The sequence below is a fragment of the Acetobacter sp. P5B1 genome (genome assembly GCF_018811985.1).
GTDB lineage: Bacteria > Pseudomonadota > Alphaproteobacteria > Acetobacterales > Acetobacteraceae > Acetobacter > Acetobacter cerevisiae.
In genome coordinates, this window is the sequence record NZ_JACRVS010000004.1 from 115,344 (window position 1) to 173,014 (window position 57,671).

At 60.1% G+C, this 57,671-nt stretch carries 51 protein-coding genes (2 of these 51 cut by a window edge); 14 read left to right on the plus strand and 37 right to left on the minus strand.

The window, feature by feature from the left end:
* The 18 genes from KP703_RS04160 to ubiA all read right to left on the minus strand — a co-directional run.
* Window positions 1-1,414, minus strand: partial view of a prolyl oligopeptidase family protein gene (locus KP703_RS04160; RefSeq protein ID WP_252353823.1) — the 5' portion only. The gene continues 731 nt to the left of window position 1, outside the view; 1,414 of the gene's 2,145 nt are visible here — the first part of the coding sequence; the start codon lies at window positions 1,412-1,414; the stop codon falls past the left edge of the window.
* Window positions 1,415-1,562: 148 nt separating this feature from the next.
* Entirely contained in the window at window positions 1,563-2,678 is a 1,116-nt protein-coding gene (leuB, locus tag KP703_RS04165) for a 3-isopropylmalate dehydrogenase (RefSeq protein WP_215753885.1), read from the minus strand.
* Between the two features lie 15 nt (window positions 2,679-2,693).
* A complete protein-coding gene (leuD, locus tag KP703_RS04170; protein ID WP_062141930.1) occupies window positions 2,694-3,317 on the minus strand; it encodes a 3-isopropylmalate dehydratase small subunit in 624 nt (207 codons plus the stop codon).
* Window positions 3,317-4,720, minus strand: a complete 1,404-nt coding sequence (leuC, locus tag KP703_RS04175) for a 3-isopropylmalate dehydratase large subunit (protein ID WP_215753886.1) — start codon at window positions 4,718-4,720, stop codon at window positions 3,317-3,319. The genes leuD and leuC overlap by 1 nt, the downstream gene beginning before the upstream one ends.
* Window positions 4,721-4,901: 181 nt before the next feature.
* A complete protein-coding gene (gene rplS, locus KP703_RS04180) occupies window positions 4,902-5,288 on the minus strand; it encodes a 50S ribosomal protein L19 (protein WP_043550578.1) in 387 nt (128 codons plus the stop codon).
* Window positions 5,289-5,302: 14 nt separating this feature from the next.
* The gene (trmD, locus tag KP703_RS04185) at window positions 5,303-6,055 is read right to left on the minus strand and encodes a tRNA (guanosine(37)-N1)-methyltransferase TrmD (RefSeq protein WP_062141928.1); all 753 of its coding nucleotides are present in this window, start codon (window positions 6,053-6,055) and stop codon (window positions 5,303-5,305) included.
* A complete protein-coding gene (rimM, locus tag KP703_RS04190) occupies window positions 6,052-6,594 on the minus strand; it encodes a ribosome maturation factor RimM (RefSeq protein WP_215753887.1) in 543 nt (180 codons plus the stop codon). Before rimM ends, trmD begins: the two co-directional genes overlap by 4 nt.
* 28 nt (window positions 6,595-6,622) lie before the next feature.
* Entirely contained in the window at window positions 6,623-6,973 is a 351-nt protein-coding gene (rpsP, locus tag KP703_RS04195; protein ID WP_061491761.1) for a 30S ribosomal protein S16, read from the minus strand.
* A gap of 48 nt (window positions 6,974-7,021) precedes the next feature.
* Entirely contained in the window at window positions 7,022-8,416 is a 1,395-nt protein-coding gene (ffh, locus tag KP703_RS04200) for a signal recognition particle protein (RefSeq protein WP_215753935.1), read from the minus strand.
* Between the two features lie 116 nt (window positions 8,417-8,532).
* Window positions 8,533-9,063, minus strand: a complete 531-nt coding sequence (locus KP703_RS04205) for a Spy/CpxP family protein refolding chaperone (protein WP_062272903.1) — start codon at window positions 9,061-9,063, stop codon at window positions 8,533-8,535.
* A gap of 104 nt (window positions 9,064-9,167) precedes the next feature.
* Window positions 9,168-9,338, minus strand: coding sequence for a hypothetical protein (locus tag KP703_RS04210; protein ID WP_156102490.1), 171 nt, complete (start codon window positions 9,336-9,338; stop codon window positions 9,168-9,170).
* 159 nt (window positions 9,339-9,497) lie between these two features.
* Window positions 9,498-10,250: an ATP12 family chaperone protein gene (locus KP703_RS04215; RefSeq protein WP_215753888.1), complete on the minus strand. Its 753-nt coding sequence runs from the start codon at window positions 10,248-10,250 to the stop codon at window positions 9,498-9,500.
* Window positions 10,247-12,427 (minus strand): AsmA family protein, encoded by a 2,181-nt coding sequence (locus tag KP703_RS04220; protein WP_215753889.1) that lies wholly within the window; start codon window positions 12,425-12,427, stop codon window positions 10,247-10,249. The genes KP703_RS04215 and KP703_RS04220 overlap by 4 nt, the downstream gene beginning before the upstream one ends.
* Window positions 12,428-12,458: 31 nt before the next feature.
* Window positions 12,459-13,442, minus strand: a complete 984-nt coding sequence (locus KP703_RS04225) for an RluA family pseudouridine synthase (RefSeq protein WP_062272907.1) — start codon at window positions 13,440-13,442, stop codon at window positions 12,459-12,461.
* Window positions 13,443-13,452: 10 nt separating this feature from the next.
* Entirely contained in the window at window positions 13,453-14,832 is a 1,380-nt protein-coding gene (locus KP703_RS04230; RefSeq protein WP_062141922.1) for a replication-associated recombination protein A, read from the minus strand.
* A gap of 103 nt (window positions 14,833-14,935) precedes the next feature.
* Window positions 14,936-15,616 (minus strand): outer membrane lipoprotein carrier protein LolA, encoded by a 681-nt coding sequence (locus tag KP703_RS04235; protein ID WP_215753890.1) that lies wholly within the window; start codon window positions 15,614-15,616, stop codon window positions 14,936-14,938.
* 114 nt (window positions 15,617-15,730) lie between these two features.
* Window positions 15,731-16,687 carry an iron exporter MbfA gene (gene mbfA, locus KP703_RS04240; protein ID WP_215753891.1) on the minus strand — a complete coding sequence of 319 codons (957 nt, stop codon included), beginning with the start codon at window positions 16,685-16,687 and terminating at the stop codon, window positions 15,731-15,733.
* Between the two features lie 175 nt (window positions 16,688-16,862).
* Window positions 16,863-17,780, minus strand: coding sequence for a 4-hydroxybenzoate octaprenyltransferase (gene ubiA / locus KP703_RS04245; RefSeq protein WP_215753892.1), 918 nt, complete (start codon window positions 17,778-17,780; stop codon window positions 16,863-16,865).
* A gap of 177 nt (window positions 17,781-17,957) precedes the next feature.
* On the opposite strand from ubiA, the gene KP703_RS04250 reads away from it, so the two are divergent.
* The gene (locus KP703_RS04250) at window positions 17,958-18,716 is read left to right on the plus strand and encodes a 16S rRNA (uracil(1498)-N(3))-methyltransferase (RefSeq protein WP_215753893.1); all 759 of its coding nucleotides are present in this window, start codon (window positions 17,958-17,960) and stop codon (window positions 18,714-18,716) included.
* Between the two features lie 72 nt (window positions 18,717-18,788).
* The gene (locus KP703_RS04255; protein WP_215753894.1) at window positions 18,789-20,216 is read left to right on the plus strand and encodes a glutamate--cysteine ligase; all 1,428 of its coding nucleotides are present in this window, start codon (window positions 18,789-18,791) and stop codon (window positions 20,214-20,216) included.
* A 64-nt stretch (window positions 20,217-20,280) separates the two neighbouring features.
* Here the strand turns inward: KP703_RS04255 and KP703_RS04260 are convergent, their stop codons facing one another.
* Complete coding sequence (locus KP703_RS04260) at window positions 20,281-21,678, minus strand: MFS transporter (protein WP_215753895.1); 1,398 nt, start codon at window positions 21,676-21,678, stop codon at window positions 20,281-20,283.
* Window positions 21,679-21,991: 313 nt separating this feature from the next.
* Between KP703_RS04260 and KP703_RS04265 the strand changes: the two genes are divergently transcribed.
* Complete coding sequence (locus tag KP703_RS04265) at window positions 21,992-23,335, plus strand: gluconate:H+ symporter (protein ID WP_215753896.1); 1,344 nt, start codon at window positions 21,992-21,994, stop codon at window positions 23,333-23,335.
* Window positions 23,336-23,388: 53 nt separating this feature from the next.
* On the opposite strand, the gene der is transcribed toward KP703_RS04265, so the two are convergent.
* The 4 genes from der to KP703_RS04285 all read right to left on the minus strand — a co-directional run bounded on the left by der (window position 23,389) and on the right by KP703_RS04285 (window position 27,457).
* Window positions 23,389-24,852 (minus strand): ribosome biogenesis GTPase Der, encoded by a 1,464-nt coding sequence (gene der / locus KP703_RS04270; protein WP_156474651.1) that lies wholly within the window; start codon window positions 24,850-24,852, stop codon window positions 23,389-23,391.
* The gene (locus KP703_RS04275; RefSeq protein WP_252353824.1) at window positions 24,845-26,242 is read right to left on the minus strand and encodes a PQQ-binding-like beta-propeller repeat protein; all 1,398 of its coding nucleotides are present in this window, start codon (window positions 26,240-26,242) and stop codon (window positions 24,845-24,847) included. The genes der and KP703_RS04275 overlap by 8 nt, the downstream gene beginning before the upstream one ends.
* Window positions 26,243-26,248: 6 nt before the next feature.
* Window positions 26,249-26,941, minus strand: a complete 693-nt coding sequence (locus tag KP703_RS04280; protein WP_215753897.1) for a hypothetical protein — start codon at window positions 26,939-26,941, stop codon at window positions 26,249-26,251.
* A gap of 123 nt (window positions 26,942-27,064) precedes the next feature.
* Window positions 27,065-27,457, minus strand: coding sequence for a hypothetical protein (locus KP703_RS04285; RefSeq protein WP_062141913.1), 393 nt, complete (start codon window positions 27,455-27,457; stop codon window positions 27,065-27,067).
* Between the two features lie 201 nt (window positions 27,458-27,658).
* Here KP703_RS04285 and KP703_RS04290 point away from each other — a divergent pair, with 201 nt between their 5' ends.
* Genes KP703_RS04290 through hisI form a run of 5 tightly spaced genes read left to right on the plus strand, consistent with a single transcriptional unit; the run spans window position 27,659 to window position 32,724 of the window.
* Window positions 27,659-28,567 (plus strand): glycosyltransferase family 9 protein, encoded by a 909-nt coding sequence (locus tag KP703_RS04290; RefSeq protein ID WP_215753898.1) that lies wholly within the window; start codon window positions 27,659-27,661, stop codon window positions 28,565-28,567.
* The gene (locus KP703_RS04295) at window positions 28,564-29,616 is read left to right on the plus strand and encodes a glycosyltransferase (RefSeq protein ID WP_215753899.1); all 1,053 of its coding nucleotides are present in this window, start codon (window positions 28,564-28,566) and stop codon (window positions 29,614-29,616) included. Before KP703_RS04290 ends, KP703_RS04295 begins: the two co-directional genes overlap by 4 nt.
* Window positions 29,616-31,388: an asparagine synthase (glutamine-hydrolyzing) gene (asnB, locus tag KP703_RS04300; protein ID WP_215753937.1), complete on the plus strand. Its 1,773-nt coding sequence runs from the start codon at window positions 29,616-29,618 to the stop codon at window positions 31,386-31,388. Before KP703_RS04295 ends, asnB begins: the two co-directional genes overlap by 1 nt.
* 29 nt (window positions 31,389-31,417) lie before the next feature.
* A complete protein-coding gene (locus KP703_RS04305) occupies window positions 31,418-32,308 on the plus strand; it encodes a folate-binding protein YgfZ (protein ID WP_215753900.1) in 891 nt (296 codons plus the stop codon).
* Window positions 32,305-32,724 carry a phosphoribosyl-AMP cyclohydrolase gene (hisI, locus tag KP703_RS04310; protein ID WP_215753901.1) on the plus strand — a complete coding sequence of 140 codons (420 nt, stop codon included), beginning with the start codon at window positions 32,305-32,307 and terminating at the stop codon, window positions 32,722-32,724. The genes KP703_RS04305 and hisI overlap by 4 nt, the downstream gene beginning before the upstream one ends.
* Window positions 32,725-32,848: 124 nt before the next feature.
* Here the strand turns inward: hisI and lpxB are convergent, their stop codons facing one another.
* Window positions 32,849-34,048, minus strand: a complete 1,200-nt coding sequence (lpxB, locus tag KP703_RS04315) for a lipid-A-disaccharide synthase (protein WP_215753902.1) — start codon at window positions 34,046-34,048, stop codon at window positions 32,849-32,851.
* Window positions 34,049-34,281: 233 nt separating this feature from the next.
* Between lpxB and KP703_RS04320 the strand changes: the two genes are divergently transcribed.
* Window positions 34,282-35,763 carry a SulP family inorganic anion transporter gene (locus tag KP703_RS04320; RefSeq protein WP_215753903.1) on the plus strand — a complete coding sequence of 494 codons (1,482 nt, stop codon included), beginning with the start codon at window positions 34,282-34,284 and terminating at the stop codon, window positions 35,761-35,763.
* A gap of 97 nt (window positions 35,764-35,860) precedes the next feature.
* On the opposite strand, the gene KP703_RS04325 is transcribed toward KP703_RS04320, so the two are convergent.
* Both KP703_RS04325 and msrP read right to left on the minus strand, forming a co-directional pair.
* Window positions 35,861-36,481: a sulfite oxidase heme-binding subunit YedZ gene (locus KP703_RS04325; RefSeq protein ID WP_215753904.1), complete on the minus strand. Its 621-nt coding sequence runs from the start codon at window positions 36,479-36,481 to the stop codon at window positions 35,861-35,863.
* A gap of 4 nt (window positions 36,482-36,485) precedes the next feature.
* Window positions 36,486-37,439: a protein-methionine-sulfoxide reductase catalytic subunit MsrP gene (msrP, locus tag KP703_RS04330; RefSeq protein ID WP_215753905.1), complete on the minus strand. Its 954-nt coding sequence runs from the start codon at window positions 37,437-37,439 to the stop codon at window positions 36,486-36,488.
* A gap of 102 nt (window positions 37,440-37,541) precedes the next feature.
* On the opposite strand from msrP, the gene KP703_RS04335 reads away from it, so the two are divergent.
* Complete coding sequence (locus KP703_RS04335) at window positions 37,542-38,516, plus strand: NAD(P)-dependent oxidoreductase (RefSeq protein WP_215753906.1); 975 nt, start codon at window positions 37,542-37,544, stop codon at window positions 38,514-38,516.
* 229 nt (window positions 38,517-38,745) lie between these two features.
* Here the strand turns inward: KP703_RS04335 and KP703_RS04345 are convergent, their stop codons facing one another.
* The gene (locus KP703_RS04345; protein ID WP_252353827.1) at window positions 38,746-39,750 is read right to left on the minus strand and encodes a squalene/phytoene synthase family protein; all 1,005 of its coding nucleotides are present in this window, start codon (window positions 39,748-39,750) and stop codon (window positions 38,746-38,748) included.
* A gap of 39 nt (window positions 39,751-39,789) precedes the next feature.
* Here KP703_RS04345 and KP703_RS04350 point away from each other — a divergent pair, with 39 nt between their 5' ends.
* The 4 genes from KP703_RS04350 to KP703_RS04365 all read left to right on the plus strand — a co-directional run bounded on the left by KP703_RS04350 (window position 39,790) and on the right by KP703_RS04365 (window position 44,988).
* On the plus strand, window positions 39,790-40,398 hold the full coding sequence (locus KP703_RS04350) for a superoxide dismutase (protein ID WP_215753907.1): 609 nt from the start codon (window positions 39,790-39,792) through the stop codon (window positions 40,396-40,398).
* A 217-nt stretch (window positions 40,399-40,615) separates the two neighbouring features.
* A complete protein-coding gene (clpB, locus tag KP703_RS04355) occupies window positions 40,616-43,222 on the plus strand; it encodes an ATP-dependent chaperone ClpB (RefSeq protein ID WP_215753908.1) in 2,607 nt (868 codons plus the stop codon).
* 84 nt (window positions 43,223-43,306) lie between these two features.
* A complete protein-coding gene (locus KP703_RS04360; protein ID WP_215753909.1) occupies window positions 43,307-43,939 on the plus strand; it encodes an NUDIX hydrolase N-terminal domain-containing protein in 633 nt (210 codons plus the stop codon).
* 92 nt (window positions 43,940-44,031) lie between these two features.
* Entirely contained in the window at window positions 44,032-44,988 is a 957-nt protein-coding gene (locus KP703_RS04365) for a ribokinase (protein ID WP_215753910.1), read from the plus strand.
* 18 nt (window positions 44,989-45,006) lie between these two features.
* Here KP703_RS04365 and KP703_RS04370 read toward each other — a convergent pair whose 3' ends face one another.
* From KP703_RS04370 to ispF, 10 genes are all read right to left on the minus strand, one after another.
* On the minus strand, window positions 45,007-45,945 hold the full coding sequence (locus tag KP703_RS04370; RefSeq protein WP_215753911.1) for an arginase family protein: 939 nt from the start codon (window positions 45,943-45,945) through the stop codon (window positions 45,007-45,009).
* Between the two features lie 125 nt (window positions 45,946-46,070).
* Window positions 46,071-47,414 (minus strand): GTPase HflX, encoded by a 1,344-nt coding sequence (gene hflX / locus KP703_RS04375; RefSeq protein WP_197464494.1) that lies wholly within the window; start codon window positions 47,412-47,414, stop codon window positions 46,071-46,073.
* Window positions 47,368-47,652: an RNA chaperone Hfq gene (gene hfq / locus KP703_RS04380; protein WP_043550541.1), complete on the minus strand. Its 285-nt coding sequence runs from the start codon at window positions 47,650-47,652 to the stop codon at window positions 47,368-47,370. Before hfq ends, hflX begins: the two co-directional genes overlap by 47 nt.
* Before the next feature lie 67 nt (window positions 47,653-47,719).
* A complete protein-coding gene (locus KP703_RS04385) occupies window positions 47,720-49,111 on the minus strand; it encodes a sigma-54 dependent transcriptional regulator (protein ID WP_062143904.1) in 1,392 nt (463 codons plus the stop codon).
* A complete protein-coding gene (locus KP703_RS04390; RefSeq protein WP_215753912.1) occupies window positions 49,101-51,362 on the minus strand; it encodes a PAS domain-containing sensor histidine kinase in 2,262 nt (753 codons plus the stop codon). Before KP703_RS04390 ends, KP703_RS04385 begins: the two co-directional genes overlap by 11 nt.
* 9 nt (window positions 51,363-51,371) lie before the next feature.
* The gene (gene ntrC, locus KP703_RS04395) at window positions 51,372-52,820 is read right to left on the minus strand and encodes a nitrogen regulation protein NR(I) (RefSeq protein ID WP_062143911.1); all 1,449 of its coding nucleotides are present in this window, start codon (window positions 52,818-52,820) and stop codon (window positions 51,372-51,374) included.
* A gap of 56 nt (window positions 52,821-52,876) precedes the next feature.
* Entirely contained in the window at window positions 52,877-53,986 is a 1,110-nt protein-coding gene (locus tag KP703_RS04400; protein WP_215753913.1) for a nitrogen regulation protein NR(II), read from the minus strand.
* Window positions 53,987-53,996: 10 nt separating this feature from the next.
* Window positions 53,997-55,055, minus strand: coding sequence for a tRNA dihydrouridine synthase DusB (gene dusB, locus KP703_RS04405; RefSeq protein ID WP_215753914.1), 1,059 nt, complete (start codon window positions 55,053-55,055; stop codon window positions 53,997-53,999).
* Between the two features lie 113 nt (window positions 55,056-55,168).
* Entirely contained in the window at window positions 55,169-56,533 is a 1,365-nt protein-coding gene (locus KP703_RS04410; RefSeq protein WP_215753915.1) for an 8-oxoguanine deaminase, read from the minus strand.
* 110 nt (window positions 56,534-56,643) lie between these two features.
* Window positions 56,644-57,671, minus strand: the 3' portion of a protein-coding gene (ispF, locus tag KP703_RS04415) for a 2-C-methyl-D-erythritol 2,4-cyclodiphosphate synthase (protein ID WP_215753939.1). Its footprint extends 127 nt past the window's final position; only the last 1,028 of its 1,155 coding nucleotides appear in the window; its start codon lies beyond the right edge, outside the window — the gene reads right to left on this strand; the stop codon is at window positions 56,644-56,646.

The following is a 57,671-nucleotide window of genomic DNA, read 5'->3' on the forward strand; positions in this document are numbered from 1 at the left end:
CGATGAAATACGGAACCCGCGTGCCATCCGTGGAGGTCGCCCAGAACTGCTCTGTCACCAGCTTGTCAGTTTTGAACCGGGCCGGAGCAGATTTGACCTTGTGCGGCTGCCCCTTGCCCTCCAGCAACCAGAGTTGAGACGGCTCCAGATAGCCTTCTACGCTGAGAAACGCCGTATCCGACGCATGATCGGTATCCACAATATGAACCGACGTCATGTCCGGCAGAGCAAGAGCCGTAGCCTGCCAGGACTTGCCTGCCTGTGTGGGCGTAAAGCGCATGGCGCGGCCACGCACGTTATCAAACAGACTGACCAGAACGGTATTTTTAGTCACACCAACCTGATCAATCGACTGAGACGGGCCGGGCGTGAAAATCACCTGCACACCCTGCTCCACCGCAGCCGGATCAACAGAAAGCAGGCTGCCTGCGGGAATGATCGTCTGGCCGGCCGGGTGCCAGTCTTCCTCAATAGAGACAATCAGACGGCCTTTAAGCATCCCCTGAATTTCGCTTTTGGCCGGCAGCGCCAGCCAGCGCAGGGTTTTGCCTCCGTCCACCACGGCATAACGCGTTTCAAAGAAGTTCACGCTCCGCTGGATCATCGCCAACTGATGCCCATCCCCATCTGTCAGCACCATAGGCATGACGGCCATATCGGACGCCTCACCCCGGAAGAGTTCCTTTTCCGCTCCCGCAGCCGCCCCACGCACCATGGTTTTAACCACAAACGGATACCCGGATGGTGTCAGCGTGGTGCCTTTTCCATCCCAGTCACGAGCCAGCAGAATCGTGTTTGCATCCACCCAGGCTGCTGTCTGCTTGGAGCGTGAGAACACAAAGCCACCGGGCACAAACTGGCCGGTTTTTGTGTTGAATTCCCGCAGCGTCTCGGCATCTTCCCCACCATCGGACAGCGCCACAAGACAATGCTCATCCGCCGGGGCAAGGCAGTTTGCACCTTTAAAGACCCAGTTCACGCCGTCCTGTTTCGCCAGCGCGTCCACGTCCAGCCGCACAGCCCAATCGGGTGTTTTTTTCAGGTAAGAGGCCTGTGTAGCTTCCCGCCAGATCCCATGCGGATGGGCGGCATCCTGCCAGAAATTCCAGATTGCCCCGCCCATAAGCGACGGCATGGCCAGACGATCCGGAGCCTGAAGGCCAGTCAGCACATCCTTATAAAACCCGGCATAGCGTGGGTCTTTTTCCAGTGTGCTGGTGGTGTGCAGGTTCTGGGCGCGCACCCACGCCATCGCCTGCTGCCCGTGGATGTCATCCAGAAACGTGGTGTTTGTGGTCGCCGTGATAACCGGTACAGCGCCTGCAGGCGCATCGGCTGCCTGCGCATCCGGGGCCGCAGCTGCCATGACAAGCGCAGAGGCCGCCCCTGCCAGAATCCAATGTTTCAAACGCATTCTCACCGTTCCCGGAATTCTCTGATGTGTCATGCAGACTGTTTTTTCACCGTATTGAAAAACAGTCCACCAAAAGAAAAACCCCCGATGCAAGGCACCGGGGGTTTAATCTGGCCAGGCGACAAAACAGCCGCCAGGCAAGACACTCTTATTTCTGAAGCTTGTCCAGTTCACGGACAATGGCTTCACCCATGACGGACGTGCCGACACGGGCCATGCCTTCGCTCATGATATCCGCCGTGCGCAGGCCGCTTTCCAGCACGCGGGAGACGGCTTCTTCCACCATCTTCGCTTCGTCCTGCAGGTTCAGCGAGTAACGCAGCAGCATGGCGAAGGAGAGGATCTGCGCAATCGGGTTGGCAATGCCCTGCCCGGCAATATCCGGTGCGCTCCCGTGGATCGGTTCATACAGCGCCGCACATTTCCCATCAGCCCGCACTGCACCCAGCGTGGCGGACGGCAGCATACCAAGGCTGCCCGTCAGCATGGAAGCCAGATCGGACAGGATGTCACCAAACAGGTTGCCGGTCACAATCACATCAAACTGGCGCGGGTTACGGACCAGCTGCATGGCGCAGTTATCGGCCAGCATATGCGTGAGTTTCACATCAGAAAATTCACGCGCATGGAGGTCGGTCACAACCTCTTTCCACAGCAGGCCGCTTTCCATCACGTTGCATTTTTCAACGGAACAGACATGGCCAGACCGCTTACGGGCCATTTCAAACGCCACACGGGCCACGCGCTCGATTTCCAGCGTCGTATAGACTTCGGTGTTAATACCACGACGGGTACCATCCGGCAGGGTTTCAATCCCGCGCGGGTCGCCAAAGTAAATGCCGCCCACTGTCTCGCGGACAATCATGATATCCAGACCGCGTACCACGTCGGGCTTCAGCGTGCTGGCATCCACCAGCGCATCAAACACCTTGGCGGGGCGCAGGTTGGCAAACAACTCGAGTTCCTGACGGAGCTTGAGAATGGCCACTTCCGGACGCTTATCAAAACCGACATGGCCCCAGCGCGGGTCCCCCACGGAGCCAAAGAGAACTGCATCCGCAGCACGGGCTTTTTCAATCACCTCATTGCGGATCGGCTCACCATATTCAGCCAGAGACGCACCGCCGACCAGATCTTCCGTGATTTCAAACGCAATGCCACGGTTCTTTTCCAGCCAGCTGATAACGCGGCCGACTTCCCGCATCACTTCCGGACCGATACCATCCCCCGGCAGAACAAGCAGTTTTGCAGGCTGAGCACTCATGACTTTTCCAATTCTTCAATCAAGGGTGATTGTCGGCATCCAGGGGCGTTCCCCGGCAACCTTGTGTTCAAAGGACTTAATTTCAGTCTCGTGCTGAAGCGTCTGGCCAATATCATCCAGCCCTTCAAGCAGCATGTGCTTGCGGAACGGATCAATCTCAAACGGCACTTCCTCACCATCCGGGCGGATCACCACCTGCCGGGGCAGATCGATCGTCAGCCGGGCATTGCTGCCCATGGTGGAGTCAGACATCAGCTGATCACACACTTCACGCGGCAGCTTGATGGGCAGGATGCCGTTCTTGAAGCAGTTATTGAAAAAGATATCTGCAAAAGACGGAGCAATCACACAACGAATGCCAAAATCCAGCAGTGCCCAGGGGGCATGTTCACGAGAAGAGCCGCAGCCGAGATTGTCATAGGTGACCAGAATCTCGGCTTTCCGCCAGGGCTCCTTGTTCAGGATGAAATCCGGGTTTTCAGAGCCGTCCGGGCGATAGCGCATGCTGTCAAACGCATATTTTCCCAGACCCGTCCGCTGCGTGGTTTTCAGGAAGCGGGCCGGAATGATCTTATCCGTATCAATGTTGTCTTCCGGCAGAGCCGCAGCAACAGCGGACAGCGTGGTAAATTTTTCCATCAGACCAGCTCCCTCGAATCTGTCAGACACCCCGTAACAGCCGCCGCAGCCGCCATGGCGGGAGAGAGCAGATGCGTCCGCCCACCGGGGCCCTGACGCCCTTCAAAATTACGGTTGGAGGTTGAGGCGCAACGCTGGCCCGGCGTCAGCTTGTCCGGGTTCATGCCCAGACACATGGAGCACCCGGCCTCACGCCATTCAAACCCGGCATCCAGAAAAATCTGGTCCAGACCTTCTTCTTCCGCCTGCATTTTCACCAGACCAGAGCCCGGCACGATCATGGCGCGCACACCGTCCGCAACCTTGCGCCCTGCGGCCACCTGAGCGGCGGCGCGGAGATCTTCAATCCGGCTATTGGTGCAGGACCCAATGAACACGACATCCACCGGCGTTCCGGCAATTTTCTGCCCGGCTTCCAGCCCCATATAATCCAGCATGCGCTGCATCTGGGCCCGTTTGGATTCTTCAGGCTCCTGCGCCGGGTCAGGCACTGTGCCCGTAATCGGCAGAACCGTTTCCGGGCTGGTGCCCCATGTCAGGCTCGGGGCAATATCTTCGGCCCGCAGAGAGACTTCTTTGTCAAAATGTGCGCCGTCATCCGTCGCCAGCGTGCGCCAGAACGCAACAGCTTTTTCGAAATCTTCCCCTTTGGGGGCAAACGGACGATTGCGCACATAGTCAAACGTCGTGTCATCCGGAGCCACAAGCCCGGCACGTGCGCCAGCCTCGATGGACATGTTGCAGATGGTCATACGACCAGCCATGTCCAGCCCGCGAATGGCGGAGCCTGCGAATTCAATCACATGCCCGGTGCCGCCAGCCGTGCCGATATGCCCGATAATAGCCAGCATGACGTCCTTGGCGGACACGCCCGGTGCAAGCTGGCCTTCGACCGTCACGCGCATATTTTTGGCGGGACGCTGCAGGATGGTCTGGGTCGCCATCACATGCTCGACTTCAGACGTGCCAATGCCGAACGCCAGAGAACCCATCGCGCCATGTGTGGATGTATGGGAGTCACCACACACAATGGTCATGCCCGGCAGAGAAATGCCCTGCTCCGGCCCGACCACATGCACAATGCCCTGCGAGGCGGAAAGCAGCGGGAAATACGGAACCCCGAATTCCTTCACATTCCGTTCCAGCGTTTCAATCTGGTTCCGGCTTTCCGGTTCTTCGATGGGTTTGGTACGGTCAGACGTGGGAACGTTATGGTCCACCACAGCCATGGTCATTTCAGGATGCCGCAGCTTACGCCCGGCCAGACGCAGGCCTTCAAACGCCTGCGGGCTAGTCACTTCATGCAGAAGGTGACGGTCGATATAAAGGATAGAGGTGCCATCCGGCAAAGTTTCGACAACATGGTGGTCCCAGATCTTGTCGAATAACGTACGCGGCGCCATGGCCCTCCCCTTTCATGGAACGGCACGGACTCGCGCAGATCAGCCTGAACTCAGCCCTGGTCTGACAGACGAAAAACCCGCGCCTTCATCTTCTCAGCACCCGAAAACCCGGCGAGCCGAAGCCCCACCGGGTTTTTGAGGTCAGGCAGGCCACCCGAAGGCAGCCTGCTTTAACGCGATATTAGCTGGCAGCTGCCGGAGCAACAACGTCACGCGGACGCTCAGCGATACGAGCGGACTTACCGCTACGGCCACGCAGATAGTACAGCTTTGCACGACGCACTTTACCGCGACGCACAACCTTGATTTCAGCAATGGTCGGAGCGTACAGCGGGAACACACGCTCCACACCTTCACCATTGGAAATTTTGCGCACGGTGAAGTTGCTGTTCAGGCCCTTGTTGGAACGGGCAATCACAACACCTTCAAATGCCTGAAGACGCTTACGCTCACCTTCAACAACCTGCACGGACACGCGCACCGTATCACCGGCTGCGAATTCCGGCACGGCGCGTGCGGCGGTCAGACGTTCGATTTCTGCAGCTTCATACTGCTGAATAATGTTCATTTCGGTATCCTTCCTCAAACCCCTGTTGGGTCTGTCTGCCCGTTTTTTCCGGTAGCAGCAGTCCCGTTTCTCTCCCTGCGAGCCAGCCAGGCAGACCACAGGTCCGGCCGTCTTTCCCGCGTGATTTCTTCCGCCTGCTTCTGGCGCCACGCTGCAATAGCCGCGTGGTTTCCTGACAGCAGGACTTCAGGCACGTTTTGACCTTCCCATACAGCAGGACGGGTATAGTGAGGATATTCCAGCAGGCCTTCGGAAAAACTTTCCTCAACCCCGCTTTCCTCACTCCCCATCACGCCGGGCAGCAGTCGGACGCAGGCATCCAGCAGCACAAGGGCAGCAGTCTCTCCGCCGGACAGAACATAATCCCCTATGGAGATCTGTTCGATTTTCCGGCTTTCAAGAACCCGCTCATCCACCCCTTCAAACCGGCCACACAGCAGCACGAGGCCCGGCCCCTGTGCGTAACGCTGCACGTCCTGCTGGCGCAGTGGCCGGCCACGCGGTGTCAAAAACACCCGCGGCACATCCACCGGAGCCTGTGTGGCAGCCAGAGCGGCATCCACCACATCGGGGCGGATCACCATGCCTGCGCCACCACCAAACGGGGAATCATCCACCGCCCGATGCCGGCCCAGACCCTGCTCACGCAGGTCCTCCGCAGCACAGGACCACACACCGTTTTCCAGCGCACGTCCTGCCAGAGACAATCCCAGCGGACCGGGGAACATCTCCGGAAACAACGTCAGCACCGTTGCCTGCCAGCTCATGCCGCAGGCCCCGCTGCTTTAGCCGTTCCTACTCCACGCCCTTCCTCACCAGAGACCTCCACAGGGCGCACGATGGTGACCACCCGCCCCTTCAGATCAATCTCCGGCACGCAGGCGCGTGTGAACGGAACAAGCACGCCGCCGGTCAGCTCCAGACTGGCGCCAGCCCCGTAATCATGCACCATGACAACCTGCCCCAAAGAGCAGTCGCCTTCCCGCGCCTCCATGCCAATCAGATCAGCATGGTAGAATTCTTCTTCCTCAGGCTCGGGCAGCACATCACGCGGCACAAAAAGACGGGTATTAACCAGCGCCTGCGCTGCGGTCCGGTCGGCCAGCGGCTTACCCTGCGCATCGCGCAGTTCCGCCACACCGTCCGCTCCGCGCCAGCGCAGAGACCATTCCCGCCCCTTTTCATCCACGAGAACCTTATAGGCTTCCAGCGCGGCCGCTTCGGCAGCGTAGCTGTGCACATGCACAAGCCCACGCACACCATGCGGTCTACCAACAACGCCTATCTGGATAAGGTCTGCGCGCATGATCGGGTCAGCTTAGCTCGCTCTGGCCTCAGGCTGCGGCTTCAGCAGCTGCAGCAGCGGCTTTTGCACGTTCCTGGGCTTTCTTCTTCGGAGCAGATTTCTTGGGCTGCTCGTTGTAAGCGGGCTTGGGAGCCAGACCGGCGTTCCCCAGGAAGCGAGCAACACGGTCGGTTGCCTGCGCACCCTGAGACAGCCAGTGCGTGATGCGCTCATCAACCAGACGCACGCGTTCTGCATGATCGGACGGCAGCATTGGGTTGTAAGACCCTACTTTTTCAATAAAGCGGCCATCACGCGGGGAACGGCTATCAGCCACCACGATGTGGTAGTAAGGACGCTTCTTGGCCCCTGCGCGGGCAAGACGAATTTTAAGACTCATTCAGACTTCTCCAAAACCCTGAAAAACTTCGGATAGAAACAGGCCGCTTTAGCGGAAGGGAGAACCGCCACCCGGCGGCCCTCCACCCATTCCTTTAGGCATGAGCGCGGACATTCCCTGGCGCATGAGACCTTTCACGCCCAGCTTGTTAAAGCGCTTCATCATCGAGGACATCATATCAAACTGCTTGAGCAGCTTGTTGACCTCCTGAACACTCGTCCCTGACCCGGCTGCGATCCGCTTTTTGCGGGAAGCCTTGATAATGGCCGGCGCTTTGCGCTCGCCTTTGGTCATGGAAGAAATAATGGCCAGATGCGTCTTCAGGATGGAGGTATCAAGGTCCTTGTCACCAATGGCTTCCTTGATTTTTCCCATACCCGGCAGCATGCCGACAATTCCGGAAATAGACCCCAGCTTGCTGATCTGCTTGATCTGCGATGCGTAATCATCAAGATCGAACTTGCCGGCCATCATCTTCTTGGCCAGCCGTTCCCCTTCTTCATGATCAAGGGTATCAGCCGCTTTTTCCACCAGCCCGGCAATATCGCCCAGACCGAGAATACGGCCGGCAACACGCTCGGGGTGGAATTCTTCCAGCGCATCCAGCTTTTCACCGGAACCGGTCAGCTTGATGGGTGCGCCGGTAATGGCCTTCATGGACAGGGCCGCGCCACCGCGGGCATCACCGTCCATACGGGTCATCACCACGCCGGTCACGCCCACGGCGTCATTAAACGCCTTGGCCGTATTCACGGCGTCCTGCCCGGTCATGGCATCCACAACCAGCAGGGTTTCAGCAGGCTGGGTCACGGCACGAACCTGCCGGACCTCTTCCATCAGCGCTTCGTCAATGGACAGACGACCTGCTGTATCGAGAATAACAACGTCGTAGCCTTCGCGCCGCCCCACATCCATCGCACGCTGTGCGATTTCAACCGGGGTCTGGCCCGCTACGATCGGCAGGGAGGCGACATGCGCCTGCTCGGCCAACTGTGCCAACTGCAACTGAGCAGCCGGACGCTGGGTATCCAGAGACGCCAGCAGCACCTTCTTCCGCTCGCGCGTGGAGAGACGCAGGGCGATCTTGCCGGAGGTCGTGGTTTTACCAGACCCCTGCAAACCCACCATCAGCACGGGCACAGGCGGCGTGGCGTTCAGGTTGAGCGGAACAGCGCCCGCCCCGCCAAGGGCATCAATCAGCGCATCGTTAACAATCTTCGCAACGGCCTGACCGGGGGAAATGCTTTCCAGCACCTCCGCACCCACGGCGCGTTCCTTAACCTTGTTAACGAAGTCCTTGACCACAGGCAGCGCGACGTCTGCATCCAGCATAGCCAGACGAACTTCGCGCATTGCCTCCATAACGTCGGCTTCTGACAGCGCGCCACGTTTGGCGAGTCCATCAAAAACCCCGGAAAGCCTGCCTGAAAGAGCCTCGAACAAAAGCGTAATACCCCAAAAGGAGACGCGCCACTGCGCGAACACTCGCGGAGTGGCGGTCCTGATTTGTGAGAGGGAGTTACAACCCCACTCTCACCGAGTCAAGAAACGTCTGTTTTTTACTTGTCAGACGCCGGCGGGGCCGGGTGTTCAACTTCGCGCAGCTGTTCCATCAGATCATGGATTTTAGCCTGACGGGCCTTGACCTGAGCCAGCTGGTCCGCCGTCAGCACATCATGGATGCGAGACGCAACTTCCAGATGACGTGCCTCAGCCTGCGCACGCAGGGTTGCCTGCTGCTGCTGCAGAGTCGCGACCTTGTCTTTATCGACCGGACCCGGCGTCGTCAGGATGTCCTGAATCTGCTGATGAATTTTGGAGGATTCATCACGCATATCATCTGCATGATCCTGATCGTGCGCTTCACGCAGGATGGTGTCGATCTTCTTGCGCTGCTGCTTCGTCAGGTCCAGCCCTTCCAGCATGCTCATGCCGCCACCATGGCCACCCGGCATGCACGCACCCGGACCACCAGGACCGCCCGGAGGCGGGAAACCACCACCCTTACCGGGGTGAGCGTGGGCAGGCAGAGCAGCAACAGACAGGCCAATAACCGCTGCGGCGGCAAGGAAACCGTTTCTGTAATTCATGGGCTCTTACAACTCCTGAAAAATTCTATGTCCTGATAGATACTTGGCGATCATTTCTGCAGACGCAAGGTGTGTCACCACAGTGTCATCAGGGAGCTTTTGTCTCAGCTCATGGAATAGATGATGACCAGAACCGGAATCAGTCCCAGCAAAAACCATGATCCCATGGCACAGGTCGCAACAGCATGGGCGACACGCCCCTGCAACCGTGCCCGTGAACCGGGACCAGACAGAACCTGACGCCGAGGTTCTCCACCTTTGGATTCATATCGCATCTGAATGCTCCTCATCCGGTGACATGACCTTCTTTTCAGGCTGAGAGAACGCGCTCGTTCATCAGTCTGTGAGGTCATATCTGGAAGGAGACCGGGGCAAATTCATGGCATGTCAGTGTCGATCAACACACAAAACACGGCCCCGTGTGGCAGGCAGACTCAGCCCGCGCGCAAAAGCTCTAAAAAATGAGCCGCATCCGTCACATCGCGCAGCCGCATGGCAATGCGGTCCGTCACGTCCGTATCCTCACCCCAGATCGCCATCTGTTCGCGCTCATCCAGTGTGGCACAGGCCACCAGTTCTTCCGGCGTGCCCTGCCCTTTTACCAGAACCAGCCCCAGATACAGGCTTCCCAGCGCAGGCACAGCCACACCCAGCACCGCCAGCTCCGCGTCGGAAAGAGACTCGAGCAGAGCCCGCAGCGTCTTCATGGTGGCGTCCGGCTGGGTGATCGGCATCACCCCCTCCGTCGTGCGTAACTCCATACCGAAGGTATCCTGACACCAGTCCAGCCAGGGGCCCCATAGTTCACGCTGCCGACGCGCCAGTCTGGAATTTCCGGCCTCGCGGTAGCACAGCAGGTCACTACCCGCATACGCCAGCAGGCTATCAGTCACACCGGCCCGTGCACCAGGAATACGTTCCAGCATGGAGCCCGCGATTCGCGTCAGCGGCAGATCTTCCGGGCGGAAATGGCCGCCAACAGTCAGGCCAGCCGCCTGCCATTCCGCCGCCAGCGCATCAGCCAGAGCGCGGGAAGACACAGAGAGCATGGTCTTTTCCGGCAGCCGAACCGGCCTGCCGTCCAGCTGCACGGCAAAGCCCTCGTCCTGCACCGGCACAACCGTCGCCTGTTTCCAGAACCGTTTACGCGCGCCGGCAGGGGCTGGTTTTTTCTCCAGATCGCTCATTTAAACAGCCCCAGTCCGCGCAACATGTTCATCACCTTTCCATCTTTTCCGGCTTTGGGGGCAGACGGCGCGGGACCAGAGCCCCCTTCCCGCGCAGCAGAGAGCAGCGTGGGGCAATTATCATTCCCGCCATCATCCCCGCCAATATTCAGGCCATAGCGCCCGCCATAAGAGGGCTCCATTTTTGGCACGGGAGCCGCAAAGGTGCCCGTTACCCGCAGGTCAGACGCAGCAGACGCACCGCCCAAAAGCACGCGCGGCGAGAGATGCAGATCCAGCGCATGCGTCCCCAACCCAACCGTGCCGTGACCATGCAGGGAGAGGAACGGCGTTTCCATGGCTAGCAGATCAACCTGCGCAGCCCCGTCAGCAATCTGCATGTGAGTCCCAAAACACCGCACGGGCATTTTGCCTTTCAGCGGAATATCCGGCCCGAGCAGATTACGGAGCGCCGCGCCCCCAATGGAGCCATCCACGACGGACGCGCCGATATGCCCTGCCAGCGTACGCCGACGGGTTTCATCATCATCGCCCTGCATGCTGACGGTGCCGACAAGCATCAGCGGCCCCTGCATCAGAGACGGCGCCCCCATCCAGCCCTGCACGGCAGCCACCGGCAGCACAACCGGATGCATCGCGACCTCGTAGGCCGGGACATTACCGGATGCATCATAAACAAACCGGGCGGACTGCGTGGTGCCGGAACCTTCGGCTTGCACCGGGTCCGCCACCAGTCGCCCACCCTGCACCACAACGTGGCTGGTCAGCTGAGTCCATGTGAGGTCACGCCAGGCAACGTGCGGTGTTTCCACATTGGCGTTCAGCGTCAGGCCACGCACCACGTCCTGCGGCGTATGCTCTTTCACCAAGGCCAGCGTGGAGGCTGTTTCCACATGGCCGTCCACCTTGACGTTTTCAGCCGTTGGGAACGTACCACCGGGCGCGAGCTGATCCAGCACACCATGCACCTCCACTGAGGAATGCCCCCCGCCCAGCGTTCCCGCCAGTTTCAGATTGGACGCCCCATCGACAAGGGTCAGATCCACAGGCGTTTCCGTTTTTTCCGGAGCCAGTGCGAAGGCCGTCATCTGCGCCAGTGTGCCGAGCGTGCCGCGCAGCCCCAGAGCCTGCACCCCAAGCTGACCATCAATCTGCACAGCCAGAGGGTCATCAGGCTTCGTAGCATCCAGCATGGCGCGGCTCAGCTTGCTACCGGGCACAAAGCGCCCAAGCTCAACCTGTCCTGTATGCACATGCAGCCCCTGGGCCACCGGCTGCTGACCTGCACCGGCAATCTGCGCATCAACGGAAATATTCTGTCCGTCCGGCAGATCAGCCCGTGGGAAGAACTGCTCCAGATCCCGCAACTGCCCCAACGAACCACCGACCTGCAACGCATAAGCGCGTGCGCCATCCGGGTCCGTGACCGTGCCATCCAGATGCGCCAGTCCGGCGGGGTGACCTTCAATCGTCAGAGCGAGTTTGAACTGCACAGGGAAGTTTTTGTCCCGCACCGGCAACAGGCGACCTGTCTGGCCTGTCAGGACAAACTGGCCTTTGCCTTTCTCACCCTGCACGTCAAAGCTGGGTGTCGCGCCGTCCAGATCTTTTGCCTGAATATGCCCAAAGCTGATCTGGCCAGTTTTGTGCCGAATCTGATCATCCCACCGCACATCCGCCTTGGAAATGCGCACAGTAGAGACACTGACATCCCAGTGCATTTTGCCGGAAGACGGGCTGCCCCCTCCGGTATCCGGTCGCACAGGCGGCGTAAAGCCCCAGTCCGCCCGACCATCTGCCAGACGTCGTAGAGACACGCGGGGCTGAATGATGCTGACATCATTAAACACAATGCGATGCTGGAACAGCGGCAGCAGCCCGAGGCGGGCACGGACTTCCCCCGCGTCCACCATGTTCGGCGCGGGCTGCCCGCTTCCTGCTGCGTCTGCCTCTTCCACGCCGGAAAGATGCACGCCACGGGCTTCCACCCACGGGAACGGCAGAAGCCACACATGCAGCTGATCAACCGTCAGATGGCGGCCTGTCTGTTCTTCCACAGCTGCCACCAGCCGCACCCGCAGCCAGTTTGCATCCTGCATGGCGGAGACAACGCTGCCCCCGCCGACCAGCAGCACAGCAGCCCCGGCTACCAGACCGATCTTCCATTTCAGCCGCATTGGCTTTCCTCCTGTGTTCCGGAAGTCGCTGTTATCCGCCGCGACGAGACGGTTTGGGCGTAGCCCCCGGCGCAAACCCCAGAGCACGGAAGGTCTCACGCATATGCGGCGGGAGTTCGGCAGTCACAGTCAGCCGCCCCCCTGCCGGATGCGGCATATCCAGTTGCCGGGCATGCAGATGTAGCTGGTCCGTAAAGCCATCCACATGCGCGGTGGCGCCACCATATTTCGGGTCACCCAGAATGGGCGTGCCGAGCGATTCACAATGCACGCGCAGCTGATGCGTCCGCCCCGTAAGCGGAGAGAGCGCCAGCCATGAGAATTTGCGGGCTGCCGAATCCACCACCTCATAGGTCGTGCGGGCATACTGACCGTCCGGGTCCTTACGGTCCGCTGCCACCATAATGGCATTGGCACCCACACCAAGGCGCGCCAGAGGCTGGTCAATCTCGCCCGCCATCGGGTCAGGACGGCCCACCACAACGGCCCAGTAGGTCTTTTTTACATCCCGCCCACGGAAGGCTTCCGCCAGCTTGGCCGCCACACCGGGCGTGCGCGCCAGCAGCAGCAGGCCGGACGTATCCCGGTCAATCCGATGCACCAGACGCGGGCGCGGATCATCCGGCTCAGCCCGCAGGCCATCCAGCATCATATCCACATGTTTGGTAATGCCGGGGCCACCCTGCACTGGCAGACCTGCCGGTTTGTTCAGAACAATCACCTGTTTGTCCTGATACAGCACCATGCCCTTGATCTCGCGCACCAGCCGCTCATCCAGCGGACGCGGAGCATCCTTTGCCGGTCGGGCTGCCATGGGGATGGGCGGCACGCGCACGGACTGGCCCGGCTGCAGGCGGGTAGAGGCCTCAACGCGTTTACCATCCACCCGAATCTGGCCGGTACGGCACAGCTTTTGCAGCGCCCCTTGCGTCAGATGCGGGTAATGGCGACGAAAATAGCGATCAAGGCGAATATCCGCCTCGTCCTCGCTGACAGTCAGAATCACAACACTCATGCGACGATATTCACGACTGACGCCGATCCCGCAAGCGGGCCCATGTTTCCAGACGGTGGCGGATCTCCCGCTCAAAGCCTTTTCCGGTGGGATTATAGAAGGTCTGACGCTTCATCTCATCGGGAAAATAATTCTGCCCGGAGAAGCCTTCTTCCGTATCGTGATCATACTGATAGCCCTTTCCGTAGCCAATTTCCTGCATCAGCTTGGTAGGCGCATTCAGAATATGCGCGGGCGGCATCAGGCTGCCAGTAGCCTTTGCGGCACGGCGCGCTGCCCCATAGGCTTTATAAACACCGTTCGATTTGGGTGCCGTGGCCAGATGCACCACCAGCTGCGCCAGAGCCAGTTCCCCCTCCGGTGAGCCAAGGCGTTCGTACGTCTCCCACGCCGCAATGGCCAGCGGGAGCGCATGCGGGTCAGCCATCCCAACATCCTCCGCGGCAAAGCGCGTCATGCGGCGTGCGAGGTAACGCGGGTCTTCCCCGCCCTCCAGCATGCGCGCAAACCAGTAGAGGGCGGCATCCGGGTCAGACCCGCGCATGGATTTATGCAGGGCGGAAATCAGATTGTAATGCTCTTCCCGGTCCCGGTCATACAGCACAGCGCGTTTGGCCAGCAGACGGGCCAGAGCCTGAGCATCCAGCGGTGCCTCCGTTTTCAGGCTGAGAAGCTGCTCCACCATGTTCAGCAGATAGCGGCCATCGCCGTCCGCCATGGCGCGGAGGGTGGCGCGCCCTTCTTCCGTCAGCGGCAGAGGTCGCCCGGTTTCTTCCTCTGCCCGCGCCAGCAAGGCTTCTTCCGCCGGGTCATCCAGACGGTTCAGCACCATCACCTGACAGCGGGACAGCAAAGCGGAATTGAGCGCAAAGGACGGATTTTCCGTGGTCGCCCCAACCAGCACAATAGTGCCGTCTTCCACCACAGGCAGGAAACCATCCTGCTGGGCACGGTTAAAGCGATGAATTTCATCCACAAACAGCAGCGTACCACCACCGGCTTCTGCCTGCCGCCGGGCGTTTTCAAAGGCTTTCTTCAGGTCTGCAACACCGGAAAACACAGCGGAAAGCTGCACGAACCGCAGTCCTGCCGCCTGCGCCAGCAGGCGGGCAATGGTTGTTTTTCCCACACCTGGGCCGCCCCAGAGAATCAGGCTCGCGAGAGAGCCCCGCTCCAACATGCGCGTCAGCGTGCCGTCCGGCCCCAGCAGATGCCCCTGCCCGACTACATCTTCCAGCCGGTTTGGTCGCAACCGGTCCGCCAGAGGCTGATTAGGCGCAGGCCGCCCCGGATGCGCAGAGGATGGCTCACGGTCCAGTGGCGGAGCCTGATTGCCAAAAAGATCCCCACCCGGAGCCATGTCCGAAGGTGTTGTGCGCCGTGCCGCCATACCTGCCTGTCCTGAAGAAATGCTCGTCCCTGATATCGGGCTGCCGTGCCTGTTTTGCCACCTCTGCGCTCAGAAGAAAGTCCGGCAGCCCGCCTGCGCTGGTTTATTCCGGCTGCGCAGGCAGCGTGAAAGTGCCAGCAGGAATATTAATCCCGCTCTTCACATCAAACAGGGTCACGCGCGTTTCGCGCCCCTGTGCATCCACCACGCTCCATGAGCGCAACGCCACCGGGTTATCATAAAACACCAGCGTCAGACTGCCATCTCCGGGGGAAGACGTGCGCACGACCGTAACCTGCACCAGCCCGCCCTCATGCTGGAAGCCGGTAATGGTGACATCATTTTCCAGACTGACATGCTGCCGGAGCAACAGGCCGAGCGGTGTGCGCTCCATGGGGATAACGGTTGTCTGATCAAGCTGGTTATCGCGGAACACCACCTTGCCCTGATTAGCCACCAGCAGGAGCGGCGTTGGCGGATCATACGCCAGCCGCATCTGACCGGGGCGCTGCATCAGCACAACGCCGGTCGTGCGTTTTCCGTCCGCATCCAGCTGCTGCATATGCGCCTGAAAGGTGGTGACGCTGTTGAGAGCTTTTTCAACCTTCCCCAGCCAGACCTTATCGGACGCGGAAAGGGTGATGCCCTGCGGTGCGTCGGCCTGCGGAACTGCCTGAGCCGCCCCCTGCGCCATGGCAGGCGCGACAGGAGCCAGAGCGCTCACACCGCCCCCCACGGAAAGTGCCAGACAGAGGGCTGAAAATTTGCCGGAACGTGATGTCATACGCGCTGTCATTCCCATTGGTGACCACAAGCCGCCAGCAAACACCTTGCCCGGGCCTTTATTATGGCAGGCGCAGTATGCCACCTGCCGCAGCGGGATAACAGAGGTGCGTGTTCAGGAACTGCCGATCAGCACCCCGGCCAGAAAAACCAGCGCCCCGCCAAACACAATCTGCACAATAGCCGAGCCAAAAGGCGTGTCCTGATAGCGCCAGCGGATCCACGAGATCAGGAACAGTTCAATCACCACCACGGCAATGGCCACTGTCATGGCCGCACTGAAGGACTCAATCAGGAACGGCAGGGTGTGACCAATACCACCAGCCATGGTCATGGCCCCGCACACCAGCCCGCGGATGAGCGGCTTGCCGCGACCGGACAACGCCCCATCATCAGAAAGCGCTTCTGCAAACCCCATGGAAATCCCCGCCCCCAGCGAGGCCGCCAGCCCGACCAGAAACGCGCTGTGCGGGTCATGCGTGGCAAACGCTGCGGCAAACACCGGAGCGAGCGTGGAGACGGAGCCATCCATCAACCCCACCAGACCGGGCTGGACAATCTGGAGCACAAAACGCCGCCGGGCATTTTCGTCTTCATCGTCCCGCTTGTCATCTGTCAGATGGCGGGAGGCCATATCGCTGGCGGCCCGGCCATGCTGGTCTTCCGCTGTTGCGAGGTCCCCCAGCAATTTCCGGGTTTCAGCATCATTAGTGCGCAGGGCGGCCTGACGGTAAAAGCGGGCCGCATCCCGCTCCATGTCTTCCGCATAACGCCGCACAACCTCAATGCCCTGCCCCTGAATTTGCCAGGCAGGCTTACGCGGCATGAACCCGGCAATGTCCTGACGGCGGATAAGGGGAATATGATCCCCAAAACGCCGGACATAGACATCAATCAAATGCCGCCTGTGGTCATCTTCCTCATGCACCATGTCTGCAAAGATTTTGGCAGTGTCGGGATAGTTTTCCTGCAAGGCATAGGAAAAATCCGCATAGATGCGACCGTCCTCTTCCTCATTGGAAATGGCCAGAGCAAGAATTTCCTGTTCAGTCAGGGCAGTAAATTTACGCATCTGCCCTGCATATACATTTTCAGGATAAGTCTCAATTTATTCTTACATAATGAGAATATTTCGCATTTTCAGAGCAACTCTGTCGTCGATTTTTCTACAAAAACAGATAAGGGCACGATCATAACCTGACCCTGCCCTTATCATTACTGTCCCAACAGAAAGAGAATGGCTGCTTTTAAAAGGCGACCAGACCCGCCAGCAGCGCCAGTGCTACTGCAAAACCGATTTCCCGGTTGGCGCGGAACTGGGCCAGACACAAGGCCGGGTCCGACGGGTTCACGCCCACAACCTGCCGCCACAGCAGGAACACCGGAAGCAACAGGACCGGCCAGAACAGAAACCCCACACCAGCAAGCAAGGCCGCCACCGCCAGCAACACCACCATCAGCGCGTAACAGGTGCCAATAAAGGTCTTTGCCCGCCCCGCCATGAGGCGTGATGTGGATTTCACACCAATGCGGGCGTCATCTTCCATGTCCTGAAAGCCATAGATGGTATCAAACCCCAGCTGCCAGACGATGGTTGCGGCATAAAGCGCCAGCTGTGCGAGAGAGAGATGGCCCGCCGCAGCCGCATAACCCAGCGGCGCGCCAAACCCGAAGGTAAAGCCCATGACCAGCTGCGGCCACCATGTAAACCGCTTGGCCAGCGGATACAGCGCCACCAGCACCAGCGAGGACGCCCCCAGAATCTGAGAAAGACCGTTCAGTTGCAGCAGGATGGACAGACCAATCGCCAGCAGAATGGCCAGAAACAGTACCGCGTGCCGCATCCGCAGAGCACCGGACGCCAGCGGACGGCCAGCCGTGCGGGCCACCTGCCGGTCAATATCGCGGTCCCACATGTCATTCACCACGCAGCCCGCAGCCCGCATGACAAGACTGCCAATGCCAAACAGCAAAATCAGCCGCACCCGCTCCACAGCAGGCACGCCCTGCGGCAGCAGAATCCCCCATATGCCCGGTAAAAACAGCAGCCACGTGCCAATAGGCCGGTCCAGCCGCGCCAGCAGGGCATAAGGGCGCAGGGCCGGAGGCAGGCGGGCAATCCAGCCCGTCACCCGGATGTCGGTATGACCGGAAGAAGCTGACACGATACGGGCGGTCCTTTAACCAAACACAGCAGTGCCGGGGGTATGCCATAAATTCCCCTCTGGCATGAACCTCTTTGCGCAGAACGGCATTACCGCCTAAACAACCAACTCATTGCGAGAACGATCCACCGGACCGCGCTCCCCTTCCCGTTTCAACCTGCCTGATCGCTGAATGCCATGAGTTCGCCCGAGCATCTTCCCCGTCTTTTTGTGCCGCAGGACGCCGCAGGTGGTCCGGCGGAAGCTGGCACGTCCTGCCTGCTCAGCCCGGCACAGGCACGTTATCTGGGCACGGTCATGCGCAAAAAGGCCGGGGATTCTGTCCGAGTCTTCAATGCAGAAATGGGGGAATGGCTGGCCAGTCTGGGCGAGATTCGCAAGGATCGCGGCAGCCTGACGCTCACGGAGCGCCTGCGGCCGCCCTGCCCGCAACCTGACCTTGTTCTGGCTTTCGCCCTGCTCAAGCGCGATGCGACCGATATGGTCCTGCGCATGGGCACAGAACTTGGGGTCACGCGCTTCCTGCCCATCATAACCGAACGCACCAATACCCACCGCACCAACCCGGAACGGCTGGCGACCATCGCCGCCGAAGCCTCCGAACAGTGTGAGCGGCTGGATATCCCGACCATTGCCGAACCCTGCCCGCTCGCCAGCCTTCTGGGCGCATGGCCTGAGGATGCGTGCCTGTTTACGGCCATGGAACGCGCTAAGGACCGTGGCGTTTCCCTCCACAGCTCCTTGCGGCATGCCCGTGCGGGAGATGGCCTGCTCATTGGCCCGGAAGGCGGCTTTTCCGATACGGAATGCCGCGCCCTGCTCGCACGCCCTGCGATTACCCCTGTTTCTCTGGGGCCGCTGGTTTTGCGGGCTGATACCGCAGTTGCCGCAGGACTGGCGCTTATGGGCGACGGCTTGCGCTCTGCTCAGGATTAGTCAGAATACCTTTACCTTCGTTCTGGCCCGTGTCCTGCTGCCGGGCTGTTTTTCAAGGAACAGTGATTTCTAATGTCTCACGCCGATGCCCACGACGACACACCCGTTCGCTCAGTTTCTCAGCTGGCTGAGGTTTTTGCCAAAGGGTGCAAGCCCCGCGACTCATGGCGCATTGGCACAGAGCACGAAAAATTTGGCTGGGTACGGCCGGAAGCTGCCGCCAACGGTTCCAGCCCGCAGGCTGGCCGGCCGGCTTACGCAACCCCACCTTACAGCCCGGCCGGGATTGAAGACCTGCTGAATGGCTTTCAGGAAGTAGAGCCGGACGACTGGGAGCCCATTCTGGATGAAGGCAAGATTATCGGCCTGAAGGGCATTGAAGAAGCCAAAGGCGCAGGCATTTCTCTGGAGCCCGCCGGGCAGTTCGAGCTTTCCGGCGCCCCCCTGCAAACGCTGCATGAAACAGCGGAAGAGCTGGACAGACATTATGAGTCCGTGCGCCCGCTGGCCCGCAAGCTGGGCTTAGGGTTCAGCCCGCTTGGTTTCCACCCGACCGCCACGCGGGAAGACCTGCCGTGGATGCCCAAATCCCGCTACGCCATCATGCGCAACTATATGCCCAAGGTCGGCAAACTGGGTCTGGACATGATGCAGCGCACCTGCACCGTGCAGGTCAATCTGGATTTCGGGTCCGAGCAGGACATGGTCCGCAAGATGCAGGTCGCCCTCGCCCTGCAGCCGGTGGCCACCGCCCTGTTCGCCAACTCTCCGTTCTTTGAGGGCAAGCCGAACAACTATCTTTCCAACCGCGCCCGCATCTGGACGGATACGGACAACGCCCGCGCCGGCATGCCGGCCTGCGTGTTTGAAAAAGACTTCGGCTTTGAGCGCTATGCGGAATGGGTGCTGGATGTGCCCATGTATTTCATCATGCGTGACGGCAAGATGCGCGATGTCTCTGGCCGTTCCTTCCGCGCGTGGATGAACGGTGAGCGTCAGGACGGTCTGGAAGACGTTACCCCCACGCTGGCCGATTTTGAAAACCACATGTCCACCGCCTTCCCGGATGTGCGCCTCAAGCAGTTTCTGGAAATGCGCGGCGCCGATGCAGGCTCAGCAGAAATGATGCTGGCCCAGTCCGCCCTGTGGGTTGGCCTGCTGTATGACGATGCGGCTCTTGAATCCGCCTATGAGCTGGTGTGTGACCGCCCGTGGGAAGATTACGTCAAGCTGCGCTCGCTGGTACCGTCTCAGGCGCTGAACACGCCGTGGGGCCAGGGCACTGTGCGGGATCTGGCGGCACAGGTTATCGGCATTGCCATGGATGGCCTGCAGGCCCGTGGCTTTGTGGATGAGAACGAGCGGGAAGAATGGGCTTACCTCGCCCCGCTGACCGCCATGGCCGCAGGCGGCCCCACGCAGGCCGAACGCTGGCTGGAGCGCTATTACGGCGCATGGAGCGGCGATGTGACCCGCATTTTTGGTGAAAGCGAGATCTGATCCCGCTTCCATTTTTTCGGGCTGGCCGCTCCCTGCGTGCCAGCCCTTTTTTAACCGTTTTCTCTCAGGCCTTTTTGCCAGCCAGCAACCGGCTGGAACTCAGCAGTGCTGCAAAGGTCGCCACACAGGCAGCCATAAACAGGCATTTGAGCGCCGCTCCCTGCGCAAACAGGGAGAAAAAGGCCGCAACCCCCATTGCCCCGCAGGTCTGCCCGGCCTGACGCGCGACCTGCACCATTCCGCTCGCGCCGCCGGCCCGCGCATGGGACGCCGAGACCATCATGGCGCGGTTATTGGGCGGCTGAAACAATCCGAACCCGCATCCAGCAAGCCATGCCCGCCAGACGATATCAAAGGCAGTGGGGTGCGCTGGCATCATCCACAGCAGGAAAAACCCTGTCGCCGTCATCAGCAGACCGATGGATGAGAGCACCCCGGCAGATACCGTATCGGCCAGCCGCCGCACCAATGGCGCCGCGGACATGATGCCGATTGGCCATGGCGTAATGAGCAGGCCCGTCGCAGCGGGGCTCATCCCCAGCACATCATGCAGCGTAAACGGCATGGAAATGATGTAGAAATTGGAGGCCACAAAACCGCAAAAGCCCGTCATGAACGCAATGGCAAAATCCGGTTTCGCCAGCATATCAACCGGCAGAATAGGCTGCGGCAACCCGCTTTCCCGGTGAATAAGCAACAGGCCGGAGAGCAACCCGACGGCAATCAGAACACAGGACAGCAATGTGCCGGACTGATGCGCCAGCCCGTCCCCGCCCATCACCAGCGCGCCAAAGGCCAGCATGCACAAAACGCTGCCGGTAATATCCGGGCGAGACTTACTACGCGGTGTGGTTGGCAGCGCCCGAAACGCCATGAACAGGGCTGCGGCCCCCAGCGGCAAATTCACCCAGAACAACCAGGGCCAGGACGCCACTGTGAGAATAGCCGCCGCAGCCGTTGGCCCAAGCGCGACTCCCATGGCCACCACAACGCCATTCAGCGCAATGCCCTTGCCAATTTCCGCATGCGGATAAATGTAGCGGACCAGCGCAATATTCACGCTCAGAATGCACGCCCCGCCAATCCCCTGCAACACGCGGGCTGCGGCCAGCGCCGGGAGCGTTGTCGCCATCGCACACAGCACGGAAGAGCCTATGAACAGGATAATCCCGAACTGGCACATGCGGGAAAACCCGACCTTACTCCCCAGCGCTGCCAGAGGCAGCAGAGAAACAAGGCTAGCCAGCTGATACGCGTTTACCACCCAGATTGACGCTGAGGAGGACGCATGCAGATCCCGCGCAATGTCAGGCAAAGCCACGTTGGCAATGGCATAGTCCAGCAAGGCCATCAGCACGGAAAGGGACACTGCCAGCATGGCCCATGTCCGGGCCGGACCAAACAGACCATCGGTGCTTTTTGTTTGGGAAGAGCTGCCTGCTGGTTGCGCAAGTTCATTCATCAGCCTGATCGTTCCTTTTCTGATACGTAACGTCTTGCGCCGGGGGGCTTCTGTGCCACCCTGAGCCCTAAAGGGAAAGGCCAAACAGGCCGCAGCGGTCTTTAGAGGAGCTTCATCACGCAGGCGGTCATCGGAGAAGCACACGCGATTGTGCTGACATTTGAAATATTACTTATGCATTTTACAAATAAAGAAAATCTCTTTTTCTTGATTGGTTTAGGGTTTCCCGCCCCTGTTCCTTACAGAAAACACCCCGGCAATACCCCAAGCAAATGGTTGACATTCGCGCCTCGTCCCGCTCCATCCTCAGGAGATGACGCCCTTACTCGCCTCTGGCCTGACAGCCGCCGCCATCGTCCTGCTCATGCTCCTGATCGGCGTGGCGCGCCTCAACCCCTTCGTCACGCTCTTTATCGTGTCTGTCGGGCTGGCTCTGGCCACCGGCATGCCAACCGAGCAGGCCATAGCCTCTTTTGAAAACGGCATGGGCCATGTGCTGGGGCATGTGGCAGGGGTTGTCGCACTGGGCACCATGCTGGGGAAAATTCTGGCCGAAACCGGCGGGGCGGATCAGATCGCCCTGACCATCTCCCGCATTGCCGGGAAAAAGCGGCTGAACTGGGCCATGATGGTTATCGGCCTGCTGGTCGGGCTACCGGTGTTTTTTGAAGTCGGCTTTGTACTGCTCATCCCGCTGGTCATCATCCTGTCCCGCAGGAATAATCTGCCGCTGCCCGTGCTGGCTTTCCCGATGGCAGCAGCCCTTTCTGTCACGCACGCGATGGTGCCGCCGCACCCCGCCACCTTGCTGGCCATTACCGCTTACCATGCCGATACAGCCCGCACGCTGTTCTGGGGCATTGTGATTGGCACGCCTATCGCAGCGCTCGCCGGGCCGGTTTACACGTGGTACATCGCGCCCCGCATTGGCGCGCTCGCCCCCACAGCGCTGGAAGCCCAGTTTACCGGCCAGATTGAGCACGACAAACTGCCCTCTTTCGCCCTCTCCTGCGCCACCTTGCTGATGCCGGTTGTCCTGATGCTGGGTGGTGCGCTGGCGGAACTCCTCTGGCCCGCAACTGCCCTGCCCTATCGGGTTCTGCATTTTCTGGGCAATACGGACATCGCCCTGCTGGTGGCGACGCTGATGTCCTTCTGGCTGATGGGGAGCCTGAGCGGCCTGTCCCGCGAGACCATTCTCCGCTTCAGCAACGAGTGCCTTGCGCCTACAGCCACCATCATGCTGCTGATTGGTGCAGGCGGCGGCTTTGGACGGGAGCTGATTGACAGCGGGCTGTCTGCATCCATCACAAATCTGGCGCTGGGAGCCCATGTTCCGCTGCTGGTTCTGGCGTGGATGCTGGCATTGCTGGTCCGCATCGCCACTGGCTCGGCCACCGTAGCCACCACTACAGCGTCCGGCATTGTCGGTCCTATTCTGGCCACCTCACACTCTGTCTCGCCCGAACTGCTGGTGCTGGTCACCGGGGCTGGCTCAGTGGGGCTGAGCCTGATGAACGATGCCGGGTTCTGGCAGATGAAGGAATATCTGGGCATGAACCTCTCCCAGACCCTGCGCAGCTGGACGATGATTGAAACACTGATTGCCATCCTCGGCCTGCTGATCTGCCTGCCTCTGTCCTGGGTCATTCATTAAGGCAAAAGAAAAGGGCCTCATGTTTCCATGAAGCCCTTTTGAGCAAACCAGCCTTATGACCGGGATTTGGTATTATACGGGTTTTTCGTGCCCCGCGTTTGCAGACGGATCGGCACGCCCGGCAGATTAAATGTCTCACGCAGGCCGTTCACCAGATAGCGTTTGTAATCTTCCGGGGTCTGCTCGGCACGGGTGCCAAAAATCACGAACGTCGGCGGGCGAGACTTCACCTGCGTCATGTAACGCAGCTTCAGACGACGGCCTTCCACCAGAGGTGCGGCATGGCGTTCCAGAGCATCCTCAAACCAGCGGTTCAGCTCACCGGTCGGCACACGGGCGTTCCACACGGCACAGGCCTCGCGCACGGCAGGCAGAAGCCGATGGATGGAAGCGCCTGTCAGGGCTGAGAACGTCACCACCGGCACACCACGCATCTGCGCCAGAGAAATGCTCAGACGGTCCAGAATGGCCTGCCGCGTGGCATTTCTGTCTTCCACCGCATCCCATTTGTTCAATGCCAGAACACAGGCACGGCCTTCGCGCTCAATCAGGCGGGCAATCTGCAAATCCTGCTCATGCACCCCCAGCGTGGCGTCCAGAACCAGCACTGCCACTTCCGCCATTTTCAGGGCTTCAATGGAGGCTGAGACCGACATTTTTTCCAGCGCTTCATCAATCCGCGCTTTACGACGCAAACCGGCGGTATCCACAACCTCGAACACATCGCCTTCATCATGCAGCGTCACCGCCACAGAATCGCGCGTCAGGCCGGGTTCCGGGCCGGTAATCATCCGCTCTTCACCCAGCAGGGCATTCAGCAGGGTTGATTTCCCCGCGTTCGGGCGGCCAACAATGGCGATGCGGATCGGGCCGGCGGGCCGGGCCGGAAGAACGATTTCCGCGTCCGGGTCCTGTGGCTCCGCATCAGCCTCGAATTCGTCCTCTTCTTCCTCAAACTCTGCTTCCGGTTCCGGCGGCAGATGTTCGACAATTTCACCCATCAGGTCGGACAAGCCTTCCCCATGCTCGGCAGAAACCGCAACCGGTTCACCCAGCCCGAGAGAATAGGCTTCCATTGCGGAAGCCGCACCGCCGCGCCCTTCGGCCTTGTTGGCCACCAGCAGAACGGGACGCCCCTGCTTGCGCACCCACGCTGCAAAGTGCTCATCAGCCGGGGTAATCCCCGCACGGGCATCAATACAGAACAGGACGAGCACAGCCTCGCGCACGGCGCTTTCGGAAGAGGCGCGCATACGGCCAAACAGGCTGGTCGGCGCAGCTTCTTCCAGCCCGGCGGTATCCACCAGACGGATGGTACGGCCGCGCAGCAGGGCAAGGCCTTCCTTACGGTCACGCGTTACGCCGGGGGTATCCGCCACCAGCGCCTGACGGCGACCGACAAGGCGGTTAAACAGTGTTGATTTCCCCACATTCGGGCGGCCAACAATGGCGACCAGAGGGAGATCAGCAGAAGGTACAGGCGCAACAGGCCGCATGGGCCGCCGGCGATCAGCCATAAGAGCGAAGCTTTCCGTCGTTGGTGACAATCAGCAGCTGCTCATCAACAACAATTGGGGGAACAAAAGAAACCTGATCCGTGGAATCCACGGAAATGATAGCGCCGGTTGTCGGGTTGACGCGCGCAATGCCGTTGCCCGGCATGGTGCTGACGCACACCAGCTGGCCACCGGCCATGACCGGCCCAATCCATGTCACAATATTTTTGCTGACATCAACGCGTTCAAAGCGACGGAGCTGCGTAATCCAGCGCACGTGGCCCGAGAGGCGGTCGATACAGGCCAGCTGATCATCCTGAGACAGCACATAGAGCCAGTCACCCACACACAACAGACTGTTCTGGCTACCAACGGCACGCTCCCACAGGCGGCGACCGGTCCGGATATCCACCGCAGCCAGAACCTGCGCCATGCTGACAGCGTAAACCGTGCTGTCCACCACCACCGGCAGACCGCGCACACAGGTGAGGTTTAGCGTGCTGGCCTGACTGCCGACGTTGCCGAGCATATCGCTCCACACAACCTCGCCACTCTCTGCACGGAAGGCGACAAGATCGCCCCCACCAAAACCAGCAACCACAACACCATTCACCACAGCCGGAGCAGGCTGACCAAATGCGGTCGTATCTGCTGCTGTCGCCGTATAGGACCACAACTGGTTACCGGTTGCCGCATCCAGCGCAAACAGGCGCTCATCAATGGTGGCAAAGAACACGCGACCATCCGCAATGGTCGGCGCAGAGCGACCGGGCGTCCCAAAGTCGGAACGCCACTTCACCTTGCCCGTCGCAGCGTTAACGGCCAGCGCCTGCGAGATACCGTCAACGATATAGACCGTATCCCCGTCCACACCGATGCCGCCGCCAACATTGCTGGACTGGAGCTTTTTCGGTTTGGGGTTGATGGTCCACAGATGGGACATATGCGGCCAGCTAAAGGCCCGCACCACGCAGCGCGCATCCATGATGAACAGACGCCCGTTATGCACCACAGGCGGAGACTGGATCAGCCCGCGCCCGAAATCACCCAGAGCCGCCCATGCCAGCAGGTCAGGCTCGGAAATACCGGCGCCAACATCTTTCGTCCAGCGCGGATGCAGACCGCCCCAGCGGTAGTTGCTCCCGACATGCGACGTTACGCGACCCACCAGCGGCCAGTCTGAAACCGAAATCGCTTCCGGCAAGGTAATGGCCGTATGGTCTTCCTTATCAACCGTCAGCCCGGCACCGGAAGAGAGCACATTCGTGCGGTGGCCCGCCAGAATGGGTTTTTCGTCTTCATCAAACAGGCTGCACCCTGCCAGCACGGGCATCATGGCAGCCCCGGCCAGCAGTTTTCTGCGCGCTACAGACGGACGACCAAAAAAACCGGAACGTGTTTTGTTACTCATGGTGCCTTACCCTGCCGACGGATCAAGAGCCTGGGACAGCGCCTGAGCCCTGTTCCGCACGCCCGAAGGAACGTCCTGCGCCGCGGCGAGCACGGCAAATTTCTTGCGGGCATCATCCAGATGCCCTTCACGAATATCCAGCGTCGCCAGAGCTTCTGTCGCCAGACCATTCCATGCCTTACCGCTCCCGGTCAGCAGGGAAAGACGGGACCGCAGCGTTGCCGGGTCTCCCGCATCAAGCTGTTTCTGGCACCACAGAAGCGTCGCCAGATCTCGCAGAACCGGGTCAGCGCTCTGATCCATCTGCACGGCATCCCATGCCGCAAGCGCTGCTTTCACATCACCATGCGCAGCCTGCACACCGCCTTCCTGCAGGCGCGCAAGCGTTGCGATACCTTTCGGCCCAGTGGCCACAAGTTTCTGCAGGGCAGCCAGCCCGGTCTGGGCGGTTTCACCAAGCTGGGTCGGTGTTGCGGGAGCAGGCGGAAGGTGATCTGTCTCGCGCAGGGCCGTCAGATAAGACCCGGTTGCCGCAAGAGACGCAGACTTCAGGCTGGACAGGTGCCAGGAGCACGCGCCAGCCCCAATCACGACGGCGGCAATAACCCCCAGCCCCAATCCGGCATAACGGCGAGCCGTCTGACGCAGGCGTTCAGCCTTCAATTCGTCATCAACTTCCTTGAAAACATCTTCTGCCACGTCTGGCTGGCCCCGTTCTGACTATGATGCGTGTGTAATCGGCACTTCTGCCCTATGCACACACATCATACAAGTCACCTGCGAGAAAGACACCCCTTATCCTACGCGGCAGAGGGAAGCGCTTTAGTGCGCTCCACCGCCGAATTTTGCACTGGCTGCTTTCAGGGAGGCCGTCAGATGCACAAAATTCCCGGCAATCCGCTTCTGCACTACAGCGCTGCCTTCATGAATATGCGCGATTTTATCACGCGCTTCATTACTGATGGCTGTCTCTTCCTTGTTGGCCGTGCGTGCCACACAGGTGTTGTAAGCCCGGGCGGCTTTTTCGTACGCCGTCACCTTGTCCACGCTGGCATTGTAACGCTCAACGGAAGACACATCGACAGACGGTGCCGTGGGCTCCGCCCCACATGCGGGCGCACCCCAAGCGCCGGTTGCTGCCTGAGCGGCCCCGGAGTCTGCCAGGGCAACGCCAGCCAGCAGACCACCCAAAACCAGAAAAAAACCTTTCCTCATTCCCAATTTCCCTGTCCTGCACGACGTGTCCTGCCCGAACCTTCGGGCGGCTGTCGGAATACCTGCGGTTCATGACACAGGCCGTGCAAATGTCCATCCCCAGCCCTTGTGGACCCGCTTGTGGGCCAGAATACGGCATAATGAGGCTATCTCCTTCTGACACTTGGAAAAACAGGACGAGGCCCGTATAGAATCCATCCAATGCGCATTCTCTTCATCACGGCCACACGGCTTGGCGATGCCGTGCTCTCGACCGGCCTTCTGGCCCACCTCATCCGTACTTATCCGAATGCGCGCTTCACCATTGCCTGCGGGCCCGTGGCGGCCGGATTATTCGAGAACCTGCCCGGACTCGAACGCGTGATCGTCATGACCAAACGCACGCATGACCGGCACTGGCTGGATTTGTGGAAAGCCTGCATCGGCCAGAAGTGGGATCTGGCGATTGACTTGCGCGGCTCGGCCACCACATTTTTCCTGCGCACCCGCAAACGGCTGATTATGCGCGGGGGCCGCCGCCCAGGCCTGCGGCTGAACCATCTTGGCCAGTTGCTCCGCCTTTCCCCGCCGCCGATGCCGACCGTGTGGCTCTCCGAGGCAGATAAGAAACTCGCCAGCCAGATCACTCCCTCGGATACCGGGCCGATCATCGCTCTTGGCCCCACAGCCAACTGGACCGGGAAAATCTGGCCAACTGAGCGTTATCTGCCGCTTTGGGCCGAACTGTCCCGCCAATACCCCGCAGCCCGACCGGCTATTTTCTACGGCCCCGGAGAGCAGGAACGCGCCCTCGCCCTCCCCGTGCTGGAAGCCTTGCCTAACGCCATTGATGCCGGAGGCCGCTTCTCTCTGACGCAGGTTGCTGCCATGCTGGCCCGGTGCAGTCTGTTTATCGGGAACGATTCCGGCCTGATGCATCTGGCTGCCGCTGCGGGCACACCCACTCTTGGGCTGTTCGGCCCCTCCCGTGCCTCGGAATATGCCCCCTCCGGGCGCTGTGCCACATGGGTTGCCGCTCCCGGACCGGAGGGAGACGCACCTATTGCCGGACTATCTCTGGCTGTTGTTGTTCAGGCCGCGTCCACCCTGCTGGCGGAGACCCAATCATGACTGCGCATTCCCCCACCGCTGCCCCGCTTCGCGTTGCGCACGTCATGGCTGGCGCACCCACCGGCGGGGCGGAATTGTTTTTTGAGCGGCTTTGCATCGCGCAGGCCGCGTCCGGCTTGTCCGTTCTGCCCGTCATCCGGCGAGACGCTGCGCGCGCAGCCCGACTTCAGGCAGGTGGCGTCAAACCCTGTGAACTCAAATTTGGTGGCCTGACAGACTGGCGCACCCGCCCGCAGCTCCGCACACAGCTCAAACAGTTTGCCCCGCGCGTCACCGTCGCGTGGATGAACAGGGCCGCCCGCTTCACCCCGCAAGGGGACTGGATTCTGGCGGGCCGCCTCGGCGGGTTTTATGACCTCTCCTATTACCGCCGCTGCTCGCACCTTATCGGCAATACGCACGGGCTGGTGCGCTGGATGCGGGAACAGGGCTGGCCGCAGGACCGGGTGCATTACCTCCCCAATTTTGCAACGGAACTGGCCAATACCGCGCCGGTTCGCCCAGCGGGCCTGCCCCCCGGCGCACCCTTCCTGCTGTCATTAGGCCGCCTGCACACCAACAAGGCGTTTGATGTACTCATCCGCGCCATGGCCCATTTGCCGGGCGTATGGCTGGTTATTGCTGGGGAGGGCCCGGAACGCGCTGCGCTGGAAGATCTTGCGCGCAAGGAAGGTGTGGCAGGCCGCGTGCTGATGCCCGGCTGGGCGACGCACCCGGGCGGCCTGATTCGCGCCTGCACAGCCCTCGTCTGCCCCTCCAGGCATGAACCGCTGGGCAATGTGGTGATTGAAGGCTTCTCGGCCCAAAAGCCGGTGGTTGCAGCGGCGTCTCAGGGCCCGACGGAACTGATCCGCTCTGGAGAAAACGGCCTGCTGGCCCCTGTGGAAGATGACCGCACCCTCGCCCGCCGACTTGCCTCCGTGCTGGAAGACCCGGTGCGGGCCAGCAAACTCGCAGCCGCAGGCCGGGCGGATTATGAGCAGACCTTTGCAACAGCACCTGTGCTGAAAGCGTGGTCGGACTTTCTTTCCACCGTGGAGAAAGCCTGATGTGCGGCATTGGCGGTCTGGTTTACACACGCGGCACACAGCCCTGCGGGCAGGATGTGCTGGACCGCATGGCTGCCGCCTTGCAGCATCGCGGCCCGGATGGCGCACWTTTTGCCCGTTTTCCGCATGCTGACCTGATCCATACCCGCCTGTCCATTATTGATATTGCGGGCGGAGACCAGCCTCTTTCCGCTGGCTCCGGCACGCTGATCGCCAATGGCGAGATTTATAATGACCCGGAGATTCGCGCGCAGATCGGCCCGGAACACTTCAGGACCGGCAGTGATTGCGAATCCCCCCTCCGGCTGTGGGAACGCCACGGCGCGGATTTCCCCCGCCATCTGCGCGGCATGTATGCCATTGCACTGTATGACAGCGCACAGGATGAGCTACTGCTCTCTCGTGACCCGTTTGGCATAAAGCCTCTCTATTTCACGGAGTTTGACGGCGGCGTCGCCTTTGCATCGGAACCCGCTGTATTACTGGCGGCAAATCTCGCGCCCCGCACAGCCTCCCCCACCGCGCGGGATGAACTGCTGCAACTTCAGCTCACCACCGGCCGGGAGACCATTTTCAAAGGCATTTCCCGCGTGCTGCCCGGTGAGACCCTGCGCATTGTGCAGGGCCGTATTCTGGACCGCCAGCGCCTGTCGCCCCTGCCGTCTCAGCCCAACACGCAGCCACCCCTGACGGAAGAAACCGCACTGGCGCAGCTGGATGAGGCGCTCATGAACAGCGTGCAGGCGCATGAACGCGCTGACGTACCGTTCGGCCTGTTTCTATCTGGCGGCATCGACAGCGCCAGCCTGCTAACCGCCATGAGCCGCCTGCCGCGTCCTGAAAAACTGCGCACCTGGACAGCCGTTTTTGATGCGCCCAATGCCGCGAATGAAGCGGAAGCCGCCGCAGCCCTTGCCCGTGGCGCACAGGCCGAGCATCAGACCGTGCGCATTACCGCCGACAAGGTCTGGCAGCATCTGCCCGCCATTGTCGCCTGCATGGATGACCCGGCCGCCGATTACGCCATTATCCCCACGTGGTTTCTGGCGCAGGAAGCCACAAAAGATGTCCGCGTGATCCTGTCTGGTGAGGGCGGTGACGAACTCTTTGCAGGCTATGGCCGGTATCGTTCCGCCGTGCGCCCGTGGTGGCAGGGTGGCCGCCGCATGTGGCGGCATGGCATGTTTGACAGTCTGGACATCCTCCGCAACCGCCCGACCCGCTGGCGCGATGGTATTATGGCAGCCGAAATGGCTGCGCCCTCTGTCCCAACCCGCCTTTCCACCGCACAGGCTATTGATATTGCCGAATGGCTCCCCAATGATCTGCTGCTCAAGCTGGACCGCTGCCTGATGGCACATGGGCTGGAAGGACGCACGCCCCTGCTGGACCCGGTCGTGGCGGATCTGGCATGGCGCCTGCCGGATAGCCTGCGCGTGCGTGGAGACAAGGGCAAATGGCTGCTGCGCCGCTGGCTGGAACAGCACTGCCCGGCAGCTCGCCCCTTTGCCCCCAAACAGGGCTTTACCGTGCCGATTGCGGCCTGGATTGCAGAAGACGGCGCGCGACTGGGCCAACTGGTTGCACAACAGGAGTGCATTCAGGAAATTGCCAAACCCGAGCGGGTACGCGCACTCTTTCAGGCTGCGGCTGGCCGTAAAACCGGCCCTGCTGCCTGGACGTTACTGTTCTATGCCTTATGGCACCGGACACATATCCGCGGGCTGGCCCCGACGGGTGACGTTTTTGAAACACTCAACCAGTCCTCTTGAGGTCTGCACCATCATCGGGAGCACCTGTCATGCCGACCCCTTCCCATAGTGCCCTGCTGGAAAACCGGACCGTCCTCAAACTTTCTGGCGCGGACCGCGTAAAGTTCCTGCAAGGGCTCGTGACGGCGGATGTCGCCGCCCTAGAGCCCGGACAGGCCACATGGTCCGCCTGCCTCACCCCGCAGGGCCGCTGGCAGGCCGATTTCTTTCTGGTGGCAGACCCGGATGACACCTGCCTGCTGCTGGACTGCGCCAGTGAACAGGCCGAGGGCCTGTGCAAACAACTGCTCCGCTTCCGCCTGCGCGCCGATGTGCAGATGGAAGCCACCGGCATGCGCGTTATGGTCGCATGGGGTGAGGCCCCCGATGCTGCCCTGATGGAAAACACCATCAGCTTTGCAGACCCCCGCCTGCCTGCCGCCGGATGGCGTTTGCTTGATGTGCCGGAAGACACGCAGCCTACCGACACCCCGCAGGACTACAATCTGCACCGGCTGGTTCTGGGCCTGCCCGATGGCGTGCAGGATTGTGAAGTCGGCCGCACGCTGGCCGCGGAAGCCAACATGGATCTGCTTGGCGGCGTTTCATGGAGCAAGGGCTGCTTTATGGGGCAGGAAGTCACAGCCCGGATGCATTACCGCACTCTGGTCAAACGCCGGATGGTCCCCGTTGCCTGCACCGGCCCCTTACCTGCCCCCGGCACCCCGATTCTTGCGAACGGAGTAGAGGTTGGCACGCTCTGTTCCTCACAGGATCATGTCGGCCTTGCCTTGCTCAAAACCAGCGCAGCGACGGCACAAACACTCGACTGCGGCGGCCACCATGTTGTGCCCCGCCCGCCAGTCTGGCTTACCGCGGCCCTCACGCCGCCTCAGCCTTCCTCTTCCACACCCAACCCGGACTCATCTGCATCCTCATGACCTATCAGGCTCCAACCCCCGCCGCCCTTTCCAGCATGCTGGACGTTGTAAAATTTGACGCCTCCGGCCTGCTTGCCGCCATTGCCCAGCAGCATGACACGGGCGAAGTGCTGATGATTGCGTGGATGACGCGCGAAGCCCTGCAGGAAACGCTGGAAACAGGTCGCGTCTGCTACTTCTCCCGCAGCCGCCAGAAACTGTGGCGTAAAGGCGAAACCTCCGGGCAGATTCAGCATCTGGTTGAAGCGCGTCTGGATTGCGATGCCGATGCCGTGCTGCTGCTGGTCAACCAGATTGGCGTCGCCTGCCACACGGGTCGCCGCAGCTGCTTTTACCGCGCCTTCGGCCCCGAAGGACTGGTAGAACTGACCAAACCGGAAATCGACCCGAACGCCTTGTATGGCAAAAAGGCCTGAACAGACGTTCGAGCGGGGCGGCAACTCTGCCGCCCTTTTCTCTAACAGACTTATTTTAAAACCCGACGCTCTCTGATGCACTGCGTCGCCAAGCACCGCACCCCCGCGCAAAAAACCGCCAAAATCAGGCCTTTTCTGCGTTGGCCTTCTCCTGTCCCCCGTCAGCCAGAAGCTGAAGCACAGCGTCCGCAGCAGCATCGGCTGGCAGCTTACCCCCCGGCCCCTGCAAACCATGCAGAACGGTTTTAAAGGCTTCTTTCTGCCCATTCGCCAGCTTTGGGTTTTCAAACAGGGCCCGCACGGCACTGGCCAGCACGGAGGGGCGACACTGTTCCTGCAACAGTTCTGGCACAATAGCTCGCCCGGCCAGCAGATTGACCATGGCCACATACGGCACGCGGATCAGCCGCCGTGCCATGAAGGCCGTCAGCGGATTAACGCGATACGTCACCGCCATGGGCACGCCTGCCAGCGCAAGTTCCAGCGTTGAGGTTCCGGATTTTGTCAGAGCCGCACCAGCAGCGGCAAACGCATCATGCTTGTCCTGCACGTCCGTCACAATCACAGGCCGAACTGGCCAGCGAGCTGTCTCTCGTGCCACCGTTGCTGCCACAACGGGGGATACCGGAATAACCGGCACCACATCCGGCATGTCCCGCTGCAACAGGGCCAGCATCTTCCCGAAGACTGGCAACAGGCGCGGTGCTTCCGAACGACGACTCCCGGGCATCAGGATCAACACCCGAGCGCCTTCTTTCAGACCGTGTTGCTGATAAAACCGCGCCGCATCCCCTGTCTCCGCACCGGATTGCAAAACCGGATGCCCGACAAATTTGGTCAGCAGACCATGTTTGCTAAAAAACTCTTCCTCAAACGGCAGCAGGCACAGCAGCTCTTCCCACAGGCCGGGAAATTCCTTCACCCGCTTCTGCCGCCATGCCCAGACTTGCGGGGCCACATAATGCACACGCGGGATGCCAAGCCCGGCAATGCGCTTCAGCAACCGCAAGGCAAAACCGGGACTGTCGATCGTCACCACAAGGTCTGGCCTGCGGGCTTCAATATCCTGCACAGCTTCATTCAGCCGGGCAGAGAGGGAACGCAGGCGCGGCAGCACCTCCACCAGCCCCATCACGGCGAGATCCCGCATCGGGAACAGGCTGTGCAGCCCCCGCTCCTCCATCCGCACACCGCCTACACCCGCAAAGCGGATGGCGGGGTTCCGAGCGCGCAACGCGTGCATCAGGCGGGCACCCAGCACGTCACCACTGGCCTCACCAGCCAGAATCCAGATCAAAGGGGCGGCAGAAGAAGGAGCATTCACAACCATTCCTCACGCATACCGGGCCACCTGAGGCAGCACAATGTCCACTTTATGTTCGGTATCGGCTTATGACGTCATAAAGCCCGGTGCACCAACGGATAGCGGCTGCTCACACACGCCAGGTGGCCACAGGGAGGGGCTGCAAACCTCAGAAAAACCTTTTCGTTACAGCCGCGTCCATCTTATGCCCTGCTGTATAGGGAAAAACACCAGACATGGCAGAAAGGGGTCTCGTGACTGTTAGCCAATATCTCAAAGAATGGACGGACGATCCGGTCAAAAACGTTCTGGCCGGGATGGTCGGAACCTTTGCGCTGATCCCGGAAGTCATCGCCTTTTCTTACGCAGCGGGCGTAGCCCCTGCAGTGGGGCTGTTTGCCTCCTTTGTCATCAGCATTGCCATTGCCATCACGGGTGGCCGACCGGGGATGATTTCCGGGGCCGCCGGCTCCGTTGCTCTGGTCGCAGCAGATCTCGTGCACGGATACGGGTTTGATTATCTGCTGCTCGCCACCCTGCTGGCCGGTGCGTTCCAGATCGTGTTCGGCCTGCTCAAGCTGCAAAGCATGATGCGCTTTGTCTCGCGTGAGGTGGAGACAGGCTTTGTGAACGCGCTCGGCCTGCTGATCTTTTCCGCCCAGATTCCGCAGATGCTGCATGTCACCTGGCATACCTATGCGCTGATCGCTCTGGGGCTGGCCATTGTCTATCTGCTGCCGCGCATCACCACCGTTATCCCCTCCCCGCTTATCTGCATTCTGGTGCTTACCGGGCTCACCATGCTCGTGCCCATGCCGGTTCATGTGGTGTCTGATCTGGGCGCGCTGCCCACCGGCCTGCCGTCCCTCACGCTGCCGCATGTACCCATGACGGTGGAAACCTTTAAAATCGTGCTGCCCTATGCCTTTGCCATGGCCATGGTCGGGCTTCTGGAATCCCTCATGACCGCCACCGTTGTGGATGAAATGACGGACACCCACAGCAACAAGCGCATGGAATGTACGGGGCTTGGTATTTCCAACATGTTTGTCGGCCTGTTTGGCGGCATGGCCGGCTGCGGGATGATCGGCCAGACCGTGGGCAACCTCCGATATGGCGGACGCGGTCGTCTCTCCACCTTTACCGCCGGGGCCTTCCTGCTTCTGCTGCTGGTGGCCTGCCACGGGTTTGTAGCCCGCGTTCCGGTGGCGGCTCTGGTTGCCATCATGATCATGGTGTCCGTCAGCACGTTCTCATGGTCGTCCCTGCGTGACCTTGTGCGGCATCCGCGCCTGTCTTCCACCGTCATGCTGGTGACCGTTATCGTTGTGGTCCTCACGCATGATCTGGCCGCCGGGGTCGCCTGTGGCGTGCTGCTCAGCGGGCTGTTCTTCTCCTTTCAGGTCATGACACTTCTGAAAGTGAACAACACGCTGAGCGCTGATAGCACTACCCGTACCTACCATGTGCAGGGGCAGGTCTTTTTTGCCTCCGCCAGCCTGCTGTCTGACGCTGTTGATTTTCAGGATACCGCCAGCCACATCGTGCTGGACCTGAAAGACGCGCGGCTATGGGACATCAGTGCAGCTGATACGCTGGAGAAAATCGTCTCCCGCCTGCAAGGGCGCGGCAAGACGGTGCAGATCATGAACCCGGATGCCCGCGCAGCACAACTACTCAACGCGCTGGGGCATGACACCCTTCTGGCGGACACACAGACGCACCCTGCGGCTTAATCCGCGTTTTACAACACTCTGCAAAAAGCCCCGCCAGAACCAGCGTCTGGCGGGGCTTTTTGTATCTGGGCATTTCCTCTGATGAAAAACTCAAACCTCAGACGGTTCGTTTCCCCGGTTTCGGCACCAGCCGCAAGGAAAGCAAAACGGCAGCAATCGCCGCGTAAATAAACGGCTCCGTGTGCCAGGTTTTAAAGGCAATGGCGTAGTGAACAGAGGCCAGAATCATGGCCACATAAACCAGCTTATGCAACTTCGCCCAGCGCCGCCCCAAAGCGATGATAGCCTTTCGAGTGGAGGTCAGCGCCAGCGCCAGCAAGATCAGGAACGTCAGCAGGCCGAAGGTCAGGAACGGACGGCTGGTAAAGTCCTTCCACAAGACATGCGTATCAAAATGCCGTGCCACACCAACATAAAATACCACATGCAGCGCCGCATAACTAAAGGCCAGCAACCCTAACGGGCGGCGATAGACCATAAAGTCCAGCCCGACAAAACGCTTAAGCGGGCTAACCGCCAGCGAGATCAGCAAGAAGCGGAACGCCCAGCGCCCGAAATCATGTAGGCAGACAGAAACCGGGTTCGGCCCTAATGTGTTCGCCATCCCCTGTGCAATGTCAGACACGGCGGGAATCAGACAAAACAGATAGAGAAAAATCTGCCGTGTCAGCGGAGAAAAACGGGAACGCCGCCGCCGGCCAGAAGAGGGTGGTGCCATCCGCCTAAAAATCCTTCCGCAAATCCATACCGCGATACAAACCGGCCACCTGTTCTGCATAGCCATTGAACAGCCTCGTAGGTCGCCGCGCCGTTCTGAACAGGCTACCCTCCCCGATAATCTGCTCGCTCGACTGGCTCCAGCGCGGATGGTCCACGTCCGGATTCACATTGGCGTAAAAACCATATTCATCCGGGGCCATCTGGTTCCAGCTCGTCGGCGGCTGCTGATCTGTCACAGTAATGCGGGTAATGGATTTGATGCCCTTAAATCCATACTTCCAGGGCACTACCAGCCGGATGGGCGCACCATTCTGCGCGGGCAGTGCCTCGCCATACACACCTGTCGCCAGCAAGGTGAGCGGGTGCATCGCTTCGTCCAGCCGTAACCCTTCCACATAGGGCCAACGCAGGGAGAACAGGCCTCCCCGCTGGCCGGGCATTTCAGAAGGCCGGACAACAGCCGTAAACGCCACATATTTTGCCCCCGCCTTCACCCCAGCGGCCCGCAGCAACGCCCCCAGTTCAAACCCCTGCCAGGGAATGACCATGGACCACGCTTCCACGCACCGCATCCGATACAGCCGGTCTTCATGCCCAAAGCGGGCACTCAGCGCATCCAGATCCCAGACCTGCGGATGCTCCACCAGTCCATCCACCTGCACCTGCCAGGGGCGAGGATGAAAGCCACCGGACAGTTCTGCCGGGTCGCTCTTCTCCATCCCGAATTCATAAAAATTATTATAATGCGTGACATCATCCCGAGGCGTCGGGGTTTCCGCTGCGGGCCAACCGCGCGTGGACGCCGCAACAGGCGCATCAGCCTGCACCATACCGGGCCTCAACCCGCCTGCCAGAACCCCGCCCACTGCTGTGCCTAGCAACGCCCGGCGCGAGAAAAACAGCCGTCGGGGCGTAATGTCCGAGGAATCCGGGCGAGGATAGCGATACACAGCCATAGGAAAGCCCCTTCCTTTTTACGTGAGCAGAACTGCTCCGTGCAGTGAAAACAAAAGTGCCGCCACTGTATATGGAAAACGTCCTGAATACGCTTTCTTCTTATGCAGCATTCAGCGCAAAGGAACCATGCAGGAAACCGCATGAGAACTTCGACCGTTTCTGCCATAGTTGCCGCACGCAAAATAACAGGGACTTGCAGAATGACCACGCAGCAGACCATTGGATTTATCGGCTTTGGCGCCATGGCCAGCCGGATGGGAGATAATCTCAAAAAAGCTGGCTACGCTCTGGTTGCCTACACGCCCTCCGGCAAAGGCGGTGACGGCTCCACGCCCTTCCTGCCCTCCCCTGCCGACGTGGCAAAAAAAGCAGACATCGTCCTCGTCTGCGTGCCGGATGATGAAGCCCTTGCCGCCGCCATGTATGGCGAGAACGGCGCACTGGCTGGCATGCATGAAAATCAGCTTTTGCTGAACACCAGCTCCGTCTCACCCGAAGCCACGGATGCCCTGCAGAAAGCCGGGGAAGAAAAAGGCGTCAGCGTGATTGACTGCCCCGTCTCCGGCAGCACGCCGGAAGCAGAAGCCGGGGCTCTGGTTGTGCTGGCAGGCGGGGATGACGCCCTGATTGCCCGCGCCCAGCCTGTCTTTGACTGCATTGGCAAAACCACCGTACATGCAGGCCCCTCCGGCAGCGGCGCACGGCTGAAGCTGGTGATTAACGGCATTATGGGCGCAGGTCTGGCCGCTGTGGCGGAAACCATCGCCTATGGACTAGCTGCTGGGCTGGACCGTTCCATGCTGTTCGATGCGCTGGGCGAGGTTGCCGTGATTTCCCCGCACCACAAACGCAAGATCCGTGCCGCCAAGGATGGTGACTTCACGCCGCAATTCCCCACCCGCCTGATGCAGAAAGACATGCGCCTGCTGCTGGATGCCGGAGCGCGTCTGGCTGTGCCCATGCCCACCATGGCCGCAACCACGCAGCAACTCTCCCTGACACGCCGCGCGGCCGCGAACGAGGATTACTCTGCGCTGATTGGCGTTATGGAACACATCGTCGCCAACGATGCCTGACGGCTCTGCCCCGCAGCAAAACACCCGCTCCCTTGCCGACCTCCGCAATATCGGCAAGGCGGCGCTGGCGGATTTTGCCGTTCTGCCACAAAACCCGGCAACGGCATGACCCGTGCGTGCGTGATGTTTTCGCGGCAGCCATCCATCAGGCGCGCACCGGAGAGGCGCTAAACTGATGGAGCTTCACGCCAGACCGCAAAATCCGTCAGCAGAACGGGATCTTTCCCGTTTATGAGTCTGCCGCGCCAGAACGCTGAAAGGCGCGCGTAGCTTTCCATCCTGCGCGCATCACAGCCAGCCGGTCTCCCAGCCCTCGGCGCAGACCGGCCTGCGTGCTGCCCCGTTTCAGATCGCGCTCAGCCAGCACAGCAGGCAACGCGGCAAGTCGACCAGAAGTAGAAAGAGAAGCAGCATCACACGCACTCAGGAACGCCTCGCCTTCCTGCCGCAGCCCGGCCTCATCGCTCGGAAACAGATAACGCCCACTCTGTCGCAGGCGCGGCCAGTGCCGCAGCATGGCCCCCGCGCCATAAGCCGCACCACAGGCCTCCAGCCGGACAAGCACGCCCTCATCCCGCACACCCAGTGCTTCCCCCACAGCACGCTGCAAACCGCCAGCACCATCCAGCATCATCTTTCGCCAGGCACTCACATCAGGCTGCGGGTCCAGCTCCGCCTCCCTTGCACCGAGAATGCGTAACAGCGTCTCCCGGCGAAACACACCGCGCTCGAAAGCCAACAAAAGCGGAGGAGCAAGTTCATGGTCCGGCGTTCGTGCGCCCTCCAGCACATCTCGCCACCACTGGAGCCGGATCAGCCCCGCCATGGAGCCGGCTATCGCCGCAGAGCGAGCCGGAGCAAGCGCACGGGTCAGTTCCGTATGAAACGCCAGCAGCACCTCCACATCGGGGCGGACAGAGGCTGGCAGAAAACGCGCGCACAGAGCCCGATCCGGGTCCGCACGCCGCACCGCATCTTCCAGATACCCGGCCCCCAAAGCGTCCTGCTGCATACGCTGCCCGTCTTTCTTCATCCCGCCCCTTTCCACTCCTTTACCCATCCTGACCGTCACCGGCGCTTCAAAAGGCGTGTGAAGGATCTTTTTCCCGCGTGCGACGTTAACGGCAAAGACGGGGCGGCAGGGACAACACTGTGTGACTGGCCCGACAGAAAGCAACATTGTCACACCCCAGTCCCTTGACGCATCTGCCGCCGCCCCATAGCTCTGGATCATGGCGCATGGTCGCCCGCTTTTACCTTTATGGAGTATGTCATGGCTTTTGAACTGCCAGCCCTTCCCTATTCCTACAACGCTCTTGCCGCACGCGGCATGTGCCAGGAAACGCTTGAACTGCATCATGACAAGCACCATCAGGCTTATGTCACGGCTCTGAACAATTTTGTTGAAGCCAACCCCGCTCTGCAGGGCAAGTCTCTCGACGAAATCATTCTGGCTGTTAAAGGCGACAGCACTCAGGCTCCCGTGTTCAACAATGCTGGTCAGCATTGGAACCACATCCTGTTCTGGCAGAACCTCTCCTCCACGGGCGGTGCGATTCCGGACAAGCTGGCTGCAAAAATCAACGGTGACTTCGGCAGCGTTGATGCCTTCAAGGACCAGTTCAAGAAGGCAGCGGCCTCTCAGTTCGGTTCCGGCTGGGCATGGCTGGTTCTGGGTCAGGACGGCAAGCTGGCCGTGACCAAAACCGCCAACGGCTCCAACCCGCTGGCTGAAGGCCAGGGCAAAGTGCTGCTCGGTCTGGATGTGTGGGAACACGCTTACTATCTGGACTTCCGCAACCGTCGTCCGGACTACATCACCAACTACCTGGACAAGCTGGCAAACTACGAGTTCGCTGAAGCTCAGCTGAACGCTGCCTGAGTTTTCTAAGCTCAGTCCGGAAAGAACGCCTCCCTCACCGGAGGCGTTTTTTTTTGCCTGCTTGCCAGCAAAAAATAGCAGCCCTGCATTACCCCCTCTTGATTGTTGCAACAGATATTCCAATCTTTGTTAGCGAGAAAAGACCATGCCGCCATTGCCATAATGGGATGGGGACAAGGCCTTCAGTCGCCTGAGTAGAAGGGACAAGAGGGAAACGATGGATATCGCAAAATTTACAGAACGCTCTCGCGGTTTTTTGCAGGCCGCACAGACTATTGCCATTCGGGATTTTAACCAGCACCTCACGCCGGAGCATCTGCTCAAGGCCATGCTGGATGATGAGGAAGGCGCTGCGTCTTCCCTTATTCGCGCCGCTGGTGGCACGCCTGACGCAGTAAGAGCTGCTAACGAACAGGCTCTGGCCAAACTGCCCAAAGTACAGGGCGGCGGGGCTGGCCAGCCTTCTGCCACACCGGATCTGGTCCGTGTTCTGGATGCCGCCGAACAGGGCGCGCAGAAAGCCGGAGATTCCTTTGTGGCGCAGGACCGTCTGCTGGTGGCCATTGCCGCCTCCGACAGCCCGGCAGGCCGCGCTTTGAAAGAGAACGGCGCCGCGCCGGACGCTCTGGACAAAGCCATTGCCACCATCCGCAAAGGACGCACTGTGACCAGCGAAAACGCTGAAGCCAATTTTGATGCTTTGAAGAAGTATGCCCGTGATGTGACGGAAGTTGCTCAGGCAGGCAAGCTGGACCCCGTGATTGGCCGTGATGAAGAAATTCGTCGTGCCATTCAGGTTCTCGCCCGCCGTAGCAAGAACAACCCGGTTCTGATTGGTGAACCCGGCGTGGGTAAGACCGCCATTGTGGAAGGTCTGGCGCAGCGCATCGTCAATGGTGACGTGCCGGAAGCTCTGAAGAACAAAAAGCTGCTCTCGCTCGACATGGGCGCGCTGGTGGCGGGTGCGAAATATCGCGGTGAGTTTGAAGAACGCCTGAAAGCGGTTCTGAAAGAGATTGAATCCGCCGAAGGGCAGGTCATTCTCTTTATTGATGAGATGCACACGCTGGTCGGCGCTGGCCGTACCGATGGGGCAATGGATGCCTCCAACCTCATCAAGCCGGAACTGGCGCGCGGCACCCTGCACTGCATTGGTGCTACCACGCTGGATGAATACCGCAAATATATCGAAAAGGATGCCGCCCTTGCCCGGCGCTTCCAGCCGGTGTTTGTCGGTGAGCCGTCCGTCGCGGATACCATTTCCATCCTGCGCGGGATCAAGGAAAAGTATGAGCTGCATCACGGTGTCCGGATTACCGACGGCGCACTGGTGTCTGCCGCCACGCTGTCCAACCGCTACATCACGGACCGCTTTCTGCCGGATAAAGCCATCGATCTGATTGACGAGGCGGCCAGCCGCCTGCGCATGCAGATTGACAGCAAGCCGGAAGAACTGGACGAACTCGACCGCCGCATCATTCAGCTCAAGATCGAGCGTGAAGCCCTGCGCAAGGAAGATGACAGCGCCAGCAAGGACCGTCTGGAAGCCGTGGAAGCGGAACTGGCCGATCTGGAAGAAAAGTCTGACGCCATGAGTGCGGCCTGGCATGCGGAAAAAGACCGCGTGAATGCCGTGCAGAAGTTGCAGGAACAGCTGGATCAGGCCCGGTCTGAAGTGGAAGTCGCTCAGCGCAAAGGCGATCTCGGCAAGGCATCTGAGCTGATGTATGGCGTTATCCCCAACCTGCAGGCCCAGATTGCGCAGGCGCAGGAAACGCAGTCCGAAGCCGGTAAGACAGACCTTGTGTCTGAAGCCGTGACGGATCAGGGCGTGGCCTCCGTTGTCTCCCGCTGGACGGGTGTGCCGGTGGACCGCATGCTGGAAGGCGAACGTGCCAAACTGCTGCGGATGGAAGACGACCTGCGGAAATCCGTGGTCGGTCAGGAACCTGCCCTTAAAGCCGTGTCCAACGCGGTGCGTCGTGCCCGTGCAGGGTTGCAGGACCCCAATCGCCCGATTGGCTCCTTCCTGTTCCTCGGCCCGACGGGTGTGGGTAAAACCGAGCTGACCAAAGCTCTGGCCCGCTTCCTGTTTGACGATGAAAAGGCTCTGCTGCGCATCGACATGAGTGAATTCATGGAGAAGCACGCCGTTGCCCGTCTGATTGGTGCCCCTCCGGGTTATGTTGGCTATGAAGAAGGCGGTGTGCTGACAGAAGCCGTGCGGCGTCGGCCTTATCAGGTCATTCTGTTCGACGAAGTTGAAAAAGCGCATGAAGATGTCTTCAACATTCTTCTTCAGGTTCTGGACGATGGTCGTCTCACGGATGGTCAGGGCCGTACGGTGGACTTCCGCAACACCATTATTGTGCTGACCAGCAACCTCGGCTCCGATGTTCTGGCGCATCAGCCGGACGGTGAAACGACCGACATGGTGCAGGCACAGGTGATGAAGGTGGTGCGTGAGCACTTCCGGCCGGAATTTCTGAACCGTCTGGACGAGATCATCCTGTTCTCCCGTCTGCAGAAAGCGGACATGACCAAGATTGTCGATATCCAGATGCGCCGCCTGCAGAACCTGCTGGATGATCGCAAGATCACCCTCAGTCTGGATGATCTGGCCCACGCCTGGCTGGCGAATGAAGGCTATGACCCTGTGTATGGTGCCCGTCCGTTGAAACGGGTTATCCAGCGCAGCCTGCAGAACCCGCTGGCGGAACTGCTGCTGCAGGGGACCATTCACGATGGCGAGAATGTCAAAATCTCCGCCAACGGGGATGGCCTGCTCATCAACGGTCAGGAAGCCGCTGCGGCTCTTGCCTGATCGCCCTGCAAACAGGCACAACGGAAACGGGAAGGCTCAGGCCTTCCCGTTTTTTATTGTGCGCATCACAAAGGGAGTTTCCTTATGGCAGAACCCAACTGGCTGATCTGGGCCCGTGAAATTCAGGGCATTTCCCAGACCGGCCTGACCTACGCCAAAGACCCTTTTGACAAAGAGCGTTATGAAATGCTGCGCACCCTCGCCGCCCGGATGATGGCGGAAGGCAGCGGTCTCCCTGCCGGGAAAATTGAAACCATTTTTCAGGAACAGGCTGGTTACGCGACACCAAAACTGGAAGTGCGCGTCGGCGTGTTTGATAAAGACGGCCGTATTCTGATGGTGCGGGAAGTGCTGGACCAGAATAAATGGACCGTGCCCGGCGGCTGGACGGATGTGAACCTGACCGCCGCAGACTGCGCCGCCAAAGAAGTGTGGGAAGAAACCGGCTATACCGTCCGCATCACCAAACTCGCCATGGCGCTGGACCGCACCACACAGGGCCACCAGCCCCCGGAAGCCTTTACCGTCACCAAACTATTTTTTCTGGGAGAACTGACAGGCGGCAGCCCCACCACCAGTATTGAAACCAGTGAAGTGCGTTTCTTCGCCCATGATGAAATTCCGACGGATCTTTCAATAGGCCGGGTTCTGCCCCAGCAGATCGAACGCCTCTTCGCGCACCACGCGACCCCTACCCTGCCCACCGAGTTCGACTGAATCGCCTTCACCGCCGGCCTCTCAGCGTCTTCATGACGAGAGGGTGCCGCAGGTGCTAAGACAGGTTTCCCTACCTTATCGAGACCCAACCTATGCCGAGCCCCAACCCCCTGATCCTGTCTTTTGGAAGCATTAATATTGACGTCACCGCCCGGGCTGTCCGTTTGCCGTGCCCCGGCGAGACTGTGCACGGCGAAAGCTATGCCGTCATGCTCGGCGGCAAAGGTAGCAATCAGGCCGCCGCTGCGGGACGATTAGCTGCCGGATCTGGCATTCAGGTGGCTTTGGCCGGGCGCATCGGTCAGGACAGCTTTGGTGCGCAGGCCCGTCGGGAACTTGAGCGCTTTGGGGTAGATCTTTCTCCGCTAAGGGAAGATCCCGCGCAGGCAACGGGCATTGCGCTGATTGGGATTGATGGCAGCGGAGAGAACTGCATCACGGTGGTCGGTGGCGCGAACATGGCTGTGGATGAAACGGACGTTGCTGCCGCGTCCGAATGGCTGGAACGTGCAGCCGTTGTTCTATTGCAGCTTGAGGTGCCTCAGCAGGCCGTTCTGGCTGCCGCCCGTAAAGCAAGGGCGGCAGGTGCTCTGGTCGTGCTTGATCCTGCCCCCGCTCCGGAACATGGCCTTCTGGATGCGCTCTGGCAGGAGATTGATATTCTGACGCCAAACGAAAGCGAGACGTTCCAGCTCACAGGGCTTCGGCCAGACACTGTAGAAGACGCTGCAAAGGCTGCTGACCTGCTTTTGGCCAAAGGCGTAAAAGCCGTCCTTGTCAAAATGGGAAGCCGGGGTGTGTTCTGGCATGATGGAACGCAGAGCGGCCATAGCGCGCCCTTCTGCATTGAGCCTGTTGATACTGTGGCTGCCGGGGACTGTTTTAACGCTGGCCTCGCCTTCGCGCTCGCGCAGGGGAAACCTTTCCCTGAGGCTGTCCGTATCGCGTCTGCATGCGGCGCGCTGGCCACGACACGTCATGGTGCTGCTGATGCGGCCCCTGAATGGGAGGCTGTCGTCGCGTTAATGGCGGCTCAGCCAGAGGCATAAACCCGGCTCCCGCGCTGCTCAGTTACGGGATTGCGCCAAACCTCCCACGCTCTCGCGATACGCTAACTGTCCTAACAGAGCGACAAGTGTTTTGGCACACTCCCCGTCCGGATCTTTCTTCGGATCATAAATGGAAACTGTCATTCCCAGACAGCGTCTGTCAGAAACCAGTGGATTGAGAAGCAAGACCATATCAGCCGATGAAAGCCCCGGTGAGCCGGGGCAATCAACAGCTGGCATGACGACCTGATCCAGCACATCAACATCAAAATGCACCCAAAAACCCGCCCCTGAGTGTGACGACAGAAGAGCTTGAATCTTTGCCGAGACCGCCGCTACGCCGATCTTTTGGAAGTCAAAAATATCAATTTGTGTGATGGCGGTGCTGGCAATATCGGGCCATGCGAAATTAGCGTCATGGCTTTCCCGCTCACCAATCTGAATAACATGGTCATCCTGCACCAGAGGGCCTTCGATATCAGGCCATTGGGTCAGAAAGGGTTCACCTCGCCCTGTGGCCAGTGCGAGATCCATTCCCGCAACGCCACTCATAATCTGGCTGGCGTCATAATTCCCCGGATGCCGAAAATCGCTATGTCCATCAAAATGAATAAGAGACAGCGGGCCGTTCCGCCGCGCACCCACAAGCGCCCCGAGTAGAATCGAGCAGTCCCCGCCCAGCACCAGAGCAAAACTCCCGTTCCGGACACTCTGCGCCACACGCTCGGCAAGTGTCAGGCTAAAGGCGCGGATCGCGTAGCCGTTCCGGATGAGTGTTCCCGCAGGAGGCACCCGGCAATAGTGGGGACGAGCCAGCCTTGTGACCGAAGCGTTAGCCCCCAAGGCATCAGCCAGCCCGGCACCCATCAGCACCTCCGGCGCACGCCATGTTCCCGGCTCATGACCCGGATAGAGCGGGCTCAGGCCAAGATTGGTCGGCGCCAGAATAACATCCATCTTACCCAGCCTCCCGCATGAACCCCTCAAAATATTACGGGAAAAGAATGGTCAGGCAAGATGATAAAAAACGGTCAGGCTCATACAGAACCTGACCGTTTCCAAACGTCCACACTACGGAAATTTTACGCCAGCAGCGGTTCAACCTGTTTGAACAGCATTTCAAACCGCGCGCGGTCTTCTGCCTTGATACGCACGGTGATGTTGGCCCCGCTTTCATCATCCGTGCGGTTCAGCACTTCCCCGTGCTGATAGAGCCATGCCGACGCCGCGCCGTCGGAGAGTGGCACGCGGTAGCGAACCTCTTCCATGGTGGCCGTCATCTGCTCGTCAATCAGCGCCATCAGTTCCGGCAGGCCGTCTCCGGTTATCGCGGAAATACCGATAGCATCACCCAGTTGCGCCAGTTCTTCGGGGCCGCCCAGCAGATCAACCTTGTTCAGCACTTCAATCATGCGGCCAGACCAGTCCGGCTCAATCATGTTATCCCGCGCCATGCCTTCCAGAACGTGGAACACATCCTTTTTCTGGGCAGCACTATCCGGATGCGCAATGTCCCGCACATGCAGAATGATGTCGGCTTCCGCCACTTCTTCAAGTGTGGCGCGAAAGGCGGCAATCAGTTCCGTCGGCAGATCACTGATGAACCCCACCGTGTCCGACAGAATGACCCGACGGCCTGATGGCAGCGTGATAGCCCGCATGGTGGGGTCCAGCGTCGCAAACAGCTGGTCTTTTGCGTAAACTGCAGCACCCGTCAGCGCATTGAACAGTGTCGATTTGCCTGCGTTGGTATAGCCAACCAGAGCCACCACCGGGAACGGCACCCGCTTACGCGCCTGCCGATGCAGCCCGCGGGTGCGGCGCACCTGCTCCAGATCTTTCTTGAGGCGGACAATCCGATCACCGATCATCCGGCGGTCGGCCTCAATCTGTGTTTCACCCGGACCACCAAGAAAGCCGAAGCCACCGCGCTGACGTTCCAGATGGGTCCACAATCGCACAAGCCGGGAACGCTGATATTCCAGATGCGCCAGTTCGACCTGCAGCGTCCCTTCCTTCGTCGCAGCGCGTGCGCCGAAGATGTCCAGAATCAGGCCGGTCCGGTCAATCACCTTACAGCCAAACTCGGTTTCCAGATTACGCTGCTGGGCGGGGCTTAGCCGGGCATCCACCACCAGAACGTCAATTTTCTCAGCCTGAACGGCAATTTTGAGCGAATCGACCTGCCCTTTACCCAGCAGGGTTGCTGAACGTCTGGTCCGCAGCAGCAGGGTTGCCTGTAAAACAATTACCAGCCCGATGGAGGCTGCCAGACCCACGGCCTCTTCCAGCCGGGCTTCCGCAGCCCTTACATCCTGATCGTGGGCGGACTTTTCCCAGGGGAGAATAACCGCGCCACGGGTGGCAACGGGTTTTGTATCAGATAAAATCGTCGCCAAGTGTGGGCTCTCTGTCTGTCTGAGCACCGGAATTTGGTGCTTCGAAGATATTGATAGGCACAGTCGGCATGACCGTGCTGATGGCGTGCTTGTAAATCAGCTGTGTATGCTCATCGCGTTTCAGCAAAACGGCGGCATCATCAAACCACGTAATATTGCCCTGCAATTTTACGCCATTCACAAGAAAAACTGTCACAGATGAGCGCGAACGGCGAATCTGACTCAGAAACGCATCCTGCACATTGTATCCGGTGTCCTTATCCACGATGGGAGGCCCTATTCTCATTTTTTGTTACAGCCGGACGATGGCTTGCAGAAGAACTGCAAACACGTCAGCCGACCCCTCGTTCCTCGGACGTTACACCAAGCTGCTTCAGTTTGCGATGCAGCGCACTGCGTTCCATGCCAACAAATATTGCCGTCCGGCTGATATTGCCCCCAAAACGGAGCAACTGGGCCTGCAAGTACTGCGTTTCAAACATATCTCGCGCCTCGCGCAGCGGCAGGCTCATGACATCGGCCGAGGCATCAAACTTCAGCAGGGCCGGAGCCCCTTCCCCGATGGTGGATGGCAGCATTTCCGCGCGAATGGGCTCGACACTGTTGCCCGGCATCATGATCAGCACACGTTCCATCAGGTTCCGCAGTTCACGCGCATTACCCGGCCAGTCATACGCCTGCAGGGCCGCAACGGCATCGGCCGAGAGTTCACGTTGGGGCAGACCAGCCATCTCCGCAGCGCGACGCAAAAACAGTTCTGCAAGGCCCGGAATATCATCCCGCCGTTCCCGCAGGCCCGGCAGACGCAACGGGACAACCGCAAGCCGGTAATACAGATCTTCCCGGAAACGCCCGGCCATGATCTCGGCCTGCAAATCCCGGTTGGTGGTGGCCAGAACGCGGACATCGACTTTCACGCGAGTTGAGCCACCCAGCCGCTCAAACGTCTGGTCCTGCAGAGCGCGAACAATCTTGCCCTGCGTTTCCAGCGGCATATCCGCGACTTCATCCAGCACCAGCGTGCCACCATGCGCTCGTTCCAGCACACCAGTGCGCCGGCCGGTGCCATCAGGCGCGCCTTCCAGCCCGAACAGTTCTTCCTCAAACCGGTTTGGTGCGAGAATGGCGCAGTTCAGGGCTACAAACGGTCCATCGGTGCGGCGGGAACGCGCATGGATCATGCGGGCCGCCACCTCCTTGCCCGAACCGGGACCACCTGTAATCAGCACGCGGGACCCTGTGGGGGCCACACGCTCAATCTGGCCACGCACCGCCGTAATCAAAGCGCTATTGCCAAACAGTTCCGTATCCTGCCCGGCACGCAGGCGCAGTTCCTCATTTTCTCTGGCCAGGCGGGAGGCTTCCAGCGCCCGCCGTACCACAACCAGTAAACGGTCTGCCTGAAATGGCTTTTCAATAAAATCATACGCGCCGTGCTGGAGGGCCGCTACGGCGGTTTCAATCGTCCCATGACCGGAAATCATGATGACCGGCACGGACGGTTCTTCCGCATGCAGGACATTCAGAATCCCCAGCCCATCGAGCTGAGAGTCCCGCAACCAGACATCCAGAATGACCAGAGACGGCCTGCGGGCCCGGAATGCGGCTATGGCTGCATCAGATGTCGCAGCTACCCGTGTTTCGTAGCCCTCATCTTCAAGAATGCCCTCAATGAGCATCCGGATATCGGGCTCATCATCAACAATCAGGATTTCATGAGCCATGGTCGTCCTTCATCGGCAAAATCAGAATAGCCACAGTTCCTGTTTCCTCCGCCCTGTCTTCCAGACGCACCGCACCCCCATGGTCTTCCATAATCTTTTTGACAATGGCCAGACCAAGTCCGGTGCCCTTAGCCTTGTGCGTCACGTATGGCTCGGTCAACCGATGCCTGTCGCCCGAAGGCAGGCCAACGCCGTTATCTGCAACAGAAATTTCGACGTTGCCTTCACTGTCCTTCAGGTCAATCCATACCGCATTGGCTGTGTTTGAGCCATTTCCCTCAACATCACCCTGTTTTGCTGTCATGGCAATGGCATCCGCTGCATTCTGCAGCAGGTTGATCAACGCCTGGCTGATCAGCCGCCGGTCACACCGCACCACCGGCCCTCTGTCCGGCAGGCTGACGTGATAGGTAATTTCAGGATGCGCGTTCCGCTGGAGCACCAGAACTTCCCGTATAATGCGGGAAAGATCCTCATTGGTCATCACCGGCTGCGGCATGCGGGCAAAGGCGGAGAACTCATCCACCATACGCCCAATGTCCCCCACCTGCCGCACAATGGTATCGGCACACTGCGCAAATGTTTCCGGGTCCGAGGTAATTTCCCGCAGGAAGCGCCGCTTTAGCCGCTCCGCGGCAAGCTGGATCGGGGTCAGCGGATTTTTGATTTCATGCGCAATCCGCCGCGCCACATCCGCCCACGCGGCTTTTCGCTGGGCCTGCTGCAGGGCCGTGATGTCATCGAAGGTCATCACGTACCCCTCCGTCACCGTCCCGCGGAGCTCCGCGCCAATCCGCACCAGCAGCATGCGCCGGCTGGTCTCCGGGCCAGTCTGCACTTCCCGCGTAATCACCTGATCGGGCACAGAACGCACGTCGGCCAGCAGTTCCGCAAATTCCGGCACGCGGGTCGCCAGAGCTTCGCCAATAGCGTCCATCAGATCTGTTTGCAGCAGCAGGCAGGCCGCACGGTTGGGCAGTTCAATCCGCTGCTCCACATCCAGCCCGATCACCCCGGCAGACACACCAGAGAGGACCGCTTCCGTAAACCGACGCCGCTCATTGATCTGCCCATACGCCGCCATCAGTTCCGAGCGCTGGCTGGCCAGCTGTTCCGTCATGCGGTTGAAGGCGCGGGAGAGGCTCGTCACCTCATCATCCCGGTTGGCCTCGGGCACATGCACGCCCAGATCACCCTCACTAATCCGGCGAGCCGCCAGAATGAGCAGGCCCAGCGGCTTGGCAATCTGGTTCGCCAGCGCCAGCCCAATCAGCGCCGCTGCGGCCAGTACCAGCAGAGCCACCAGCGCAAAAATCATCACGAACGTCAGCTGGATTTTGGCCCGGTTGCCGTTCAGGCGCCGGTAATCCGCAATCACTTTTTCCGTGCGGTGCATATGTTCCAGAATGGTGGGGTCCACCAGACGGGTAATCACCAGCATCAGCGCGGGGGTCTGAGAAAGCTCGACCACCGCCCGCACTGTGCGTTGATCCGGAGAATCCAGAATGGCCACGTCATTGGAACGCGCCAGCATGGTCGCAGCCGGGGGCGGCAGAGCCTGATCTCCGGCGCGGCTCATCAGACCGCCCGAGGCCACAATCTTGTTGGTAATGGGGTCATACACCAGCGCATCCGTCAGCCCGCGCATGGTGGCCTGACTGTCCAGCATTTCCCCCAGCGCATCATGATCCTGCAGCAGGTTCATGCCGCTGGCCGCCAGTTCGTTCTGGGCGCTCATGATGTAGTTGGACATGGAGAACGCATCGGTGCGGATATTGGCGTTATGTTCCGCCAGATAGCCACGGGAGGCCTCCATGGCTTCATTTAGCGCCGTATTGACCCGGTCGGAAAACCAGATCTGAATGCCGTAATGGAAAAACAGGGTGGCGAACACGCCCACCACCAGCGTCGGCGCGACCGCCACAATCCCGAACAGTGTGACCAGCCGAACATGGAGTCTGGCCCCGGCCAGCCCTTTCCGATGCTCCACCAGCATCGGCCCCACCCGCATGGCCACGGCCAGCAGCAGCAAACCCAGCACCAGACTGTTCAGCAGCAACACCAGCGGCTCGATCACCGCATAATGCCCGAAGGACATCCCGCCCGACAGCACCACAAAGGTTGCAAAGCCAAGGCATAGCGCCAGAGCAGCCAGCGTAAGAGCCACGCTTTTCCGCTCCAGAGACCGTAAAAGCCAGTGGAGCCGGGTCCGGGCCAGAAGAGTGCTCAGAGAAGAGAGGAAGCGCTGCATAAAGGCAGGTTAGACCACACCGCGCACAACGGGAATTTCAAGCTCACGAATTTTTTTGCGCAGCGTATTCCGGTTCAGCCCCAGCATGGCTGCTGCCTTGATCTGATTTCCACGCGTTTCCTGCAATGTCATCTGAATGAGAGGTCGTTCCACCTCTGCAATCACACGCGCATACAGATCATGCAAGGGCATCCCTTCCCGCCCTGCGGTCAGGTAGCGCATGATATGGCGGGAAATGGCATCGGACAACGGTTCTTCCACCACCGCCTTTTCCGCAATGACCTCATGTGCCAGCGGTTCAGCCAGTTCCGCATCAATCAGATCACTGCTGATAGTCTCCTGCGGATAAAGGGCCACAATGCGCCGCATGAGGTTTTCAAGCTCACGCACATTGCCCGGCCAGCGCCAGGATTGCAGGCGCGCCACGGCGGAATCATCCAGCACCCGGCTCCCGGCCCCAGCCTCCCGGCTCTGCGCCAGAAAATGGCGAGCCAGTAACGGAATATCCTCAAGCCGCTCCCGCAGCGGCGGCAGGCGCAGCGGCACAACGTTCAACCGATAATACAAGTCTTCCCGAAAAGTCCCGGCCCGGATAGCCTGCCGCAGATCCCGATGCGTTGCGGCAATAATCCGCACATCCGCCCGGATGGGAGCGCGGCCACCCACGGTGGTAAATTCGCCTTCCTGCAGCACGCGCAACAGCCGCGTCTGCGCTTCCGGCGGCATATCGCCAATTTCATCCAGAAACAGCGTGCCACCCGTCGCCTGTTCAAAGCGCCCCGGGCTTCGGCCTGTCACAGCCCCCGGCACACGCTCCTGCCCGAACAGTTCGCTCTCAATCTGGTCTCGCGGAATGGCGGCCATATTCACGGCAACAAACGGACCACCCCGCCTGCGCCCATATTCATGCAGCGCACGCGCGACCAACTCCTTACCCGTGCCGCTCTCACCGCTAATCATCACGGTCAGGTCAGACGTCGTCAGGCGGGCGATGCTGCGATAAATCCCCTGCATGACGGGGGACTGACCAATCAGCGGCAGGCGTTCTTCCGGGGGCGAGGCCACCGCAGGCTTATCCGCCTCATGCGCCGGGGCCACCAGCGCGCGGGCCACCACACCGAGCAGTTCTTTCAGATCAAACGGCTTGGCCAGATATTCAAACGCGCCACGCTGGGTCGCCTTGACCGCTGTCACCAGATTGGACTGCGCACTCATGACGATAATACGCAGATCCGGCCGGGCCTGCCGGATACGCGGGATCAGATCCAGCCCGCTGCCGTCCGGCATCACCACATCGGTAATCACCAGATCGCCTTCGCCTTCCTCCACCCACTGCCAGAGCGTTGCGGCGTTAGGGGTGGACTGAACCTGATACCCGGCCCGCCCCAGCGCCTGCCCGAGCACGGTACGAATGGAGCGGTCATCATCAGCAACAAGAATAGTCGGCAAAGGTGTCATAGGGGTCAGGTTACACTCAGATACGAAAAGATCATTACAAAAAAAGAACGAAGCTGTCAGATGCTTTCGTTGCCGTCCGGCACTACGGGCAGATACAGGCTGATTTCCGTGCGTCCGGGGCGGCTTTCCACTTCAATCACGCCGCCGTGGTCGTCCATAATCTTGCCGACAAGGGCCAGCCCTAGCCCGCTCCCGCTCATCTTGGTGCTGATGAAGGGTTCAAACAGATGCGGGCGGATGGTCTCTGAAATACCCGGTCCCGTATCCCGCACCGTCACCACCAGCGGCAGATGCCGCCACTGCGAGGTGCCAGGAACGGCCAGGCGAATTCCGGGCCGGTAACTGGTGCTCAGCGTAATCTCACCCGGCTTTTCCGTCTCCCGAATGGCCTCGGCAGCATTCTTGACCAGATTGAGCAACATCTGCACCAGCTGGTCCCGATTCCCCCAGACATGCGGCAGAGACGGATCATACCGTTCCACAATCCGCAGCCCCGCCGCACAGCCTTTGCTGGCCAGCAGCCGCACATGTTCCAGAACGCGATGAATATTCAGGGAGCGATAATCTGCCGGGGCCTCATTAAACACGCCCATCCGCTCAACGAGTGCGTCAATGCGATCCACTTCATCACAGATCAGCGTCGCAAGTTCCTTGTCACTTTCCCCAACGGAATGCTCAAGAATCTGTGCAGCGCCCTTAATGCCGGAAAGCGGATTCCGCACTTCATGCGCCAGCATTTCGGCCATGCCGGACACGCTGCGCGCCGCAGAGCGAAACGCCAACTGACGGTCCAGCGCCCGCGCTGCCGAGGAATCATGGAACGTCAGCAAAATGGAGCCGGGATAATCCAGCACATCCGCCCCCTGCACCGTCACCCCTTCATGGTGAAAGCGCGGGCTGCTGAACACCAGCTCATGCTCAGTGATGGTGCCGCCTTCCTTGCGTACATGCTGCACAAGCAAAAAGACCGGATGATCTTCCGGCACCAGTTCCTCCAGCGCGCTCTGGCAGAGCTGATGGCGGGAGGTCGCAAAAAACTCCTCCGCCGCCGCATTGGCAAAACGCAGCCTGTTCGTAGGGCCGAGCTCCAACACCGGCACAGGCAGGCTGTCCAGAAGCAGACCAGCGGACGGGCTTCCATCCTGAGGCAATGCGGGGCGCTTCATGCAACCTGTGTCATGCCGCGTGCGCCTGCGCATCGGCATGGCGGGAGGCACGAGGTTCGCGCACAGACCCGTCAGCAATCTGCTGATCGTAGAAATCAGAAATCATCGCAATGGCATCCGGCGCGCAGTCCACGCGGTTCACGGCAGCCCGGAACCCGGCAGAATTCGGCAGACCGGCGGAATACCAGGAGACATGCTTGCGCGCCAGACGCAGGCCGGGGCGTTCCCCAAAATGCTCCAGCATCATTTTGTAATGCTCCAGCACAATGGCTTTTTCCGCTTCCAGCGTGGGGTCCGGCACTTCCTCACCCGTCCGCAGAGCGTGTGCGACCTGCGCCAGAAACCACGGACGCCCGTAACATCCGCGCCCGATCATCACGCCATCTGCGCCGGACTGCGCCAGCGCTGTACGGGCATCATCCACCGTCAGAATATCGCCGTTAACAATCACCGGCAGACCAACGGCTTCTTTCACGTTCCGCACAAAGGCCCAGTCTGCCGTGCCGTTATAAAACTGCTGGCGGGTTCGGCCGTGCACGGTGATCATGCGAATACCAGCCTCTTCCGCAATCCGGGCCAGAACCGGTGCATTCAGGTGTGAATGGTCCCACCCCATCCGCATTTTCAGCGTAACTGGCACAGGAACGGCTTTCACCACGGCATCCAGCAGGCGCGCGGCACCAACTTCATCCCGCATCAGCGCGGAACCGGCCATCTGACCAACCGCAACCTTCTTCACCGGGCAGCCGAAATTGATGTCGATCAGGTCCGCACCCCGCCCCACGGCAATCCGGGCGGCCTCTGCCATGGCGTTCGGGTCACACCCGGCCAGCTGCACAGCATTCGGCCCACCGGCATCCGCCACTTCGGCCATCCGCAGGGTTGTGTCATTTTCCCGCACCATGGCCCAGGACGCGATCATCTCGGAGACCACAAGCCCAGCCCCCAGCTTCCGCGCCAGACGACGGAACGGCAGGTCTGTCACGCCGGACATGGGAGCAAGGATAACGGGCGTTTCCAGGCGCACACCGCCCAGATCAATCGGCCGCAATAACGGTTGCGTTTGCACAGTCTTTTCCACTTTGCCTATGATTTAGGCAGATATACGCATTTCCGAGTCGGGAATCAATCTTTTATATCCGTAACGTTTTGGCCGCCCAGGGTTTCCGAACGCCCTTATTTTCAGACCTTTTCGAGCAACTGACGCGCCAGAGCATTATGCTTCTCGGCCAGCAGCACAGGGTCATGGTTTACAAACTGACCATCACGGATCAGCCAGCGCCCGTTGACCATGGAATACGCAACACGCTGAGGCGAGCAGAACAGCAAAGCTGCAACCGGGTCCGACTGCGCGCCAGCATGATCAATTCCGCGCAGATCAAACGCCACAAGATCCGCCGCCATACCGGGTGCCAGATAGCCAATATCATCACGCCCCAGCACAGCCGCCCCGCCACGCGTGGCCAGTTCCAGCACTTCACGCGCCTGCATCATGGGCCGTCCGTCTTCTGTTTCCAGCAACCGGCCAAGCAGCATAGCCTGCCGGGCTTCCCCCAGCATGTGGCTGCCGTCATTGGACGCCGAGCCATCCACGCCCAGCCCAACCCGCATGCCGGACGCCACCATACGCCGCACTGGCGCGATACCTGAGCCAAGCCGCATATTGGAACAGGGGCAATGCGCCATTCCGGTATGCGTTGCGCCAAAACGGCTGATGCCTGCCTCATCCAGCTTGACGCAATGCGCGTGCCATACATCCGCGCCAACCCAGCCGACATCCTCAGCGTATTCCGCTGGCGTCATGTTGAAGCGCTCACGGCTATAGGCAATGTCACTGGCATTTTCGGCCAGATGCGTATGCAGCATGGTGCCGGTCGCGCGCGCCAGTTGGGCGGCCTCACGCATCAGATCCGGGCTGACGGAAAACGGTGAGCATGGTGCCACCACCACACGCTGCATGGCCAGCGGTTCAGGGTCATGGAACGCCTCAATCACCCGCTGCGTGTCGGCCAGAATGGCGGCCTCATCTTCCACAACGCTATCTGGCGGCAAGCCCCCTTTGCTCTCCCCGACACTCATGGACCCGCGCGCCGCGTGAAACCGCATTCCCATCTGTGTCGCGGCCTCAATCTGATCTTCCAGCCGGCTCCCATTGGGAAACAGATAAAGGTGATCACTAGTCGTGGTGCAGCCGGACCACAAAAGCTCGGTCATGGCCGTGCAGGTAGAAACGCGGATCATCTCCGGTGTCAGACCAGCCCAGATCGGATAAAGCGCCTGCAACCAGCCAAACAGCGAGCTATCCTGCGCGGCGGGAATAACGCGGGTGAGTGTCTGATACATATGGTGGTGCGTGTTCACCATGCCGGGCATCACGACATGCCCGGTCATATCCTGCACCTTATCCGCCTGCGGCAACGGGTCTGAGGCTGCACCAACGGCAACAACCTGCCGCCCGCGCACAAGCACCCAGCCGCCTTCAAGCTCCTCACGCTGGTCATTCATCGTCACAACACGCAGGGCGTTTTTCAGCAGGATGGTCGTCATTGGTCTCTTTTTCCAATCACTGAGGCAGAACATGAAAAAGGCCGCACATCAGCCCGATGCGCGGCCTTTGCCAAAAACCTTTCTCCAGAAGCGCTTAAAGCGCTGCCGGATCAGGGCAGCAGAACAGACACCGCCGCCGTGCAGGCAATGCCTTCTTCACGTCCTGTAAAGCCCAGACGTTCAGACGTGGTGGCTTTAACCGAAATCCGACCAACATCCACTTCCAGCAGATCCGCCATCCGCTGACGCATAGCCTGCGCATGCGGGCCAATTTTCGGGCGTTCGCAAATGAGCGTTACATCGGCATTGATCAGCATACCGCCGCGTTCCCGAATACGTTGACCGGCATGCACGAGGAAGCGTGCGCTATCGGCGTCTTTCCATTCGTTCTTACTGGGCGGAAAATGCGTGCCAATATCGCCTTCCGCCAGCGCGCCATAAATGGCGTCACACAACGCATGAATGCCAACATCGGCGTCTGAATGGCCAGCCAGCCCCTTGGTGTGCGGCACGGTAATACCGCAGAGGATCAGCGGACGGCCTTCTTCAAAAGCATGAACATCATACCCCAGCCCGACACGCGGCAGGAGAGTCGGACCAATCAGTCGTTCAAGGCGCACGAGGTCCTCCTCATAAGTCAGCTTGATATTGTCTTCATCACCGGGCACCAGCGCCACGCTAAAGCCTGCCTCTTCCAGCAGCTTTGCGTCATCCGTTGCCGTAGCAGACGCAGCCCCACGATGCAGGTCTAAAAACAGGCCAAAGCGGAAACCCTGCGGCGTTTGCGCCCGGAAGAGATGATCACGCGGCACAGTCCCGGCAATCACACCCTTGTCTTCACGCTTTAGCGTATCGGCAACCGGCACAGCAGGAATGGCACCGGGATGCTCAGCCAGCGCGGAAACAACATTCTGCACCAGTCTGGCCGTCACGTAAGGACGCGCGCCATCATGCACCAGAACCAGATCAGGGCGCTCGCTCTCAGGCAGAGCATCCAGCGCTTCCAGCCCGGCCAGCACGCTGGCCTGACGGGTTTCCCCACCCGCTACAGGCGACAGGACAGCAACGCCGTCCAGCGCTTGCACCAGCATTTCGGGGTCACCCACCGGCTGCACACAGCTTACATGAGGCAAAAGGG

What these genes read in the sequence shown, in the direction of transcription:
- leuB (WP_215753885.1), bottom strand. Translation starts at nt 2,678, where the DNA reads ATGAGTGCTCAGCCTGCAAAACTGCTTGTTCTGCCGGGGGATGGTATC.
- leuD (WP_062141930.1), bottom strand. Translation starts at nt 3,317, where the DNA reads ATGGAAAAATTTACCACGCTGTCCGCTGTTGCTGCGGCTCTGCCGGAA.
- leuC (WP_215753886.1), bottom strand. Translation starts at nt 4,720, where the DNA reads ATGGCGCCGCGTACGTTATTCGACAAGATCTGGGACCACCATGTTGTC.
- rplS (WP_043550578.1), bottom strand. Translation starts at nt 5,288, where the DNA reads ATGAACATTATTCAGCAGTATGAAGCTGCAGAAATCGAACGTCTGACC.
- trmD (WP_062141928.1), bottom strand. Translation starts at nt 6,055, where the DNA reads ATGAGCTGGCAGGCAACGGTGCTGACGTTGTTTCCGGAGATGTTCCCC.
- rimM (WP_215753887.1), bottom strand. Translation starts at nt 6,594, where the DNA reads ATGCGCGCAGACCTTATCCAGATAGGCGTTGTTGGTAGACCGCATGGT.
- rpsP (WP_061491761.1), bottom strand. Translation starts at nt 6,973, where the DNA reads ATGAGTCTTAAAATTCGTCTTGCCCGCGCAGGGGCCAAGAAGCGTCCT.
- KP703_RS04205 (WP_062272903.1), bottom strand. Translation starts at nt 9,063, where the DNA reads ATGAATTACAGAAACGGTTTCCTTGCCGCCGCAGCGGTTATTGGCCTG.
- KP703_RS04210 (WP_156102490.1), bottom strand. Translation starts at nt 9,338, where the DNA reads ATGCGATATGAATCCAAAGGTGGAGAACCTCGGCGTCAGGTTCTGTCT.
- KP703_RS04215 (WP_215753888.1), bottom strand. Translation starts at nt 10,250, where the DNA reads ATGAGCGATCTGGAGAAAAAACCAGCCCCTGCCGGCGCGCGTAAACGG.
- KP703_RS04220 (WP_215753889.1), bottom strand. Translation starts at nt 12,427, where the DNA reads ATGCGGCTGAAATGGAAGATCGGTCTGGTAGCCGGGGCTGCTGTGCTG.
- KP703_RS04225 (WP_062272907.1), bottom strand. Translation starts at nt 13,442, where the DNA reads ATGAGTGTTGTGATTCTGACTGTCAGCGAGGACGAGGCGGATATTCGC.
- KP703_RS04230 (WP_062141922.1), bottom strand. Translation starts at nt 14,832, where the DNA reads ATGGCGGCACGGCGCACAACACCTTCGGACATGGCTCCGGGTGGGGAT.
- KP703_RS04235 (WP_215753890.1), bottom strand. Translation starts at nt 15,616, where the DNA reads ATGACATCACGTTCCGGCAAATTTTCAGCCCTCTGTCTGGCACTTTCC.
- mbfA (WP_215753891.1), bottom strand. Translation starts at nt 16,687, where the DNA reads ATGCGTAAATTTACTGCCCTGACTGAACAGGAAATTCTTGCTCTGGCC.
- KP703_RS04250 (WP_215753893.1), top strand. Translation starts at nt 17,958, where the DNA reads ATGAGTTCGCCCGAGCATCTTCCCCGTCTTTTTGTGCCGCAGGACGCC.
- KP703_RS04255 (WP_215753894.1), top strand. Translation starts at nt 18,789, where the DNA reads ATGTCTCACGCCGATGCCCACGACGACACACCCGTTCGCTCAGTTTCT.
- KP703_RS04260 (WP_215753895.1), bottom strand. Translation starts at nt 21,678, where the DNA reads ATGAATGAACTTGCGCAACCAGCAGGCAGCTCTTCCCAAACAAAAAGC.
- KP703_RS04265 (WP_215753896.1), top strand. Translation starts at nt 21,992, where the DNA reads ATGACGCCCTTACTCGCCTCTGGCCTGACAGCCGCCGCCATCGTCCTG.
- der (WP_156474651.1), bottom strand. Translation starts at nt 24,852, where the DNA reads ATGGCTGATCGCCGGCGGCCCATGCGGCCTGTTGCGCCTGTACCTTCT.
- KP703_RS04275 (WP_252353824.1), bottom strand. Translation starts at nt 26,242, where the DNA reads ATGAGTAACAAAACACGTTCCGGTTTTTTTGGTCGTCCGTCTGTAGCG.
- KP703_RS04285 (WP_062141913.1), bottom strand. Translation starts at nt 27,457, where the DNA reads ATGAGGAAAGGTTTTTTTCTGGTTTTGGGTGGTCTGCTGGCTGGCGTT.
- KP703_RS04290 (WP_215753898.1), top strand. Translation starts at nt 27,659, where the DNA reads ATGCGCATTCTCTTCATCACGGCCACACGGCTTGGCGATGCCGTGCTC.
- KP703_RS04295 (WP_215753899.1), top strand. Translation starts at nt 28,564, where the DNA reads ATGACTGCGCATTCCCCCACCGCTGCCCCGCTTCGCGTTGCGCACGTC.
- KP703_RS04305 (WP_215753900.1), top strand. Translation starts at nt 31,418, where the DNA reads ATGCCGACCCCTTCCCATAGTGCCCTGCTGGAAAACCGGACCGTCCTC.
- hisI (WP_215753901.1), top strand. Translation starts at nt 32,305, where the DNA reads ATGACCTATCAGGCTCCAACCCCCGCCGCCCTTTCCAGCATGCTGGAC.
- KP703_RS04325 (WP_215753904.1), bottom strand. Translation starts at nt 36,481, where the DNA reads ATGGCACCACCCTCTTCTGGCCGGCGGCGGCGTTCCCGTTTTTCTCCG.
- msrP (WP_215753905.1), bottom strand. Translation starts at nt 37,439, where the DNA reads ATGGCTGTGTATCGCTATCCTCGCCCGGATTCCTCGGACATTACGCCC.
- KP703_RS04335 (WP_215753906.1), top strand. Translation starts at nt 37,542, where the DNA reads ATGCAGCATTCAGCGCAAAGGAACCATGCAGGAAACCGCATGAGAACT.
- KP703_RS04345 (WP_252353827.1), bottom strand. Translation starts at nt 39,750, where the DNA reads ATGATCCAGAGCTATGGGGCGGCGGCAGATGCGTCAAGGGACTGGGGT.
- KP703_RS04350 (WP_215753907.1), top strand. Translation starts at nt 39,790, where the DNA reads ATGGCTTTTGAACTGCCAGCCCTTCCCTATTCCTACAACGCTCTTGCC.
- clpB (WP_215753908.1), top strand. Translation starts at nt 40,616, where the DNA reads ATGGATATCGCAAAATTTACAGAACGCTCTCGCGGTTTTTTGCAGGCC.
- KP703_RS04360 (WP_215753909.1), top strand. Translation starts at nt 43,307, where the DNA reads ATGGCAGAACCCAACTGGCTGATCTGGGCCCGTGAAATTCAGGGCATT.
- KP703_RS04365 (WP_215753910.1), top strand. Translation starts at nt 44,032, where the DNA reads ATGCCGAGCCCCAACCCCCTGATCCTGTCTTTTGGAAGCATTAATATT.
- KP703_RS04370 (WP_215753911.1), bottom strand. Translation starts at nt 45,945, where the DNA reads ATGGATGTTATTCTGGCGCCGACCAATCTTGGCCTGAGCCCGCTCTAT.
- KP703_RS04385 (WP_062143904.1), bottom strand. Translation starts at nt 49,111, where the DNA reads ATGGCTCATGAAATCCTGATTGTTGATGATGAGCCCGATATCCGGATG.
- KP703_RS04390 (WP_215753912.1), bottom strand. Translation starts at nt 51,362, where the DNA reads ATGCAGCGCTTCCTCTCTTCTCTGAGCACTCTTCTGGCCCGGACCCGG.
- ntrC (WP_062143911.1), bottom strand. Translation starts at nt 52,820, where the DNA reads ATGACACCTTTGCCGACTATTCTTGTTGCTGATGATGACCGCTCCATT.
- KP703_RS04400 (WP_215753913.1), bottom strand. Translation starts at nt 53,986, where the DNA reads ATGAAGCGCCCCGCATTGCCTCAGGATGGAAGCCCGTCCGCTGGTCTG.
- KP703_RS04410 (WP_215753915.1), bottom strand. Translation starts at nt 56,533, where the DNA reads ATGACGACCATCCTGCTGAAAAACGCCCTGCGTGTTGTGACGATGAAT.